The sequence below is a fragment of the Euzebya sp. genome (assembly GCF_964222135.1).
Taxonomy (GTDB): domain Bacteria; phylum Actinomycetota; class Nitriliruptoria; order Euzebyales; family Euzebyaceae; genus Euzebya.
Map to the genome: position 1 here is coordinate 57,672 of NZ_CAXQBR010000019.1, position 49,285 is coordinate 106,956.

The 49,285-nt window shown below is 73.8% G+C and carries 42 protein-coding genes (1 of these 42 running past the window's edge); 12 read left to right on the top strand and 30 right to left on the bottom strand.

Annotated elements, in window-relative coordinates:
* Positions 1-1,337, top strand: partial view of a carboxyl transferase domain-containing protein gene (locus tag ACEQ2X_RS04740; protein ID WP_370324627.1) — the 3' portion only. It extends 463 nt beyond the left edge of the window; the window shows 1,337 of its 1,800 coding nt (coding positions 464-1,800); its start codon lies beyond the left edge, outside the window; it ends in the stop codon at positions 1,335-1,337.
* A 228-nt stretch (positions 1,338-1,565) separates the two neighbouring features.
* Here the strand turns inward: ACEQ2X_RS04740 and ACEQ2X_RS04745 are convergent, their stop codons facing one another.
* From ACEQ2X_RS04745 to ACEQ2X_RS04810, 14 genes are all read right to left on the bottom strand, one after another.
* A complete protein-coding gene (locus ACEQ2X_RS04745) occupies positions 1,566-2,363 on the bottom strand; it encodes a hypothetical protein (RefSeq protein ID WP_370324628.1) in 798 nt (265 codons plus the stop codon).
* Positions 2,360-3,541 (bottom strand): ATP-binding cassette domain-containing protein, encoded by a 1,182-nt coding sequence (locus ACEQ2X_RS04750; protein ID WP_370324629.1) that lies wholly within the window; start codon positions 3,539-3,541, stop codon positions 2,360-2,362. The genes ACEQ2X_RS04745 and ACEQ2X_RS04750 overlap by 4 nt, the downstream gene beginning before the upstream one ends.
* Before the next feature lie 42 nt (positions 3,542-3,583).
* Positions 3,584-4,849, bottom strand: coding sequence for a lipase family alpha/beta hydrolase (locus tag ACEQ2X_RS04755; protein ID WP_370324630.1), 1,266 nt, complete (start codon positions 4,847-4,849; stop codon positions 3,584-3,586).
* Positions 4,846-5,766: a transglutaminase N-terminal domain-containing protein gene (locus ACEQ2X_RS04760; protein WP_370324631.1), complete on the bottom strand. Its 921-nt coding sequence runs from the start codon at positions 5,764-5,766 to the stop codon at positions 4,846-4,848. The genes ACEQ2X_RS04755 and ACEQ2X_RS04760 overlap by 4 nt, the downstream gene beginning before the upstream one ends.
* Positions 5,763-8,372 carry a circularly permuted type 2 ATP-grasp protein gene (locus ACEQ2X_RS04765; protein ID WP_370324632.1) on the bottom strand — a complete coding sequence of 870 codons (2,610 nt, stop codon included), beginning with the start codon at positions 8,370-8,372 and terminating at the stop codon, positions 5,763-5,765. Before ACEQ2X_RS04765 ends, ACEQ2X_RS04760 begins: the two co-directional genes overlap by 4 nt.
* Before the next feature lie 6 nt (positions 8,373-8,378).
* A complete protein-coding gene (locus ACEQ2X_RS04770) occupies positions 8,379-11,726 on the bottom strand; it encodes a DUF2126 domain-containing protein (protein WP_370324633.1) in 3,348 nt (1,115 codons plus the stop codon).
* 31 nt (positions 11,727-11,757) lie between these two features.
* Entirely contained in the window at positions 11,758-12,807 is a 1,050-nt protein-coding gene (locus ACEQ2X_RS04775; protein WP_370324634.1) for an alpha-E domain-containing protein, read from the bottom strand.
* Positions 12,808-12,824: 17 nt separating this feature from the next.
* Positions 12,825-14,300, bottom strand: a complete 1,476-nt coding sequence (locus ACEQ2X_RS04780) for a circularly permuted type 2 ATP-grasp protein (RefSeq protein ID WP_370324669.1) — start codon at positions 14,298-14,300, stop codon at positions 12,825-12,827.
* Between the two features lie 112 nt (positions 14,301-14,412).
* On the bottom strand, positions 14,413-17,193 hold the full coding sequence (locus ACEQ2X_RS04785) for a cell wall-binding repeat-containing protein (protein WP_370324635.1): 2,781 nt from the start codon (positions 17,191-17,193) through the stop codon (positions 14,413-14,415).
* Positions 17,194-17,321: 128 nt separating this feature from the next.
* Complete coding sequence (gene pstB, locus ACEQ2X_RS04790) at positions 17,322-18,089, bottom strand: phosphate ABC transporter ATP-binding protein PstB (RefSeq protein ID WP_370324670.1); 768 nt, start codon at positions 18,087-18,089, stop codon at positions 17,322-17,324.
* 143 nt (positions 18,090-18,232) lie between these two features.
* Positions 18,233-19,333, bottom strand: coding sequence for a phosphate ABC transporter permease PstA (gene pstA, locus ACEQ2X_RS04795; RefSeq protein WP_370324636.1), 1,101 nt, complete (start codon positions 19,331-19,333; stop codon positions 18,233-18,235).
* A 2-nt stretch (positions 19,334-19,335) separates the two neighbouring features.
* Entirely contained in the window at positions 19,336-20,298 is a 963-nt protein-coding gene (gene pstC / locus ACEQ2X_RS04800) for a phosphate ABC transporter permease subunit PstC (RefSeq protein ID WP_370324637.1), read from the bottom strand.
* A gap of 139 nt (positions 20,299-20,437) precedes the next feature.
* Positions 20,438-21,586 (bottom strand): phosphate ABC transporter substrate-binding protein PstS, encoded by a 1,149-nt coding sequence (gene pstS / locus ACEQ2X_RS04805; RefSeq protein ID WP_370324639.1) that lies wholly within the window; start codon positions 21,584-21,586, stop codon positions 20,438-20,440.
* 150 nt (positions 21,587-21,736) lie between these two features.
* Positions 21,737-22,501: a helix-turn-helix domain-containing GNAT family N-acetyltransferase gene (locus tag ACEQ2X_RS04810; RefSeq protein ID WP_370324640.1), complete on the bottom strand. Its 765-nt coding sequence runs from the start codon at positions 22,499-22,501 to the stop codon at positions 21,737-21,739.
* 62 nt (positions 22,502-22,563) lie between these two features.
* Here ACEQ2X_RS04810 and ACEQ2X_RS04815 point away from each other — a divergent pair, with 62 nt between their 5' ends.
* Positions 22,564-23,889 (top strand): NAD(P)-binding protein, encoded by a 1,326-nt coding sequence (locus ACEQ2X_RS04815; protein WP_370324641.1) that lies wholly within the window; start codon positions 22,564-22,566, stop codon positions 23,887-23,889.
* Complete coding sequence (locus ACEQ2X_RS04820; protein WP_370324642.1) at positions 23,820-25,154, top strand: MFS transporter; 1,335 nt, start codon at positions 23,820-23,822, stop codon at positions 25,152-25,154. Before ACEQ2X_RS04815 ends, ACEQ2X_RS04820 begins: the two co-directional genes overlap by 70 nt.
* Before the next feature lie 180 nt (positions 25,155-25,334).
* Here ACEQ2X_RS04820 and ACEQ2X_RS04825 read toward each other — a convergent pair whose 3' ends face one another.
* From ACEQ2X_RS04825 to ACEQ2X_RS04840, 4 genes are read right to left on the bottom strand one after another with little or no spacing between them, the layout of a single operon-like run.
* Positions 25,335-25,571, bottom strand: a complete 237-nt coding sequence (locus ACEQ2X_RS04825) for a hypothetical protein (protein ID WP_370324643.1) — start codon at positions 25,569-25,571, stop codon at positions 25,335-25,337.
* Positions 25,568-26,041, bottom strand: coding sequence for a nucleotidyl transferase AbiEii/AbiGii toxin family protein (locus ACEQ2X_RS04830; RefSeq protein ID WP_370324644.1), 474 nt, complete (start codon positions 26,039-26,041; stop codon positions 25,568-25,570). The genes ACEQ2X_RS04825 and ACEQ2X_RS04830 overlap by 4 nt, the downstream gene beginning before the upstream one ends.
* 31 nt (positions 26,042-26,072) lie before the next feature.
* Positions 26,073-28,661, bottom strand: a complete 2,589-nt coding sequence (gene clpB, locus ACEQ2X_RS04835) for an ATP-dependent chaperone ClpB (RefSeq protein WP_370324645.1) — start codon at positions 28,659-28,661, stop codon at positions 26,073-26,075.
* A 47-nt stretch (positions 28,662-28,708) separates the two neighbouring features.
* Positions 28,709-29,494, bottom strand: a complete 786-nt coding sequence (locus tag ACEQ2X_RS04840; protein ID WP_370324646.1) for a helix-turn-helix domain-containing protein — start codon at positions 29,492-29,494, stop codon at positions 28,709-28,711.
* Between the two features lie 115 nt (positions 29,495-29,609).
* Between ACEQ2X_RS04840 and ACEQ2X_RS04845 the strand changes: the two genes are divergently transcribed.
* The 5 genes from ACEQ2X_RS04845 (at position 29,610) to ACEQ2X_RS04865 (ending at position 36,763) form a co-directional block, all read left to right on the top strand.
* Entirely contained in the window at positions 29,610-30,029 is a 420-nt protein-coding gene (locus tag ACEQ2X_RS04845) for a hypothetical protein (protein WP_370324647.1), read from the top strand.
* 162 nt (positions 30,030-30,191) lie between these two features.
* Complete coding sequence (gene gltB, locus ACEQ2X_RS04850) at positions 30,192-34,760, top strand: glutamate synthase large subunit (RefSeq protein WP_370324648.1); 4,569 nt, start codon at positions 30,192-30,194, stop codon at positions 34,758-34,760.
* Positions 34,761-34,890: 130 nt separating this feature from the next.
* Positions 34,891-36,012: a 5-methyltetrahydropteroyltriglutamate--homocysteine S-methyltransferase gene (locus ACEQ2X_RS04855; protein ID WP_370324649.1), complete on the top strand. Its 1,122-nt coding sequence runs from the start codon at positions 34,891-34,893 to the stop codon at positions 36,010-36,012.
* 3 nt (positions 36,013-36,015) lie between these two features.
* Positions 36,016-36,465: a YiiD C-terminal domain-containing protein gene (locus ACEQ2X_RS04860; protein ID WP_370324650.1), complete on the top strand. Its 450-nt coding sequence runs from the start codon at positions 36,016-36,018 to the stop codon at positions 36,463-36,465.
* A gap of 52 nt (positions 36,466-36,517) precedes the next feature.
* Positions 36,518-36,763, top strand: a complete 246-nt coding sequence (locus tag ACEQ2X_RS04865) for a hypothetical protein (RefSeq protein WP_370324651.1) — start codon at positions 36,518-36,520, stop codon at positions 36,761-36,763.
* A gap of 19 nt (positions 36,764-36,782) precedes the next feature.
* Here ACEQ2X_RS04865 and ACEQ2X_RS04870 read toward each other — a convergent pair whose 3' ends face one another.
* From ACEQ2X_RS04870 to ACEQ2X_RS04880, 3 genes are all read right to left on the bottom strand, one after another.
* On the bottom strand, positions 36,783-37,841 hold the full coding sequence (locus tag ACEQ2X_RS04870) for a low specificity L-threonine aldolase (protein ID WP_370324652.1): 1,059 nt from the start codon (positions 37,839-37,841) through the stop codon (positions 36,783-36,785).
* A gap of 37 nt (positions 37,842-37,878) precedes the next feature.
* A complete protein-coding gene (locus ACEQ2X_RS04875; protein WP_370324653.1) occupies positions 37,879-38,907 on the bottom strand; it encodes a DUF2236 domain-containing protein in 1,029 nt (342 codons plus the stop codon).
* A 97-nt stretch (positions 38,908-39,004) separates the two neighbouring features.
* A complete protein-coding gene (locus ACEQ2X_RS04880) occupies positions 39,005-39,517 on the bottom strand; it encodes a winged helix-turn-helix transcriptional regulator (RefSeq protein ID WP_370324654.1) in 513 nt (170 codons plus the stop codon).
* Between the two features lie 128 nt (positions 39,518-39,645).
* On the opposite strand from ACEQ2X_RS04880, the gene ACEQ2X_RS04885 reads away from it, so the two are divergent.
* Together ACEQ2X_RS04885 and ACEQ2X_RS04890 are read left to right on the top strand one after the other, a co-directional pair.
* Positions 39,646-40,197, top strand: coding sequence for an N-acetyltransferase family protein (locus tag ACEQ2X_RS04885; protein ID WP_370324655.1), 552 nt, complete (start codon positions 39,646-39,648; stop codon positions 40,195-40,197).
* Between the two features lie 49 nt (positions 40,198-40,246).
* The gene (locus ACEQ2X_RS04890; protein ID WP_370324656.1) at positions 40,247-41,353 is read left to right on the top strand and encodes a flavin reductase; all 1,107 of its coding nucleotides are present in this window, start codon (positions 40,247-40,249) and stop codon (positions 41,351-41,353) included.
* Between the two features lie 3 nt (positions 41,354-41,356).
* On the opposite strand, the gene ACEQ2X_RS04895 is transcribed toward ACEQ2X_RS04890, so the two are convergent.
* From ACEQ2X_RS04895 to ACEQ2X_RS04920, 6 genes are all read right to left on the bottom strand, one after another.
* Entirely contained in the window at positions 41,357-41,827 is a 471-nt protein-coding gene (locus ACEQ2X_RS04895; RefSeq protein WP_370324657.1) for a hypothetical protein, read from the bottom strand.
* On the bottom strand, positions 41,824-42,303 hold the full coding sequence (locus ACEQ2X_RS04900) for a hypothetical protein (RefSeq protein ID WP_370324658.1): 480 nt from the start codon (positions 42,301-42,303) through the stop codon (positions 41,824-41,826). Before ACEQ2X_RS04900 ends, ACEQ2X_RS04895 begins: the two co-directional genes overlap by 4 nt.
* Positions 42,304-42,347: 44 nt before the next feature.
* Complete coding sequence (locus ACEQ2X_RS04905) at positions 42,348-42,761, bottom strand: hypothetical protein (protein ID WP_370324659.1); 414 nt, start codon at positions 42,759-42,761, stop codon at positions 42,348-42,350.
* Positions 42,739-42,927 (bottom strand): hypothetical protein, encoded by a 189-nt coding sequence (locus ACEQ2X_RS04910; RefSeq protein ID WP_370324660.1) that lies wholly within the window; start codon positions 42,925-42,927, stop codon positions 42,739-42,741. Before ACEQ2X_RS04910 ends, ACEQ2X_RS04905 begins: the two co-directional genes overlap by 23 nt.
* Before the next feature lie 120 nt (positions 42,928-43,047).
* A complete protein-coding gene (locus ACEQ2X_RS04915; RefSeq protein WP_370324661.1) occupies positions 43,048-45,270 on the bottom strand; it encodes a 6-phosphofructokinase in 2,223 nt (740 codons plus the stop codon).
* A 21-nt stretch (positions 45,271-45,291) separates the two neighbouring features.
* Complete coding sequence (locus ACEQ2X_RS04920; RefSeq protein ID WP_370324671.1) at positions 45,292-45,783, bottom strand: MarR family winged helix-turn-helix transcriptional regulator; 492 nt, start codon at positions 45,781-45,783, stop codon at positions 45,292-45,294.
* A 163-nt stretch (positions 45,784-45,946) separates the two neighbouring features.
* Between ACEQ2X_RS04920 and ACEQ2X_RS04925 the strand changes: the two genes are divergently transcribed.
* Entirely contained in the window at positions 45,947-46,342 is a 396-nt protein-coding gene (locus tag ACEQ2X_RS04925; RefSeq protein ID WP_370324662.1) for a nuclear transport factor 2 family protein, read from the top strand.
* Between the two features lie 53 nt (positions 46,343-46,395).
* Here ACEQ2X_RS04925 and ACEQ2X_RS04930 read toward each other — a convergent pair whose 3' ends face one another.
* The 3 genes from ACEQ2X_RS04930 to ACEQ2X_RS04940 all read right to left on the bottom strand — a co-directional run bounded on the left by ACEQ2X_RS04930 (position 46,396) and on the right by ACEQ2X_RS04940 (position 48,324).
* The gene (locus ACEQ2X_RS04930) at positions 46,396-46,620 is read right to left on the bottom strand and encodes a hypothetical protein (protein ID WP_370324663.1); all 225 of its coding nucleotides are present in this window, start codon (positions 46,618-46,620) and stop codon (positions 46,396-46,398) included.
* A gap of 83 nt (positions 46,621-46,703) precedes the next feature.
* Positions 46,704-47,942, bottom strand: a complete 1,239-nt coding sequence (locus ACEQ2X_RS04935) for an RNA polymerase sigma factor (RefSeq protein ID WP_370324664.1) — start codon at positions 47,940-47,942, stop codon at positions 46,704-46,706.
* Between the two features lie 4 nt (positions 47,943-47,946).
* On the bottom strand, positions 47,947-48,324 hold the full coding sequence (locus ACEQ2X_RS04940) for a YciI family protein (protein WP_370324665.1): 378 nt from the start codon (positions 48,322-48,324) through the stop codon (positions 47,947-47,949).
* A gap of 103 nt (positions 48,325-48,427) precedes the next feature.
* On the opposite strand from ACEQ2X_RS04940, the gene ACEQ2X_RS04945 reads away from it, so the two are divergent.
* Entirely contained in the window at positions 48,428-49,006 is a 579-nt protein-coding gene (locus ACEQ2X_RS04945) for a dihydrofolate reductase family protein (protein ID WP_370324666.1), read from the top strand.
* Positions 49,007-49,285: the final 279 nt, after the last annotated feature.

Genomic DNA, 49,285 nt, shown 5'->3' on the forward strand with positions numbered 1-49,285 from the left:
GCGGCCTCGATGAGCTGCTCGCCCGCACACCGGCCGACGGGTTGATCACCGGGACCGGCACGGTCAACGCCGACCTGGTCGGCCCGGCACGCGCCCGCGTCGCGGTGGCCGCGTACGACTACACCGTCCTGGCGGGCACGCAGGGCCTGACGAACCACCACAAGAAGGACCGCCTCTTCCGGCTGGCCCACACCCACCGGCTGCCCGTGGTCGTGTTCGCCGAGGGGGGCGGGGGGCGTCCGGGCGACACCGACGGCGCAGGCGCGTCGTGGCTCGACGCCGAGGCCTTCGAGCTGTTCGCCCGCCTCTCCGGCCGCGTGCCGACGGTGGCGATCGTCAACGGCCGGTGCTTCGCCGGCAACGCCGCGCTGGCCGGCAGCGCCGACGTGATCATCGCCACGGAGGGGTCGACGCTCGGGATGGCCGGGCCGGCGATGATCGAGGGCGGTGGCCTCGGCGTCGTGGACCCCGACGACATCGGGCCGATGGACGTCCAGGTCGCCAACGGCGTGGTCGACGTGCTGGTCCGCGACGAGGCGGCGGCCGTCGCGGCGGCCCAGCAGTACCTGTCCTACACCCAGGGGCCCGTCGCGGCACCGGAGCCGCACGACCAGACCGCGCTCCGCGACGCGGTGCCGGAGAACCGCAAGCGGACCTACGACGTGCGGCGCATCGTCGAGGTGCTGGCCGACCCGGGCTCGGTGCTCGAGCTCCGGCCCGGCTTCGCCCCGGGGGTGGTGACGGCGTTCGCGCGCATCGGCGGCCAGCCGGTCGGCGTCGTCGCCAACGACCCGCGCCACCTGGGCGGCGCGATCGACGCAGACGGCGCGGACGCGGTCAGCCGGCACCTCGAGCTGTGCGACGCCTACGGGCTGGCCGTCGTGGTGCTGTGCGACACGCCCGGGTTCATGGTCGGCCCCGAGGCCGAGCGCGACGGCGGGGTGCGGCGCTTCTCCCGCATGTTCGTGGCGGGCGCGCGGCTCGGCGTGCCGATCATCGCGGTCGTCACGCGGAAGGCCTACGGGCTGGGCGCCCAGGCCATGCTCGGCGGGCACCTGAAGGTCCCCGCGCTGACGGTGGGCTGGCCGACCGCCGAGCTCGGGCCGATGGGGCTCGAGGGCGCGGTCCGCCTGGGCTTCCGCCGCGAGCTCGAGTCCATCGAGGACCCCGACGAGCGGGCCGCCCGGGAGCAGGCGCTGATCGACGCCGCCCACGCCGGCGCCCGGGGGCTCAACGTCGCCACGTACGCCGAGATCGACGACGTGATCGACCCCGCCGACACCCGCGAGCGGATCCTGCAGACCCTCGCCGCCGTCACCCCACCGACCACCGCCTGACCCGTCACCCCGACCCCCTCCCCCCTCCCCTCCCGCACGGATCGACCACGATCGACCGGGGTGGACAGCTCCGCAGTGGTCGATCTGTGGGACGGCGAGCGCACGACCTGCGCAGGTCACCGACCGCTCGGCTGATCACGGCCCGTGGTGGTCGAGCCGTGCGCCCGCGAGGGGTGCAGGCGTGCACGGGGGAGGGGTGGACGCACCCCTCGGGGCCACCCGACGCCGTCAGAGCTCGCGACGACCCGTCCGACGGACCGCCAGCAGCACGAGCAGCGGGGTGGCCACGACCGTGACGACGACAGCCCGGACGTAGTCGCCGGCGGGCACGCCGGCCACCATCGCGGCGGCCGCCGTCAGCAGCTCGCTGGGCAGCCACGGCCGGACGGCGTCGACCACGCCGACGATCGGGAACGCGAGCAGCACGCCGATCGTGGTCAGGATCGTGGCGCCCTGCCCGCGGACGGCGCTCGCGACGGCGGCGACGACCGCCACGGCGAACGCGTGGTAGCCGATGCCGTAGAGCGTCCCGACGACGAGCGCGCCGACGTCGATGGCGCCCAGCAGCACGACCGACAGCGACCAGGCGATGACGGTCCCCACCACCAGGGCCAGGGCGGCGACGGCCGTGGTGACCAGGTACGGCGGGACCACCAGCCACCGCGGGTGGTCCACCTTCGTGCGGAGGAACGCCGACACCTCCGGCCGGGCGTCCACCGCGAGCGCGCCCGCCGCGACGACGGCGACGGCGAGCAGGCCGAGCTGGCTCGCGTTCGACAGGAACTGGACGATCCCGTCGGCGGGTTGCGGGTCCGGGGCGGTGATCTGCACCCCACCGCCGAACCGGGCGATGATCTCGTTGATGTAGCGGGCCGTCACCGGCCCGAGGACGCCGAACAGCGCGTACACGCCGACGACGATCAGCCAGCGGTGCGTCCGGACGGCTCGCGCGACCTCGAGGCGCCACAGCGTCATCGGCCGGCGCGTCGCCGGCGGGATGGCCGTCGAGCCTGGTGCGGCGCTCATGTCCGCACCAGCTCGAGGAAGGCGGTCTCGAGGTCCGTGGCCGGGGTGAAGGCGATCAGGTCCGCCCCCTCCGCGGCGAGGATCCGCGGGATGTGGCGCTCGGCGGCGACCGCGTCCGACACGACCAGGTGGATCCGCCCCGGCGCCTGCTCGACGGCCTGGTGGACCCACCCCTCGGACCGCAGGGCGGCCAGGACGGCGTCGGCCGGCGGTCGGACGTGCAGGGCGTAGGCGGTGCTGGTGCGCGCGAGGAGGTCGGCGATCGGTCCCTGGAAGCGCAGGGTGCCGCCGTCGATCACCCCGACCACGTCGGCGACCTGCTGCACGTCGGACAGGATGTGGGTGGAGAGGATCACGGTCTTGGTGCGGGCGAGCCGGCCGATCAGGTCGAGGACCTCGCGGCGCCCGGTCGGGTCGAGGGCCGAGGACGGCTCGTCGAGGAGCAGCACCTCGGGGTCGCCGACGATGCAGGCGGCCAGGCCGAGGCGTTGGAGCATCCCGCGGGAGAACCCGCCGACCTCGCGGTCGATCGCCTCGGAGAGGTGCACCTCGGCGATGGCGGCCTCGACGTGCTCGTGGCCGAGGTGCGGGGCGGTCAGGTGCCGCGACAGGTCGACGACCTCGCGGGCGGTGAGCCACGGCTCGAACAGCGGGGTGTCGACCAGCACCCCCATGTCGGTGCGCGGTACGGCCAGGTCGATGGTGCCGGCGCTCGGGCGGCGGAGGCCGGCCAGGATCGACAGCAGCGTCGTCTTCCCCGCCCCGTTGGGGCCGATCAGCCCGTAGATCACGCCGCGGGGGACGACCAGGTCGACGTCGTCGAGGGCGGCGTGGTCGCCGTAGACCTTCCGCAGCCCCGAGGTGCGGACCACCGCGTCGCGATCGTCGAGGGCGGTCACCGGCGGCCGGTCGGGCGCGACGAGCGGCGCTGACTGCGTCGGCGGTCCCCATCCGGGCTCCTCCTGGGGGTGCTCGCCCGGCCGGACCCGACCTGCGACGACGTACAGGATCGCCCCGATCGGGAAGCTCACCAGGACCACGATCAACGCCCACGCCCACTTCGGCAGCTGCTTGACGTCGTGGCGGGCCAAGTCGATCAGGACCGCGACCTGCGCCAGCAGCGCCACGACGCCGATCACGACGACGACGGTGGGGATCTGCTCCCCGGCGATCTCCACAGCTCCTCCTCGGTGCGGGTGCGCGCCATTGTGCACGCCGTCTCAGCCCCGGTCGGCAGCCTCCTCCGCGACGTCGCCGACGGACTCCGCGGCGGCCCCGTCGACGACGATCGCGGTCAGCAGGTCGGCGACGTCGGGGTGGTTGAGCAGCGCGAAGTGGTCCGCCGAGCCGACGTGGCGGACGCTCGCGACCCGCGCCCACTCCTGGGCGTGTGCGCTGGCCGAGCCCCACATGACCAGGAGGTCCCCGATCGTGCGGCTCAGCGGGTGGCCCTGCGTGGCGCCGAGCGTCGCGCCGACGACGTGGTGCCCGGCCTCCGCGAGGCGGTCGACGGCCCTGGCGGGGTCCGAGCGCCAGGCGTCGGCATCCTTCTCCGACCAGTCCTCCTCGGTGAGGTAGCCGTGGCGCAGGTCCTTGATGCCGGCGCTGCGCCGGCGCAGGATCGCGCCGAACGCCGCGGACTCCGGGATCGCCGACAGCAGCCACGCGCCGGCGTTCGCGACCTTCTCGAGGGGGGCACCCAGGTGCGGCGCGCCGAGCATGACGACGTGGCGGGTGCGGTCGGGCCAGCGGTGCCCCTCGATGCGGGCGCACTCCCCGGCGCCGCGGATCACGAGCGCACCCATCGAGTGCCCGATGAGGATCAGCTCGTCGACGCCGACGGGCCAGACGGCCACGAGCCGCTCGAGCAGCGCCGTCAGGTCCGCCGCGTTGGCCGAGACGTGCCGGCCGGTGTTGTAGCGCAGCAGGACGGGGGTGACGCCGAGGTCGGTGAGGACCTCGGGGTAGGTGATGCCGCGGGAGGCGGCCTTGAACGACCAGGACTCGTCGTTCTCGACCAGCCCGTGCAGGAGGACCGCGACGCGGGGGCGGGCATCCGGGAAGGCCTCGCGGAGCGCGTCGGTCTCCACCGCGACGTCCCGGGCGTCGACCCGCACGGTCATGCCCAGGGCGAGGGGGTTGCCCTGGGACTCGAGCAGGTCGCCGAGCACGCCGTTCAGGATCGCGAGCGCGGTCCGCCAGGCCACGCTCCGCTCGAGCGCGTCGGGGTCGCGGGCTTGGCCCGTCGCACGGGCGAGGGTCCCCGCCAGGCGCCGCGTGCCCCGCGTCGCCATCGTGAGCGCCCCGTACACCAGGTCGGCGACGCCGTCGTGGACGGCCTTCGGCACGTCCGATCCGGGCACCAGCCCGAAGGCCCGGTCGGCGACGGCCTCGTGGGTGTCGCGGACGGTCTGGAGGACCACCTCCTCCCACATCTGGGGGGCCAGGTCGCTCAGCCCGATGACGTGGTCGTCCTGACTACTCATGCGTGCCTCCCGTCGGCGCCCACCCGGCGGACGTCGACGCTGACGGTCAGCGCCTCGGTGTCCCCGTCGGTGAAGATGACGCCCTTGAGGGGCGCGACGTCACCGTAGTCGCGTCCCCAGGCGGTGGTGATGTGCCGGTCGCCGACGAACTGGTCGTTGGTCGGGTCGACGTCGACCCAGCCGGTCTGCGGCACGTACACCGAGACCCAGGCGTGGCTGACGTCCGCGCCCTGCAGCTTGGGTCGTCCGGGCGGCGGGTCGGTCTCCAGGTAGCCGCTGACGTAGCGGGCCGCGAGCCCCATCGACCGCAGGGCCGCGATCGTCAGGTGGGCGAAGTCCTGGCACACCCCCGCGCGGCGGGCGAGGACGTCGTCGACCGGGGTCCCCACCGCCGTGGCGCCGGGGCGGAAGGCGAGCCCGGCGTGGACGCGGTGGGACAGGTCCTCGACGGCGTCGAGGATCGGACGGCCCGGCCGGAATGACGGCAGCGCGAACGCGGCCGCCGCGGCGGTCGGCGCCGCCTGGGGGGAGGGGAGGCTCAGCTCGACGGCGGCCAGCAGCTCGGGATCCGGTGGCGCGCCGTCCCCCTCCCCGGCGGCGACGAGGGCGTCGCGGACGTCCTCCCACGGCTGCGCGGCGAGCAGGTCCGACGTCCCGTCCCGCCCGGTGATCTCGACGGTGCTGGTGGCGGTCACCTCGAGCGCGGTGTGCGGTGCCCGCAGGGCGAACCAGGTCGTCGCGTTCCCGAACCAGTCGGTGCGGTCGACCTGCTCGTCCGGCGCGGGATCGATGGTGATCGCGCGCGCGAGCACCCGCTGGTGGGGCAGGTCCCGCGGCAGCAGGTGCGCCTCGCCGTAGCTGGCCGACACCTCCGCCTCGTAGGCGTAGGCGGTGCGGTGCGTGATCGCGAAGGTCACGGCGTCCCCGCCGGGGTCCACACGGGCTGGTCCGTGGCGATCGCGATGGCGCGCTGGCGCTTCAGGTGCGTGAAGTGCCGCGCCTCGAGGTCGTCCCCGGCCCGGGTCAGCGACGTGTGCAGGTGGGCCAGGAACTCGTCGAGGTCGCCGCGGACGCCGCCGTCGACCGCAGCGACCAGCGCCCGGGTGTCGGCCACCCGCAGCGCGGTGGAGGCCTCGAGGACCGCCCGCTCGGTCGCCGACACCCGTCCCGCGGGCGGTCGGTCCGGCAGCTCGCGGAGGTCACGGCCGAGCAGGTCGAGCTGGTAGGTCAGCGACCGCGGGTTGTCCGGGTCGATGAGCAGCAGGTCGAGCAGCGTGACGATCTGGGCGTGGGAGCGGTAGCGGCGGCGGTAGGTGATGATCGATTCGGCGACCCGGAGGACCGACTCGAGCACCAGGCTGTCCGCCGCGGTGTCCCGCACGTGCGTCGTGGTCGCCCGCAGCAGGGCGATGACCTGCAGGGACCGCTCGAGGCGCCGGCCGGCGTCCATGAAGTACCAGCCGGCGTCGCGGACCATGTTCTCCGCCCCGAGGCCCTGGATGGCGAGGAGCCCGTGGAGGATCGTCGCGATGTCCCCCACGGCCATCCCGGACCCGCGGGCGCCCGGCGGCCGGACGCCGCCGGATTCCTCGGTCAGCCGGACGCGGCGCTCGAGGTCGGTGACGACCAGCCAGGTGTCGCCGGAGAGCTGGTCGCGGACGGCGTCCGCCGCGTCGAGCAGCCGGGCGATGGCGTGGGCGAGCGTGCCCGGCCGCGAGTCGTCCCCCGCGATGACGTCGAGCTCGTCGTCGGGGTCGGCGAGGAGGGCGTCGGCCCCCGGCCCGACGAACCCGGGGTACGTGGTGGTGACCTGGGTGAGGGCCTGCAGCAGCGCCCGCACGCAGGCGGTCCCCGCGGCGGCCCGCTCGGCGGAGGGTGCGTGTCCGTCGCTGAACTCGGTGCGGCGGTCCTCGATCTCGCGCAGCAGTCGGGCGACGCCCTCGGCCCGCTCGGCGTACCGGCCCAGCCAGAACAGGTTCTCGGCCGCTCGCGACGGCATGCCGGAGGCGGGCACCTCGACGGCGTCGTCGACGCCGTCCATCCAGAACCCGGTCATCCGCTCGGGCGCGCCGGCCAGCACCCACGTGTCCTTCGACACCGCGCCGCGGTGGTTGGCGATCGGCGCGCCGTCCTCCGCCGCGACACGGGTCAGGCCGCCGGGCATCACCGCGTAGCCCTCCCCGTCGGCGACCGCGAAGGCGCGCAGCAGCGTCTGGCGGGCCACCACGCCGGAGGGGGCGAGGGTCGGCGCGGAGGCCGGATCGAGGTGCTGCTGGGCCGCCCAGTCGTGCGGCCTGGCGGTGACGGCGGCCACCAGCGCCCGGCGTTCGGCGGCCGACAGGTGCGCGCCGATCACCGCGTTGTCGGCCCCGGCGACGCGGGCCACGGGCTTCAGGACCCAGCGGGAGGGGTCGGCGAGGACCTCGCGCCGTGCGTCGGACCGGCCGAGCCAGCGGGTCTCCACCCCCCGCAGCCGGAGGGGCTGGCCGAGCAGGGCGACGGCGATGTCGGGGAGGAACGCCTGGAGCGCGGGGTTCTCGAGCACCCCGCTGCCGAGGGGGTTCACGACCGTCACCGTGCCGTCGCGGACCGCCTGGACCAGGCCTGGCACGCCGATGAGCGAATCGCCGCGCAGCTCGAGCGGGTCGCACCACTCCTGGTCGACGCGCCTGAGGATCACGTCGACGGGCTCGAGGTGGCCGAGGGCGCGGAGCCACACCCGCCCGTCGGAGACGAGCAGGTCGGATCCCTCCACCAGGCTGAGGCCGAGCCGGGCAGCCAGGAAGGCGTGCTCGAACGCGGTCTCGTTGCGTGAGCCGGGCGTCAGCAGGACCGTCCGCGGCAGGGTGGTGCCGGCCGGCGCGACCTCGGCGAGGCCCTTGCGCAGGGCCCGGAAGTAGGGCGCCAGCCGCTGCACCTGGCTGGTGCGGTGCAGCTGGCCGAGGACGCGCGACGTCACCACGCGGTTCTGCAGGGCGTAGGCGGCGCCGCTGGGCGCCTGGGTCCGGTCGCCGAGGACGACCGGGTCGCCGTCGCGGTCGCGGACCAGGTCGACGGCGTAGGTGAACAGCTGGTGGGCGCCGGGCACGCGCTGGCCGTGCAGCTGGCGGAGGAACCCGGGGTGGCCGAGCACCAGCCGCGGCGGCAGCAGCCCCTCGGCGAGGAGCCGCTGCGGCCCGTAGAGGTCGGCCAGCACCAGGTTGAGCAGCTCCGCGCGCTGGGCGACGCCGGAGGCGATGGCCGTCCAGTCCTCCGCCGCGACGACCAGGGGGAGGGGGTCGAGCTGCCAGCGGCGCCGCTCGCCGGTGCCGGGGATGTGGTACGTGACCCCGTCGTCGTCGAGGAGGCGGGCGACCTCGGCGCGCTGGCGGCGGACGTCCCGCAGGTCCATGCCGGCGAGGGCGCGGCTGAGGGGGCGCCACGGCGCCCGCACCGTCCCGTCGTCGGCGAGCATCTCGTCGTGGCCGTCGGGGCGGTACCGGCTGAGCAGCGGCTCCGCCGCCGCCGCCCGGCTGGGGGTCATCGCGCGCTAGCCCGGCTGCTGGCCGTGAGGTCGACGGAGGTCAAGGGTGTGAGGGTACTCACCGCCCTCGGCGATCCGCATCCGGTCGAGCGCATCGACGTCGATCGGGCCCGGCGTGTGCCCGATGGACTCGAAGCGGTTGACGCGGCGGGAGTCGGCCTCGAGGGCGTTGACCGGCGGCCGCTCGTAGGCCATGCCCCCCTGGTGGGTGACGTGGTAGCGGGCCCCGCCGAGGGATCGGCGGTTCCAGCGGTCGACCACGTCGAAGGTCAGGGGCGACTGGACCCCGATCGTCGGGTGCATCCCCGACGGCGGCTGCCACGCCTTGAAGCGCACCGCGCCGACGCTGACGCCGTCGGTGGTCGTCGGCGTCAGGGGCACCGGCGCGCCGTTGCAGGTGAGGAGGTGGCGATCCGGCGTCAGGCCGGCCACCTTCACCTGCACGCGCTCGACGGAGGAGTCGACGAAGCGGGCCGTGCCGCTGCCCGTCGCCTCCTCACCGAGGACCTGCCAGGGCTCGACGGCCTTGCGGAGCTCGATCTCGACGGCGCCGTGGCCACCGTCGACGACCGCCGTGCCGAGCCGGGGGAACCGGAACTCGACGAAGGGCTCCAGCCAGGCCGGGTCGACGTCGTAGCCGTGGTCGCGCAGATCCCGGACCACCTCGTGGGCGTCGGCGCGGACGAACCAGGGCAGCAGGAACCGGTCGTGCAGCAGCGACCCCCACCGCACCAGCGGGGCCCGGTACGGCTCGGCCCAGAACCGGGCGACGAGCGCGCGGACCAGGAGCGACTGCACGAGCGCCATCTGCGGGTGCGGCGGCATCTCGAAGCCGCGCAGCTCGACCAGCCCCAGCCGGCCGCGCTCGGAGTCGGGGCTGTAGAGCTTGTCGATGCAGAACTCCGCCCGGTGGGTGTTGCCCGTCAGGTCGGTCAGCAGGTGGCGGAGGGACCGGTCGACCACCCACGCCGGGGGCTCGCCGTCGTACACCTCGGCCATGCGGTCCAGCTCGGCGAAGGCCGTCTCGAGTTCACCGAGCACCTCCGGGCGTCCCTCGTCCACGCGGGGCGCCTGCGACGTCGGGCCGACGAACTTGCCGCTGAACAGGTAGGAGAGGGAGGGGTGGTGCTGCCACCAGGTGATGATGCTGCGCAGCAGGTCGGGACGGCGCAGCAGCGGCGAGTCCGCCGGCGTGGGACCGCCGAGCGTCATGTGGTTGCCGCCACCGGATCCGGTGTGGCTGCCGTCGAGGTCGAACGTCTCGGTGCCGAGGCGCGCGTGGTGGGCGTCGTCGTAGACGCCCTCGACGATCGCGGTCAGCTCGTCGAAGTCCGCCGCGGGGTGGACGTTCACCTCGATCACGCCCGGATCGGGGGCGATCATGAGCGTGCGGAGCCGCGGGTCGCCGGGCAGCTCGTAGCCCTCGATGACGACCGGAGCCGACAGGTCCGCCGCGGCGTCCTCGACGACCCCGAGGAGGTCCAGGGCGTGCTCGAGGTGGGTGAGCGGCGGGAGGAAGACGTGCAGCCGCCCCTCGCGCTCCTCGACGCACACCGCGCTGAACGGGCCGTCGTCGATCGCGATCCCCATCGCCTGCAGGTCGGTGGTGCGATCGTGGGCGTCGCGGTCGGGCAGGCGGTGCAGCTGCTCGAAGGTGGACCGCTCGGGTGCGGGGCGGGCGTCGCGCCAGCTCAGGCCGGGGAGCGGCAGGCGGAACCCCATGGGCGAGTCGCCGGGGATCAGCACCAGCCGGCCCCGCCGGAAGCGCCAGCGCGCGGTGGCCCAGCGGTCGCCGTCGTGGTGGAGGGGCACCGCGAAGCCGTGGGCGGCCAGGTCGCGACCGTCGATGGCCGCGAGGAGGCGGCGGCGCTCGTCGGGCTCCACGAGCCGCTCGTCGGTCGGGTCGACGTCCACCTCCGGGGCGGGGCCGACGGGCAGGGTCGCCTCGCGCCACAGGCGGTGGAGCTCGTCCTCGTAGGCGGCGTGGACGTTGTCCTGGGGCACGCCGAAGGAGTCGGCGATGGCGCGGGCCAGCGCCTCGGCGTCCTTCGGGGTGGCCGACGACGCGCCCGAGCGCGGTCGCCACGGGTCGGCCAGCAGCGAGGGGTCGCGCCACAGGACCCCGCCGTCGGCCCGCCACGCCAGGCTGGTCTGCCACCGCGGCAGGGGCTCGCCGGGGTACCACTTGCCCTGCCCGTGGTGGATCACGCCGTCCGCGGCGAAGCGGCGGAACAGGCGCTGGGCCAGGTCCCAGGCCCGCTCGCGCTTGTGCTGGCCGTCCGCCGCGGTGGTCCACTGCGGGGATTCCATGTCGTCGATCGACACGAACGTCGGCTCGCCGCCCTGGGTCAGGCGGACGTCCCCGGCGCGCAGGTCCTCGTCGACCGCACGGCCGAGCTGGACGACGGCGTCCCACTGCGCGGGGGTGTAGGGCTTGGTGACGCGGGGGTCCTCGTGGATGCGCGCGACGAGGTTCTCGTGCTCGAAGGTCACCTCGGCGGGGTCGACCGCCCCCTCGACCGGTGCGGCGCTGCGGGGATCGGGGGTGCAGGCGAGGGGGATGTGGCCCTCGCCGGCGAACAGCCCGGACGTCGGGTCCATGCCGATCCAGCCGGCACCCGGCAGGTACACCTCGGTCCAGGCGTGCAGGTCGGTGAAGTCCTCGGCCGGACCGCTCGGCCCGTCGAGGGACGCGACGTCGGCGGTCAGCTGCACCAGGTAGCCGGAGGCGAACCGGGCGGCCAGGCCGAGGTGGCGCATGATCTGGACGAGGAGCCAGCCGGAGTCGCGGCAGGACCCGAGGGCCTTGTCGAGGGTCTCCTCGGGCGTCTGCACGCCCGGCTCCATCCGCGTGGTGTAGGCGATGTCGGCGTTGAGGCGCCGGTTGACCTCGACGAGCACGTCGATCGTGCGCATCCGGCCCGCGCCGGTCGGCTCGACGAGGTCGCGGGTGCGGTCGGCCAGCCACTCGGTGAGGAGGGGCCCCGGCTCCGCGGTCTCGGTGTAGACCCCGAGGTCGCGCCGGGACGACTCGTCGTAGGTGAACGGGTAGCGCTCAGCCGTCTCGTCCACGAAGAAGTCGAACGGGTTGATCGTCGTCATGTCGGCGACGAGGTCGACGGTGAAGGACAGCTCGGTGGACGGCGACGGGAACACGAGCCGCGCCAGGTAGTTGCCGAAGGCGTCCTGCTGCCAGTTGAGGAAGTGCTCCTCGGGCGTCACCCGCAGCGAGTAGGCGCTGATCGGCGTGCGGGTGTGCGGTGCCGGCCGCAGCCTGACGATGTGCGGGCTGAGCCCGACCGGTCGGTCGTAGCGGTAGGTCGTGCGGTGGGTCAGCGCGACGTGGATGGCCACAGGGGCGTCTCCTCGGAGGCGTTCGAGGCGGTCAGGACACGTGGACCGCACCCGACCGCTGCCCCTGGGACTGCGTGGGGCTCGGCGCATCGGGCTGGTCGAGGTCGATGCGCGCGTGCGCGGCCGGCACGGGCGCGAACCAGGTGTCGGCGATCGCTGCGTTGATCGCGCCGAGCCGGGTCTGCAGGACGTCCACGAACCGGTGCAGCTCGGTGCCCGACAACCCGGTCAGGTCGGTCTCGGTCAGGGTCTGCTGCGCGGCGGCGCAGGCCGCCATGGCGTCGTCGTGGTGGGGCAGCTCGAGGAGGCGGCGGGACAGCTCGGTGAGGCAGAACTCGACCGACCGCGGGAACTGGCTGTCACACAGCAGGAAGTCGAGCGCCCGCGGCCCCGACACGCCGGCCCGCGCGACCCGGCGGAACATCTGCATCGCCGACACCGACTTGAGCACGCCCATCCAGGTCACGTCGGCGTAGGGGAGGGTGCCGTCGCCGAGGCGGTGGTCGAGCAGGATGGCCGCCTGCACGTCGATGACCCGCGTGGTGAGGTCCGCGCGCTCGAGGTGACGCCCGATCTGCAGGAAGGCGTACGCGTCGTCGTGGCTCATCGTCGCGTCGAGCACGCCGGCGACGGTGTGGCAGCGCTGCACGATCTCGCCGAGCCAGTCGAGGCGGCTGCGACGCGGCACGGCCAGGGCGTCGTTCTCCGTCGCCCACAGGAACAGGCTGTTGGCGACCTCCCAGCCGCGTCGGGGGAGCAGCGCGCGGACGGCCCGGAGGTTGGTCCGCGCGGCGGTGATCGACGCGAGCACCGACCCGGGGTTGTCCGACCTCGTGGTGAGGAACCCGACGATCTGGTGCTCCTCGGTGGCGACCGCACCGGTGCCGTCGGTGCGGACCACCTCCTCATAGCTGCCCTCGGCGCCGGTGACCGCGAGCAGCGGGCGCCAACCGACGCTCACCGATCGGGGGAGGTCGAGGTACAGCTCGGTCGTGGCCCGGACCATCTGGGCGGTCCCCTCCGCCCGCTCGAGGTACCGGCCGGCCCAGTAGACGTGCTCGGCGAGGCGGGAGAGGAGCATGGGCGGTGGCCTCCGGATCAGACGTCGGTGGTCGGGTGCATGGGGTGGACGTTCGGGTCGACGATCCAGGTGTCCTTCGACCCGCCGCCCTGGGAGGAGTTGACGACGAGGGACCCCTCGACGAGGGCGACGCGGGTCAGGCCGCCGTTGGTGACGTACGGCTTCGGCCCGCTGAGGATGAACGGCCGCAGGTCGAGGTGGCGCGGCACGATCCGCCCGTCCCGCAGCGTCGGCGCGGTGGACAGCGACAGGGTGGGTTGGGCGATGTGGTTGCGGGGGTCGGCGAGGATGCGCTCGCGGACCTCCGCCTTCTCCGCCGCCGTCGCCTTCGGGCCGATGAAGAGGCCGTACCCGCCTGACTCGTTGGCGGGCTTGACGACCAGCTCGTCGAGGTTGGCCAGCACGTGGCTGCGCTGGGCCTCGTCGCTGCACAGGAAGGTCGGCACGTTCGGGATCAGCGGGTCGGCGTCGAGGTAGAAGCGGATGATGTCGGGCACGTAGGCGTAGACGACCTTGTCGTCCGCCACCCCCGCGCCGGGAGCGTTGGCCAACGCGACCGTGCCGGCCCGCCAGGCCCGCAGCAGGCCGGGCACGCCGAGGACGGAGTCGGGGCGGAACGCCTCCGGGTCGATGAACGCGTCGTCGATGCGCCGGTAGATCACATCGACGCGAACCGGTCCCTCCACGGTGCGGAGGAAGACCGCCGGCCCGTCGGACCCGTCGTCGTCGACGAACAGATCCGTCCCCTCGACGAGGTGGGCGCCCATCTCCTGGGCCAGGAACGCGTGCTCGAAGTAGGCGGAGTTGAACACGCCCGGGGTCAGGACGCAGATGACCGGGTCGTCGACGGGTCGCGGGGACAGGTCGGCCAACGTGTCGCGCAGCGCGTTCGGGTACCCGTCGATCGGGTGGATGTCGAGGTCGAAGAACGCCTCGGCCAGCACGCGCTTGGTCACCGCGCGGTTCTCGAGCATGTAGCTGACGCCGGACGGGACGCGGAGGTTGTCCTCGAGGACGTACATGACCCCGTCCTGGTCGCGGACCAGGTCGCTGCCGCTGATGTGCGCCCACACACCGCCCTTGGGTGAGATGCCGCGGCACTCGGGGCGGTAGTTCACCGAGCTGTCGAGGACCTCGCGGGGGACGACGCCCTCGCGGATGATCCGCTGGTCGTTGTAGAGGTCGTCGATGAAGGCGTTGAGCGCGGTGAGGCGCTGGACCAACCCCTCCGAGATCCGCGCCCACTCGTCGGTCGTGATGACCCGCGGGATGATGTCGAAGGGCCAGGCCCGGTCGATGTTCTGCCCCTCGGAGTACACCGTGAAGGTGATCCCCATCGCCTTGATCGCCACGTCCGCGGACGCCTGCCGGTCGATCAGCCCGTCACCGATGTCGTCGAGGATCTGCACGACCCGGTCGCACCCGGGCCGGACCCGCCCGTCGGGTCCCACCACCTCGTCCCAGCAGCCGTCGCTGCGGTAGCCCGTCCACATCCCGCTCTCGGCCAGCTGCATCGCCTCCTCGCTGCGCTGCCGGCGCCGCACGCCGGCAGCGCAACGCTACCCGGGGTCGATGACGGTGATGTATCGCAGGTCGACTGCCGGGTCAGCCGGCGGGGGTGAGCCCGGCGAAGGCGCTGGCACCGCCGTCGACCTCGATGACCGAGGCCTCGATGGTGAACGGTCCGAGGGTGAACTCGTCGTAGGTGGCGCCGACGACCTCGTAGACCCCGGTGGTGGGGAGGGTGTAGGTGATGCGCGCGTTCGGGAACCCGCCCCCGTCGTCATCGGTCGCCACCAGGGTCCCCTGGGGGTCGTAGACGTCGAGGACCGGGTCGGTGCCGTCGAACTCCGTGCGGCGCCGCAGCTCGATGATCACCACGTCACCGGCGGTGCCGTCGACGGTCAGGCCGAAGGCCGGGAACTCCTCGTCGAAGGTCCCCTCGTCGGCGAACACCGGGGCCGGGTCGACGGCGATCAGGTAGTCGCCGATCGACCCGCCGAAGCCCGAGACGGCGATGCAGTGGGTGCCGGAGTCCTCGGCGGTGAGGTCGATGCGGCTGCCGACGCCCGCCCGCTCGCCGGAGGGCAGCGACTCGTCGTCGTTCTCGGCGAGGATGCGCCCGTCCGGGCCGGCGACCGCGATGATCGGGTCGAAGTCGCCGAACGCGGCGTCGGCCCTGATCCTGACGGACTCACCGGCGTCGAGGTCGATGACGTGGAAGCGCAGCTCCTCGGGCTCGGTCACCGCCCCGGCGTCCTGGACGCCGAGCTGGAGCGGCGCGGCGGTGTCGCACGCGCCGCCGTCCTCGCCGACCGGCGGCGGCTCGTAGAGCAGCTGCGCGCGGACGGTCGTGAACCGGGTGTCGGCGAGCGTCGTGAACTCGACGGAGGGGGCGCTCACGTTCGGCCGGTCGGGCTGGACCAGCAGGACGTGGAAGGCCGGGTGGTCGATCGCGGCGCTGCACCGCACGTCCGGTCCGACGAGGTGGACGCCGGGCCCGAAGACCTGCCCGCCGCAGGTGACCGGGATGCCGTCGGGGTTGTTGAGGACGCCGGCGACGCCCGGTGGCGGCGGTTGCGGCGCCGTCGGTGCGGGGTCGTCGATCTGGACCACCCAGCGGACCGAGAGGTCACGGGTGTCCACGCCGGTCTGGGCCGCGATCTGGGCGAGGTCGAAGCGGGCGGTCGTGCCGGTGCCGAGGGCGAGGGGCACCCGCAGGCTCGAGTCGGTGAACGTGTAGAGGCCCCAGAACACGCGGGTGGCCTGTGGCGGCGGCGTGATCTGGATCTCGCAGCTGGCGTCCGGCGAGGTCACCAGCGGCTCGGACCCGACGTTGACGAAGTCGTAGCCGGGCGCGCCGTCCTGCTGGTGCTGGGCCTGCATCGCCCAGGCGCTCCGGCTGGTCGGCGTCCCGCCGGGCGGGGTGCAGGTGACGGTGTCGTTGACGAAGACGGGCTGGTCCGGCACGACGCTGCCGAACGCGAGCACGTCGGAGGCGATGAAGGCCTGATCCGCCGTCCGGGCCGGCTGCCCCTCGGTGACGTAGGCGACGGTGCTGCGCAGGAACGCGTCGCCCTCGACGCCGGTGTAGGTGATGGTCAGCAGGCAGGTCAGGGGCGGCAGCTCGGAGGCGAACGTGACCGTCGCGTGGCCGCTCGAGTCGGTCTGCACCAGCTGGGACTCCCCGAGGCAGGTCCCTTCGGTGAGGATCTCGACGTCCGCGCCCTCGCTGGCCGGCGACAGGGTCAGGCGGACCTGCTGGCCCGGTTGGACGAGGACGCCGCGCGGCGGCTCGAGGGTCAGCACCGGGTAGTCGCTGAGCCCGAGCGCACGGCGGCCCTCGGTGCAGGCCAGCGGGTGGGTCACGCAGGTGATCGTCAGGTCGCCGTCCTGGGCGAAGGAGGTCCCCTCGGCGAGGAACGCCTCGGTCTGCGGGGGCAGGCGGACCCCGTCGGCCAGGACGATCGGCGCGTCCAGCGCCGCGGCGCGCGCCGCGGAGGCGAACCCGCCGGCCCAGCCGTCGGGGCTGGTGCCGTCGACCAGCACGACGTGGTCGATGTCCGCGGCGGAGTCCGCGCCCTGGGCCTTGGCGATCTCGAGGGCCGTCTCGGCGCGGCTGTCACCGGCGATGCGGGTGGTGGTGATGCCCATGTCCCGGATCTCGGCCTCGACCGCCTCGGACAGCGCGGCGGTGCCGCCGACGAGCTGGATCTCGTCGATGTCCGAGTCGGCCAGGTAGTCGCGGGTGGCCGCGGTCAGCGCCTCGGTGCTCGACAGCAGGATCGGCCAACCGTTCTCCGCCGACATCGCCCCGGCGCCGAGCGCGTCGGCGAAGGCCTGGGTCGGGTTGGCGGGGTCGGCCGCGAACGCGCGGGCCAGGATGGCCGTCGTGGCGTCGGGCGCCTCGGTCCTGGCGATGTCGATGGCGGTCTCGATGCGGCTGCCGCCCTGGCGGCGCTCGACGCTGAGCCCCGCGTCGGCGAGCTGCTCCGCGACGGCGGGCGCGACCGCGCCGGTGCCGCCGAGGATGACCGCCCCGGTCGCGCCGAGGCGCTGGATCTCGCCGAGCACGCGAGGGGGCACGGGCCCGTTGCGCGGGACCAGCAGGAGGGGGGAGTCCGCCTGCAGGATGCCGGACGCCAGCGCGTCGGCGAAGTCGTCGTCGCGGCTGATCACGACCCGCTGCGAGGTGCTCAGCGTCTCCTCGCTGAGCCGCGCGGCGATCTCGGCGTTCGACGGCGCCTCGTTGTCCTTGATGATCGACACGTTGGCGCCGTCGGGCTGCGCGGCAGCCGGCAGCACCGGCACGACCAGCAGCGACAGGACCAGCGCGGCGAGCGCGAGCGCGCCACGTCGTCTCCGGACCGGTGGACGAACTGCCATGGCTGGCCTCCTGGGCGTGACGTGCGGTGCATGTCGTGCGGTGCCTGCTCGACCGGCGGGAGCATAGATCGAACGCCCCCGGCCCGGGTGGGCTGGGGGCGTCTGCGGAGCCCGCTGTTCGGGAGTTGTTAGCCGAAGCGGCCGGTGACGTAGTCGGCCGTCGCCTGCTCGGCGGGGTTGGAGAAGATCACCGACGTCTCGTCGATCTCGACGAGCTTCCCGGGCTTGCCGGTCCCCTCGATGTTGAAGAAGCCCGTCCGGTCCGACACGCGCGACGCCTGCTGCATGTTGTGGGTCACGATGACGATCGTGTAGGACTGCTTGAGGTCGCTGATCAGGTCCTCGATCGCCAGCGTGGAGATGGGGTCCAGGGCGGAGCAGGGCTCGTCCATGAGCAGCACGTCGGGCTTCAGCGCGATCGCGCGGGCGATGCAGAGCCGCTGCTGCTGCCCGCCGGACAGGCTCGAGCCCGGCTTGCCGAGCCGGTCGGCGACCTCCTTCCACAGGTTCGCGCCGCGGAGGGACGACTCGACGACGTCGTCGGCAGCGGCCTTCTTCAACTTCTTGTTGTTGAGCCGCATGCCGGCGAGGACGTTCTCGTAGATCGACATCGTCGGGAACGGGTTCGGCCGCTGGAAGACCATCCCGATCTTGCGGCGGACCAGCACCGGGTCGACCCCCGGGGCGTACAGGTCCTCCCCGTTCAGCACGACGTGGCCGTCGACGTAGGCGCCGGGGATGACCTCGTGCATGCGGTTCAGCGCCCGGAGGAAGGTCGACTTGCCACAGCCGGACGGGCCGATCAGCGCCGTGACCGACCGCGGGTCGATGGTGAGGGTGACACCCTCGACGGCCTTGAAGTCGCCGTAGTAGATGTCGAGGTCGGTGACGTCGATCCGGTTGTGGCCGTCCGTCGGCCGGGTGCGGCGCGCCCCCTCCGCGGCCGCGGCCGCGAGCTGGGGGTTCAGGGCGTTCTCCACGTCGAGGTCGGTCACCGCGGGCACCGGCGCGGTGCGGGTGTCGGTCGCCTTGTCGGAGCTCACTTCGATCCCTTCGGTCGGAGGACCCGGGCGAGGACCCGGGCCAACCCGAACAGCAGCATGACGATGAGCATGAGCAGCAGCGAGGCCGCCCACGAGCGGTCGTACGACGCCTGGATGTCGCTGACCTGCGGGTTCTGGTACTGGTAGTAGGCGAAGATGGGCAGCGTCTCCATGCGCCCCGCGAAGGGGTTCAGGTTCAGGCTGTCGGTGGTGCCCACCGCGATGAGCAGCGGCGCGGTCTCGCCTATCACGCGGGCGATGGCAAGGGTGATGCCGGTGAGGATCCCCCCGATCGAGGTCGGCAGGACGACCTTGGTGATCGTGCGCCACTTGGGGACGCCGAGCCCGTAGGAGGCCTCGCGCAGCTCGTTCGGGACCAGCCGGAGCATCTCCTCGGCGGCGCGCACCACGATGGGGATCATCAAGACGCTGAGGGCCACGGCACCGGCGAAGCCGTTCTTGGTGCCCGGGCCGTACAGGGCGGTGAACAGGCCAGCGGCGAAGAGCCCCGCCACGATCGACGGGATGCCGGTCATGACGTCGACGAGGAGCGTCACGCCACGGGCCAGGGGCCCACGTCCGTACTCGACCAGGTAGATCGCGACCATGATCCCGATCGGCACGCTGATCAGGGCGGCCAGCCCGGTGATGATCAACGTCCCCGCGACCGCGTGCGACGCGCCGCCGCCCTCGCCGAGGATGTTGCGCATCGACATGGTGAAGAAGTCGCCGTCGATGCGGGCCGCCCCGCGCTGGATGACGGTCCACATCACGCTGACGAGGGGCAGGACGGCCAGGGCGAAGGCCGAGCTGACGACCGTGGTCACCGTCCGGTCGACCGCTCGTCGAGCCCCCTCCACCCGCCGGGAGGCGAGGTGCAGCGCGACGCTGAACCCTCCCAGCGCGACTACGGCGATCAGGGCGAGGTTGAACCCGGCGAGGGGGATCACGATCGCGCTGGCCGCGGCGAGGGCCGCGACGGCGATGCCGACCGGCACCCGGTCGGAGAGGCGTGCGTGGGTGAGGGACGTCGGAGCGGTGGCCTCGTCGGCCTGGTGGCCGCGGTCGGGCCGTTCCCGAAGCTCGGTGGCGGCCATCGCTAGTCGGCTCCGGAGAAGGCGTTGGCGGTGATGCGCCGTGCGCCGTAGTTGACGGCGAACGTGATCGCGAACAGCACCAGACCGGTCAGGAAGAGGCCGTTGACCTCGATCCCGGAGGACTCGGGGAAGCGCAGGGCGATGTTCGGGGCGATCGCCTGGGGGTTCTGGGCACCGATGATGTTCAGGTCGATGATGCGGGCCGGGGACAGGATGATCGCCAGCGCCATCGTCTCGCCGAGCGCACGGCCCAGGCCGAGCATCGTCCCGGAGATGATCCCCGACCGCGCGTAGGGCAGCACCGCCATCTTGATCAGCTCCCAGCGGGTGGCGCCCAGTGCCAGCGCGGCCTCCTCGTGGAGCCGTGGGACCTGCAGGAAGATCTCGCGGCAGATCGCGGTGATGATCGGCAGGATCATCACCGCCAGCACGACCGCGGCGACCATCAGCGTGCGGCCGCTGGTCAGCGTCGGGCCCGCGAACAGCGGGATGACGCCGAGCCGTTCCTCGAGCCCGCGCATCAGCGGCACCATCAGCGGGGCCAGCACGCTGACGCCCCACAGGCCGTACACGACGGAGGGCACCGCGGCGAGGATGTCGGTGATGTAGCCGAGGGTGGTCGCGAGCCGCCGGGGGGCGTAGTGGCTGATGAACAGCGCGATCGCCACTGCGAGCGGCGTGGCGAGCAGCAGGGCCAGGACGGCCGCGTACACCGTGCCGAACACCAGCGGGCCGAGGAAGTCACCCAGGCTGTCGGCGCCGCCGGCCAGGGCCGAGGGGTCCGCCGACAGCGCTGGCAGCGACTGCTGGAAGAGGAAGAACGCCACCCCCGCCAGGAGCAGGAGGATGGTGACGCCGGCGCCGGTCGAGAGGCCGGCGAACAGCCGGTCGGCGCCCTTGGTGCTCCGCTCGGCGGTGACGCTCGCTGGCGACTCCGGAGCGGGTGAGGTCGTGGGGGTGCGCACGGGGTCCTCAGTGTTTCGGGGGGGTGGTCCGCCGGCAAGGTGGCGACGGAGAGTTCGCCTTCCGTTCACCTCGGCGTCGTCTGGTGGACCGACGACGTGACCGGTGACGGGGGCCGGCGGACCGTGTGGGTTGCTCAGGTCAGGACGCGACCTCGATCGTCGACAGCACGTCCGCGATCTCGGCACGCAGCTCCTCGGAGATCGGCGCCGACCCCGCGGACTCCGCGGCGGCCTGCTGCCCCTCCTCGGACCCGACGTACTCCATGAACGCCGTCACGAGCTCGACGGTCTCGGCGTCCTCGTAGGCCTGGCACACGATGTGGTAGCTGACCAGCACGATCGGGTACACGCCCGACTCGGTGGTGTCGCGGGCGAGCTCGATGGCGAAGTCACCCTCGGCCCGGTCCTCCGCGCGCGGCGAGACGTCGACGACCGCGGCGGCGGCCTCGGCGGAGAACGGGACGAAGTCCTCGCCGACGCCGACGGCGACGGTGCCCAGGTCCTGGATCTGCGAGGCGTCCATGTAGCCGATCGACCCGTTGCCGGCGGTGACGGCCTGGACGACGCCGGAGGTCTGCGGGGCGCCCTCCCCACCGGCCTCGGACGGCCAGGTCTCGACCTCGCCGTAGGGCCAGGCGTCCGGGGCGACCGCGTCGAGGTACCCGGTGAAGTTCTCGGTCGTGCCGGAGTCGTCGGAGCGGTGGACCGGGTTGATCGGCAGGTCGGGCAGCTCCACGTCGGGGTTGTCCTCGGCGATCGCCGGGTCGTCCCAGCTGGTGATCGTGGCGGCGAAGATGCCGCCGATCACGTCCGGGCTCATGTTGAGCGTGTCGATGCCCTCGAGGTTGAAGGCCACGGCGACCGGCGAGATGTAGTGGGGCAGGTTGATGGCGGGCTCGCCGCCGGGGCAGCGCTCGGCGGAGAGCTCGATCTCCTCGGCGTCCAGGTAGGCGTCGGAGCCGGCGAACATCGTCGCGCCGGCCAGGAACTGCTCGCGGCCGCCGCCGGAGCCGACCGGGTCGTAGTTGACGGTCACGCCGGGGTTGGCGGACTGGAAGCCGGCCTGCCACCCCTCCATCGCCGCGGCCTGCGACGACGCGCCCGCGCCGACGATGGTGCCGGCGAGGTCCCCTCCGGACTCCGTGGCGCCGGCAGCCGCCGCCCCCTCCTCGGTCTGTCCGGTCGTGCCCTCGTCGGTTCCGCCGTCGTCCTCGTTGGACGCACATCCGGTCGCCACGATCGCCAGCACGGCGGTCAGGGCGAGCATCAGACGCCAGTTCAGTCGCATCGCTCGTTCGTCTCCTCGGTGGGGGGTCCCGGCGGGCGCCGGGTGGCGGGCAGGTCACGCCCGTCCCGCAGCGAGGCCATGGTCGGGTGGACGTCTGACCCGGCTCCGACGAGGCCGTGAACTGGAGGTGAACTCGCGATCCGAGGTCGGTCAGGTGCGGCGGCGTTCGATCAGCACGAGGTCCCGCCAGCCGTCGTCGGTCCGCGCGAGGCGTTCGCGGACGCCGATCGTGCGGAACCCCGCGGAGCGGTGCAGGCGCAGGGCCGCGCGGTCGTCCGTGGGGATGAGGGCCTGCAACGTCCAGAGGCCCGCCGCGTCAGCGCCGCGGACGAGCGCGTCGATCAGCGCGACGCCGATGCGCCGGCCGCGGTGGCGCTCTGCCACCACCACGTGGGTCTCGGCCACACCGGCGAGCTCCGGGTCGTCGGACACCCCGCGGAGCGCGGCCCACCCCACCACCTCGCCGTCGAGCACGGCCACCCGGCGGTGGCCGGGCAGCCAATCCGCGTCGACCACGGCGGGGTCGATGCCGCGCAGCTCGTCGAGATCGGCGGCGTCGACCGCCCGGACCACGACGTCCGACGGGACGTCGTCGGGGCAGCACGGGAGGGTGTCGAGGGTGCCCATGACCGCGTCCGCGGCGTGGGGCAACCCGGCGCAGCAGGCCGCGTTCACGCGCACGACCGTGGAGGTGCCCACCTTCTCGAGCCCGACGAACCCGGCCTCGGCGAGCAGCTTGACGTGGTGCGAGCACGTCGGCTGGGCGATGCCGACCTTCCGAGCCAGCGCGCCCACGGCGATGCCGCCCGGCTCGGTCGCGACGGCGTGCAGGACCTGCACCCGAGTGGCGTCGGCCAGCGTGGCGAACCACGATGCGTAGGTCGTGGCCGCGGCGTCGTCCAGGGTTGCGCTCATCCATCGACGATCGTAGATTGACCGCACTTGATCGACCACCTTCGATGAAAGAGGATCCTGCCATGGCGCTCTCCGAGCTCCCCGTCGTCGTCATCGGTGCCGGCCCGGTCGGGCTCGCCGCCGCCGCGCACCTGCGCGAGCGCGGGCTCCCGCACCGCGTGCTCGAGGCGGGCCCGCACCCCGCCGCCGGGGTGCGGGCCTGGGGGCACGTCCGGCTGTTCAGCCCGTGGGACCAGCTGATCGACCCGGCCGCGCGCCGGCTGCTCGAGGGGACGGGCTGGCACGCCCCCGCAGGCGCCGCCTACCCGACGGGGTCGGAGTGGGCGGAGTCGTACCTCACCCCCCTGGCCGAGGCCCTCGGCGACGTGGTCCTGACCGACCACCGGGTGGTCGGGGTGTCCCGCCGGGGCCGCGACCGCATGGTCGACGCCGGCCGCGACGCCGAACCGCTCGTCGTGACCGCGGTCACGCCCGAGGGCACCACCCGGTTCCTCGCCCGAGCCGTCATCGACGCGAGCGGCACCACGACCTCGCCGAACCCCCTGGGGGCGGACGGCCGGCCCGCGATCGGCGAGGGCGGTGTCGGCGAGGGTGGGGTCGGCGAGGGTGGGGTCGCGGACGGCATCGACCGGGAGGTCCCGGACCTCGCCGACGCGGTCGTCCGCGACCGGTTCGCCGGGGTCCACACCGCCGTGGTGGGCGCGGGGCACTCGGCGATGACCGCCGTGATGGGGCTGGCCGAGCTGGTCGAGGAGGCACCGGGCACCCGGGTGAGCTGGGTCGTCCGCGGCGCGCTGACGCCGACTCGCGTTGGTGGTGGCGAGGCGGACGAGCTGCCGCGGCGCGGCGCGCTCGGCATGGCGGCGGAGTCCGCGGTGACGACGGGGCTCGTCACGGCGGTCGAGGGGTTCCGCACCGCCGCGGTGGAGGTCCGCGCCGGTCGGCTCGCGCTGGTCGACGACGAGGGTCGTGCGGTCGAGGACGTGGACCGCGTCGTCGGGCTCACCGGCTACCGGCCGGACCTGGCCCCCCTGACCGAGGTCCGCCTGGACCTCGACCCGGTGACGCAGGCACCGCGGGCGCTCGGACCGCTGATCGACCCGAACGTCCACTCCTGCGGGACGGTCCCGCCCCACGGCGAGGCCGAGCTGCGCCAGCCCGAGCCCGGCTTCTACCTCGCCGGGATGAAGAGCTACGGGCGCGCGCCCACGTTCCTCGCGCTCACCGGATTCGAGCAGGTCCGCAGCATCGTCGCCGCGATCGCCGGCGACAGCGAGGCCGCGGCGCGGGTCGAGCTCACCCTCCCCGAGACCGGCGTGTGCGGCGGCAGCGGGGTCGCCGACGGCCTGCCGGTCGTCGAGGGCGTCGGCGGCGGGAGCTGCTGCTGAGCGGGGCCCGCACCACGGACGCCGCCCGGCGACGGCACGCCACCGTCGCCGGGCTCGGTGTCGCGACGATCGCGGCCTACGGCGGGTGGTACTACGGCTTCGGGGTCCTGCTCCAGCCGATCGTCGACGACACGGGGTGGTCGGTCGCGGTCCTCACCGGGGCGTTCGCCGTCGGCCAGCTGCTCAGCGGCGTGGCGGCGGCCGCCGGCGGGCGGCTGCTCGACGGCCGGGGCGGGCGCTCGACCTTCCTGGTCGGCGGCCTCGGCGGCGGGGTGCTGCTCGCCGCGGCGGCGACCGCCACCCACCCGGCGGTCTTCGCGGTCGCCTTCGCGTCGGCCGCGGCGGTGATCGGCTCGTGCGGCTTCTACCACGTGACGATGGCCGCAGCCCGTCGGGTGGCACCCGAGGAGCCCGCCCGGGCGATCGCCGAGCTGACCATCTGGGGGGCGCTCGCCTCCCCGGTCTTCCTGCCCCTCACCGGCGGGCTGGTCGGCGTGATCGGCTGGCGGCCGACGCTCGGCGTCCTGGCCGCGACCACGGCAGCCGGCCTGGCGGTCGGGGCGACCCTCGCCGGTGGGGGGCGGGCGAGCCCGCCGGCGCACGACGAGGTCGGCGTGGCGCTGCGCGTCGCCGTGCGGGAGGCGTCGCGCGATCCGGCCGTGCGCCGGCTGCTGGTGGCGATCTGCGGCACCGCCATCGCGCACGGGGTGATCCTGACCTTCCAGGTGCCGGTGATGGTCGCGCTCGGGATGCCGCTGGCGACCGCGTCGGCGATCGCGGGTGCGCGGGGGTTCATGCAGCTCGGCGGCCGCGTCGGGCTCGGACGGCTGGTGGCGCGGACGGGAGCGCGGCGAGCACTCGCCGGCGTGACACTCGGGTCGGTCCTGGCCGCCGGGCTGCTGGCGGGGTCGTCGACGGTCGCCGTCGGCCTGGCCTTCGCGGTGGTGGCGGGGGTGACGATGGGCGCCGACTCCCCGTTGGCCGGCATCCACGCCGCCGAGCTGCTCCCCGAGCGGCACCTCGGCGCGCTGATGGGCGCGCTCCACAGCGCCCGTGGGGCGGCCGGCGCCCTGGGCCCGCTCATCGGCGGGGCGAGCGCGACCACGTTCGGGTCCTACCTGCCCGCCGTGGCGCTGGCCGGGGTGGCCTTCACCGTCGCCGGCCTGGCCCTGGTCCTCCCCACGCGCACCGGGCCGGCTCGACCCCCACCCCACGAATCGACTCCGCACTCCCACGGATCCACTCCACCTCACCCCACGGATTGACTCCGCGATCCCACGGATGGACTCCGCAACGGGGTCCCGGATCCCGCTGACCTGCGCTTCCGCCCACGGATGTGCACCGGCAGGGGCCACGTCGGAGTCGATCCGTGGGAGGGAGGGGCCGGGACTCGACCCGTGGGAGGGGACGTCGGAGTCGATCCGTGGGAGGAGGGGTGGCACGGATCACTCCAGGGGAGGGACCGGGTCCGGACGCGCGGACTCCCACGAGGTGCGGTGCGCGTCCGCCTCCTCCACCGAGCGGAACCGCCGGACACCGCGCGCCGCCCGCACGTCGTGGCCGAACATCCCGGAGGCGCGAGACATGGCGCAGGCGTTGGCCAACCCCTCCAGCGCATCGGCAGGGTCGTCGGGGTCGGGCATCTCCTCGACCGAGCGGAAGCGGCGGACACCCACCGTCATCCCTCCACCGCGTCACCGAACCGCCGCCGCAGCCGGGCAGCGTCGTCGGCGTCGCGCGGGCGGACGGTGTTCGCCTTCATCGCGTAGAGCGTCCGGACGTTCACCACCGCGATCTCCTGCTCACCGGCGCGGACCCGCTCGACTTCGAGGTCGTCGTAGGTGTACTCGTCACCCAGCCGCGCGACGAGGTCGATGGTGAAGTCCACCCCCGGCGGACCGTACTGGATGGCCGGGTAGTCACCGCCGAGGTCGTCTGCGGTGATCTCCGCGATGTCCGGGTCGTCGTACACCGATCGCAGGGCAGCCCTGAGGCGGGCGACGTTCTCCGGTGACGGGTCGACGAACAGGTCGAGGTCGCGGGTTCCCCGGTCCAGCCCGTGCGCGGCCATCGCGAGGCCGCCGAACACGGCGTACCGGACGCCCTCGCGCTCGAGGGCCGCCAGCACGTCGAGGATGTCGCGGAGCTGCACCTGGGCGCAGCCTACGGGCTCAGGACCGAGGTCAGGCGGTCATCACCGGATCGCCCGTGCCGACCACCAGGCCGTCGGGACCGGTGTCGACCGTCACGGTCGCGCCGTCGACGACCGTGCCGTCGAGGATCTTCTTCGCGACCAGGTCCTCGAGCTCCTTGCGCAGCACCCGCTTGAGCGGTCGTGCGCCGAAGATCGGGTCGAACCCCCGGTTGGCCAGCCAGTCCTTCGCGGCGTCGCTCACCTCGAGGGACAGGTCGCGCTGGGCGAACCGCTCGCGGACGCGGCCCAGCTGGACGTCGACGATCCTGCGCAGCGCCTCGCGGTCCAGGCGGTGGAAGATGAGGATCTCGTCGAGCCGGTTGAGGAACTCGGGGCGGAAGTGGCCGCGCACCTCCGCCATGACCTTCTCCCGGATGACCTCCTCGGACTCCGTCGGGTCGAGGATGTGCTGGCTGCCGAGGTTCGACGTCATGATCACGACGGTGTTGCGGAAGTCGACGGTGTGGCCCTGGCCGTCGGTCAGCCGCCCGTCGTCGAGCAGCTGCAGCAGCGCGTTGAACACGTCGGGATGGGCCTTCTCGACCTCGTCGAGTAGCACGACCGAGTACGGCCGGCGGCGGACCGGCTCGGTCAGCTGGCCGCCCTGGTCGTAGCCGACGTAGCCGGGGGGCGCCCCGAGCAGCCGGCTGACGGTGTGCTTCTCACCGAACTCGCCCATGTCGATGCGGACCATGGCGCGCTCGTCGTCGAAGAGGAACTCCGCCAGCGCCCGGGCCAGCTCGGTCTTGCCGACACCGGTGGGCCCGAGGACCAGGAACGACCCGAGCGGGCGGTCGGGGTCGGCCAGGCCGGCACGGCTGCGCCGGACGGCGTCGCTGACCGCCTCGACGGCCTCGGTCTGGCCGACGACGCGCTGCGCGAGGTGGTCCTCGAGGTTGACCAGCCGCTCCTTCTCGTCCTCGAGCAGGCGGTCGGTGGGGATGCCGGTCCACTTGGCGACGACCTGGGCGATGTCCTCGGCGTCGACCTCCTCCTTCAGGAGGCCGCCGTCGGCCTGCAGGTCCGCCAACCGCGCCGCGGCCTCGTCGACCTGGCGGTTCAGCTCGGGGATGCGGCCGTACTCGAGCTCGCCGGCGGTCGCGAAGTCCCCGTCGCGCTTCGCCCGCTCGAGGGCGTGGGCGGCGTCCTCGATCTGCTGCTTCAGCTCGCCGACTGCCGCGATCGCCTGCTTCTCGGCCTCCCACCGGGCGGTCAGGCCACCGAGCTCGCCGCGGAGGGACTCGAGCTCGTCGGCGATCTCGGCCAACCGGTGGGCGGCGGTCTCGTCCCCCTCCAGCGCGGCCTTCTCGATCTCGAGCTGCTTGACGCGACGATCCAGGACGTCGATCTCGGCCGGCATCGAGTCGATCTCGATCCGCAACCGCGACGTGGCCTCGTCGACCAGGTCGATGGCCTTGTCGGGGAGGAACCGGTCGGTCAGGTAGCGATCGGACAGCCGAGCGGCGGCGACCAGGGCGTTGTCGGTGATCCGCACGCCGTGGTGGACCTCGTAGCGGTCCTTCAGCCCGCGGAGGATCGCGACGGTGTCCTCGAGGGACGGCTCGCCGACGTGGACGGGCTGGAAGCGGCGCTCGAGGGCCTTGTCGGCCTCGACGTCGGCGTACTCCGCCAGGGTGGTCGCGCCGATCATCCGCAGCTGCCCGCGGGCGAGCATGGGCTTCAGCATGTTGCCGGCGTCCATCGCGCCCTCGGCCTTGCCGGCCCCGACGATGGTGTGGAGCTCGTCGATGAAGGTGATCAGGCGGCCCTCGGAGGCCTCGATCTCCTTCAGGACCGCCTTCAGGCGCTCCTCGAACTCGCCGCGGTACTTGGCCCCGGCGATCATCGCCCCGAGGTCGAGGGACACGACCCGCTTGTCCTTCAGCCCCTCGGGCACGTCGCCGGCGACGATCCGCTGCGCGAGCCCCTCCACGATCGCGGTCTTGCCGACGCCGGGCTCGCCGATCAGGACCGGGTTGTTCTTCGTGCGGCGGCTGAGGACCTGGATGACCCGGCGGATCTCCTCGTCGCGGCCGATGACCGGGTCGAGCGTGCCGTCCTGGGCGAGGGTGGTGAGGTCCTGGGCGTACTTCTCGAGCGCCTCGTAGGTCCCCTCCGGCGTCGGCGACGTCACCCGCTGGTTGCCGCGGACGGCCTTGAGCGCCCCGAGCAGCTCGTCCCCGGCGACGCCGAGGCTGACGAGACCCTTGCCGACCGCGTCGTCGGCACCACCCAGGGCCAGGAGGAGGTGCTCGGTGGAGGTGTACTCGTCCCCCATCGTCGACGCGGTCTCCTGGGCGTCGTCGAGGACCGCGAGCAGCGGGGCGCCGATGCTCGGCTGGCTGGCCGACCCGCGGGCGGAGGGGAGGCGGCCGATCTGCTCCTCGGCCAGGCGCCGGACCGCGACGGGGCTGACGCCGAGGCGGTCGAGGATCGCGGGGACGGGGCCCTCGGGGGCGGCGACGAGCGCCAGCAGCAGGTGGGAGGTGCGGACCTCCGGGTTCCCGCGGGTGGCGGCGTCGCCGGCGGCCGCCTGGAGGGCTTCGCGGGACTTGAGTGTAAAGCGCTCAATGTTCATGGAGCGCATGATAGCAGACCTGAGTCAGGTGCGCTCAACCTCGAGGATCACCGTCCGAGCAGCCGCGCCGTCGCCTCGTCCGCCGGCCAGAAGAGCTCGACGACGAGCTCCTCGAGGGTGATGTCCCGTGGCGTCCCGAAGGTCGTCAGCGTGCTGAAGACGACGAGATCCCCGGCCGGGGTGACGAGGTGCGCGTTCAGGGTGATCTGCGGCTCGTCCGGCACCACGACCGGTGGGAGCGCGGCCACGGTCGGGTAGGTCCGCACCTCCTCGGCCAGCGCGGCCAGCCCGGGATCGCCGGTCAGCGCGAGCGTCCGGTCCAGCTGGCCGAGGAGGTAGCTGCCCCACTCGGCGAAGTTGCGGGTGCGCCCGGCGAGCCCGTCGGGGTGCAGGCCGACGCGGAACATGTTGAGGGGCGGGCCGAGCAGCTCGTCCGGGAGGCCCTCGACCAGGGCCAGCGCCGCTGAGTTGGCCAGCGCGACGTCCCACGACCGGTCCATCGCCACACCGGGGTACGGGTCGTGTGCGTCGAGGATCCGCTGGATCGCCGCGCGGGCGCGGTCCATCGCGGGGTCGTCCAGGGACGTCTCGGCGTACCGCGGGGCGTAGCCGGCCGCCAGCAGCAGCGCGTTGCGCTCCCGGAGCGGCACGTCCAGGCCGTCGGCCAGCGCGATGACGAGCTCGGGGGAGGGGCGGGACCTGCCGGTCTCGACGAAGCTGAGGTGCCGCGGGGACACCCCGACGTCCAGGGCCAGGTCCATCTGGCTGCGGCGCCGCCGGTCGCGCCAGTCGCGGAGGAGGGGCCCGACGCGGGCGGGCGTGGTCGTGGACATGTGTGTGACGCTACGCCCGGCCGGTCATGCCCACGACTACCCGGGAGGTAATCGACGTGGGTGACCGCGGTGCCGCACGGTCGGGTCACCACACCCCGACCGACGGAGGCACGACATGACCGCGACGACCACCCACCCCTCTGGCACCCGAGCAGTGATCGACACCGACCCGATGGCCCGCGCCCTCACCCTCGACGCGATCGTCAGCGGCGCCGCCGGCGTGGCGCTGCTGGCCGGGTCCGGCCTGCTCGCCGAGCCGCTCGGCATCTCGACGCCGTGGCTGATCGGGCTCGGGGCGTTCATGGCGCTCTACGCGGTCGACCTGCGCCTGCTGGCCACCCGGCTCCCGCGGCTGTGGGGGATCGCCCGGCTGATCCCGCCGGGCAACGCCGGCTGGGTGCTCGCGAGCCTGGCGGCCGTGGCCCTCCGCGCGTGGGAGCTGACCGGCCTCGGCACGGCCGTCGTCCTGGGCCAGGCCGCGATCGTCGCCGTGCTCGTGGTCGTGCAGGCCCGGGCGGTCCGCGCAGCCGCGTGAGCGCCCCCGTGGTCCCGCGGGGGACCGGCGACTAGGATCGCCGCAGAGCAACGGCGCTCGACACCCCGGTGTCGGCGCCGTTCGTCGTCTCGACGACCGCCCCGGACGTCGACACCGATCCATCCCGACGGGCCCTGCCCGCCAGCCTGGAGAGGAGTCCACGTGCCCGGATCCGCCCACCCCCACGCCCGCCACGCCATCGACCCCCGCGCGGAGCGCGATGCCTGCGGGATCGGGTTCGTCGCGAACGCCGGCGGGACGTCGAGCAGACGGATCGTGGCCGACGCGCTCGCCGGTCTGGCGGGGGTGATGCACCGCGGAGCGGTCGCCGCCGACGGGCGCTCGGGCGACGGGTCCGGGCTGCTCATCCCGCTCCCGCGGACCTTCCTGGCCGCCCAGGTCGGTGCGGCCGGCACCACCGCCGACCCGGACCGGCTGGGCGCCGCCGTGCTGTTCCTCGACCCCGCCGACACCGCCGCCGGGGACGAGGCCCGCGCGACGGCCCGCCGGGCGGTGGCCGACGCCATCGACCGCGTCGGGCTGACCCTGCTCGGGTGGCGGGAGGTCCCGACGGACCCGTCGGTCCTCGGCGACATCGCCCGCGCGGCGATGCCCCACATCGTCCAGGCGCTCATCGAGCGCCCCGCGGACATGGCCGTCGACGCGGCCGAGCGGGCCTGCTACCTGGCCCGCAAGCTGGCCGGTGCCGCCTGCGCGGCGGCGGGTGCGCAGCTGTACGTCGCGTCGTGGTCGTTCCGGACGATCACGTACAAGGGCATGTCCGCCGCCGACCGCCTGGCCGAGCTGTACCCCGACCTGGCCGACGACCGGGTCGAGGCGTGGTTCGCGATCTTCCACCAGCGCTACTCCACCAACACGAGCCCGACCTGGGCGCGGGCCCAGCCGTTCCGGTTCCTGTGCCACAACGGCGAGATCAACACGATCCAGGGCAACGTCAACCGGATGCACGCGAGGGTCGGGAACCTCGGCGCGGACTGGCCGGAGCTGGGGGAGGGGGGAGAGGCGCTGCTCCAGCCGGTCCTCGAGCCGGACGGCAGCGACTCCGCCCAGCTCGACGCCGTCCTCGAGCTGCTGCTCCGCGGCGGCCGGTCGGGCGAGCACGCGATGCGCATGCTGGTCCCCCCGGTGTGGGAGGGGTCCCGCGACCTGCCGCCGAGCGTGACGGACTTCTCGCGCTACCACGCCACCCTGGTCGAGCCGTGGGACGGGCCGGCCGGGTTGGTGTTCACCGACGGCGAGCGCGTCGGGGCGGCGCTCGACCGCAACGGCCTGCGCCCGATCCGCACCGCGGTGTGCGAGGACGGGTTCGTCGTGGCGTCCTCCGAGGTCGGCGCCGTCGACCTCTCCGGCCGCGGGCGGGTCCGGCGCGGCCGGCTGGGCCCGGGCCACATGATCCTCGTCGACCCGGCCCGCGGCGGGGTCTTGGAGAACGACGCGATCACGACCGAGCTCGCGCGCCGCCGCCCCTACGGGCGGTGGCTGCGGGAGAACCTCGTCCCCCTCGGCCCCGGCCTGCCGGTCGAGCACAGCCCCGAGGACCTCACCGCCCGCCAGCTGGTCGCCGGCTACACCAAGGAGGAGGAGATCACCGTCCTCCGCCCGATGGCCACGTCGGGCAAGGAGCCGATCAGCTCGATGGGCGACGACACCCAGCTGTCGGCGTTCACCGGCCGGACCCGGACGATCTACGCCTACCTGAAGCAGCGCTTCGCCCAGGTCACGAACCCCCCGATCGACCCCATCCGCGAGGCGGGGGCCATGTCGCTGCGGACGCTGCTGGGCCCCCAGCAGCCGCTGCTGGCCGAGGAGCCGGAGGCGGCTCGCCTCATCGAGCTCGAGTCGTTCGTGATCTACCCCCAGGGGCTGCAGCAGCTGGTCCTCGACCCCGACATCGGCTTCGCGGTCCACGGGCTCGACGCCACCTGGCCGGTGGCCGACGGGGCCGACGGCCTGGCGGCGCGGCTGGCCGAGCTGGGCGAGGAGGCCGTGGCGGCGGTCCGCGACGGCGCCGAGCTCCTTATCACCTCCGACCGCTCCGCCGCCGCCGACCGGGTGCCCGTCCCCGGCGTGCTCGCCGTCGGCGCCGTCCACCACGCGCTCATCCGCGCGCAGCTGCGGACGCGGACGTCGCTGATCGCCGAGACCGACGACGCGAGGGACACCCACTCCTACGCCTGCCTGCTCGGCTACGGCGCAGATGCGATCTGCCCGCGGCTCGCGCTCGAGTCGATGGCGCGCCTGGCCGACGAGGGCCGGGTCGGTCGGGACAACCCGTCGGCCGGCGAGGTGCAGGAGCTGCTCAAGCGCGCCGCCGAGCAGGGCGTGCTCAAGATCATGTCGAAGATGGGCATCTCGACGGTCGACGCGTACCGGGCCGCCCAGGTGTTCGAGGCGGTGGGCCTGGGACCGGACGTCATCGACGCGGCGCTCGTCGGCACCCCCTCCACCCTGGGCGGGGTCGGGCTGGCCGAGCTGGCCGCGGACGTCCTGGCCCGCCACGCCGAGGCCCACCCCGAGACCGGCTCCCTGCCGAGTCACGGCCGCTACAAGTACAAGCGTGGCGGGGAGTCCCACGCGACCAACCCCGACGTGGTGTCGGCGTTGCACCGGGCGGTCGGGCTCGAGGAGCCCGACGGCGATCGGGGGGCGGCGTACGCGGCGTACGCGGAGCTGGTCAGCTCCCGTCCGCCGACCGCGCCGCGGGACCTGCTCGAGTGGGTGCCCGCCGCCGAGCCGCTGCCCCTCGACGAGGTCGAGCCGGTCAGCTCGATCACCCAGCGCTTCTTCACCGGCGCGATGTCGCTCGGCGCCCTCTCCCCGGAGGCCCACGAGACCCTGGCGATCGCGATGAACGCCGTCGGCGGGTTCTCCAACTGCGGCGAGGGTGGCGAGGACCCCGCTCGGTTCGCCTCGCGCGGCACGGCGGTGGACCGGAACTCGAAGGTCAAGCAGGTCGCCTCGGGGCGCTTCGGCGTGACCCCGCGGTACCTGGCGTTCGCCGACGAGCTGCAGATCAAGATGGCGCAGGGCTCGAAGCCCGGGGAGGGGGGTCAGCTGCCGGGGCACAAGGTCTCGGCGCTCATCGCTCGGCTGCGCCACACCCAGCCCGGCGTGTCGCTGATCAGCCCGCCGCCGCACCACGACATCTACTCGATCGAGGACCTGGCCCAGCTGATCTACGACCTCAAGCAGGTGAACCCGCACGCGTCGGTCTCGGTGAAGCTGGTGGCCTCGGCCGGCGTCGGGACGGTGGCCGCCGGCGTGGTCAAGGGCCTGGCCGACGCCATCCAGATCTCCGGCGCGGACGGTGGGACGGGCGCCTCGCCGCTGTCGTCGATCGCCCACGCAGGAATGCCGTGGGAGGTCGGACTCGCCGACACCCAGCAGACGCTGGTCGCCAACGCCCTCCGCTCGCGGGTGCGCCTGCAGGTCGACGGCGGGTTCAAGTCCGGCCGGGACGTGCTGATCGCCGCGCTGCTCGGCGGCGACGAGTTCGGCTTCGGCACCGCCGCGCTGCTGGCCGAGGGCTGCATCATGGTCCGCGCCTGCCACCGCGACACCTGCCCGGTGGGGGTCGCCACCCAGCGCGTCGACCTGCGCCAGAAGTTCGCCGGCACGCCCGAGGGGGTCGCGGCGTTCATGCGGTTCGTGGCCGAGGAGGTCCGCCGCGGGCTGGCCGCCATGGGGCTGCGGTCGCTCGACGAGGCGATCGGCCGGGTCGACCTGCTGCGGGTCCGCGACGGGCTGGACCCGGCGACGCGCGCCGCGCACCTCGACCTGTCCCCGCTGCTCGTGGACGCGCGCGGGTCCGGTCTGGACACCGAGCTGGCGGGGACCGTCGGGGGCGACCCGGACGCGCTGCGGTACGTCGAGACCCTCCCGATCCAGGCGCCCCGCTCGCCGCTCGGCGACCGGGTCTTCGACGAGGCGTTCTTCACCCTGTGGGACGGCGGGATGGTCAGCCTCCGCTACGACATCACCAACGCCGACCGCACCGTCGGCGCCCGCCTCGGCGGCGCGATCGGCCTCGAGTTCGGCGACAGGGCCCCCGACGGCAGCGCGACGGTCCACTTCGACGGCCAGGCCGGGCAGTCCTTCGGGGCCTTCCTGTCCCCCGGCGTCCGCTTCGAGTTGACCGGCGAGGCCAACGACTACGTCGGCAAGGGCATGGCCGGCGGCACGATCGTCATCCGACCGCCGGCCGACGACGTCGTCCACGACGGCGGGCCGGTGCCGGTGCTCGCCGGCAACACCCTGCTGTACGGCGCGACGGGCGGCGAGCTGCTCGTCGCCGGTCGCGTGGGCGAGCGGTTCGCGGTCCGCAACTCCGGGGCGGACGCCGTGGTGGAGGGGACGGGGGAGCACGCCTGTGAGTACATGACCGGCGGCACCGTCGTCATCCTCGGCGAGACCGGCTTCAACCTCGGGGCCGGGATGACCGGCGGGGAGTGCATCGTCCACGACGACTCCTCCTGGGTCCTCGCGCGCGTCAACACCCAGCTGGTCGAGGCGCGGCGCCTGGACTCCGAGCAGCTCGACCGGGTCCGGCTCATGGTCGAGCGCCACGTCGAGCTGACGGGGTCGCGCCGCGGCGCGGCCCTGCTCTCGGACTGGGAGGACGCGTGGCGCGGCTTCTGGCGCATCGCCCCCAAGAGCGAGATCGCGAAGGTGGAGGCCGCCAACGAGGGGTCGGTGGGCGCGCCGGCGTGACGGCGCGGTCGGTCTGGTCCGGCCCTCCCGATGGCCTCCGCGTTGTCGATCCCACCCCGGTGTGGTTGCATCGCCGTCCACCACGCGAACGACCGTTCGCTGTGCGCACGACGAGCCGAGAGAGGCACCCATGGCACTCCGCTCCACCCCTCCGTTCCGCGGCGACCACGTCGGCAGCCTGCTGCGCCCGCCGGAGCTGCTCGAGGCCCGGCGGCGCCACGCCGCCGGTGAGATCGACGACGCCGCCCTGCGCGAGGCGGAGGACGCGGCGATCCGCGACGTCGTGGCGATGCAGCGGGAGGTCGGCCTGCAGACCGTCACCGACGGGGAGTTCCGACGCACGTCCTGGCACATGGACTTCATCTACCGGCTGGGCGGGATCAGCTCGACCGACGACCGGCTGACCGTGTCGTTCAAGAACCGGGAGGGCGGCCTGTCCTTCGAGGCGCGCGGCCTGGCCGTCACCGACCGGATCAGCCTGCCCGAGCCGATCTTCGCCGACGACTTCGCGTTCGTGCAGTCCGTCGCCGGCGAGGTCCAGACGCCGAAGCTGACCATCCCCTCCCCCTCGATGGTCCACTACCGCGGCGGGCCCGCCTCGATCGACCCGGAGGTCTACCCCGACGTCGAGGACTACTGGACCGACCTGGCCGACGCGTACGCGGCGCAGATCCGCGCCCTCGGCGAGCAGGGGTGCACGTACCTGCAGATGGACGACACGTCGCTCGCGTACCTGAACGACCCCGCCCAGCGCCAGATGGTCCGCGACCGCGGCGACGACCCCGACGAGCTGCTCGAGCGCTACATCGACACGATGAACCGCGCGATCGCCGCCAAGCCGGACGGCATGGCGATCACCACCCACATGTGCCGCGGGAACTTCCAGTCGTCGTGGGCGGCGGAGGGCGGCTACGACCAGGTGGCCGAGGCCCTCCTGACGACGCTGGACGTCGACGGGTTCTTCATGGAGTTCGACGACGAGCGGTCCGGCACGTTCGCGCCGCTGCGCCACCTCCCCGAGGGCAAGGTCGTCGTCCTCGGGCTGATGACCACCAAGACGGGCGAGCTCGAGGACCCCGAGGTGCTGAAGGCCCGGATCGACCAGGCGACCGAGCACGTGCCGCTCGACCAGCTGTGCCTGTCACCGCAGTGCGGGTTCTCCTCCACCGTCGAGGGCAACAAGCTCACCGCCGAGCAGCAGGCCGCCAAGCTGCGCCTGATCGTCGACCTCGCCGAGCAGGTCTGGGGCTGATCGGTGCCCGACCTGCTCGGCCAGCTGAAGCCCGCCCTCGAGGACGGGATCGCGTTCGTCCAGCGGATGGGCCTGCGACTCGACGCGATCGAGCCGGGGTACGTGAAGATGACCGCCCCGCTCGAGGGGAACGTCAACCACATCGGCACGATGTACGCCGGGGCGCTGTTCACGCTGGCCGAGGTGCCGGGCGGCGCGATCTTCCTGTCGACGTTCGACGCGAGCCGCTACTACCCGATCGTCAAGGGCATGGACATCCGCTTCGTCAAGCCGGCCACGACCGACATCAGCGTCGAGGTGCGCATCACCGCGGACGAGGTCGAGCGCATCCAGGCCGCCGCCGAGGCGGCGGGGAAGGCCGACTACTCGTGGACCTGCGAGCTCACCGACGCGGGCGGCGTCGTGGTGGCCCGGTCGACGAACGACTACCAGCTGCGCACCCACGGCTCGTAGCGGGTAGGGCTGCGCCTGACCCGTCCACCCGAGCGCACAGGAGCTGCACGCCATGGCCACCGAGCCCCACCCGGATCCCGAGCACCCCGCCGAGGAGGGGGTGGCGACGCCGTACCCCGACGAGACCCGCCAGGAGGGCGCGCACCTGCTGGCCAACCAGGCGCGCGACCGCCTGACGGCCGAGGGGTTCACGGACGCCCAGATCTTCGAGTGGGCCGTGGCGTTCAGCGATGCCGAGGGCGGCGGGACGGTCGAGGAGTTCGTCCGCTGGATCGAGGCGCAGGAGTCGACCGGGTAGCGCGCGCCACGCCCCCGGGTCAGCCGTCCCAGCCCGCGACGGCGGCGACCAGCTCGTCGACCTGCTCCGACGTGGTCGTCCACGCGCACACCAGCCGGGCGAACACCTCGCCCTCGGCGATCACGTCGGTGCCCGGCCCGACGCCGGGCCACTCGTAGAGGTGCGCACCCGACGCCTCCAGGTGGGCGAACAACCCGGCGGGCATGATCGGGAAGACCTCGTTGGCCTGGGTGGGGAGGGGCAGGCGGACCCGCCCCGCGGCGTCGAGGCCCTCCGCCAACCGGCGCGCCATCGCGTTCGCGTGCCGGGCGGTGTCGAGCCACAGGCCGTCGGCCAGGTAGGCCTCGAGCTGCGCGCCGAGGAACCGGCCCTTGCTGAGCAGCTGGGCGGTCTTCATGCGGCGGTGCGCGAACCCCTCGGCGAGGGCCCGGTCGAACAGCACCACGACCTCGAGGGCCATCGCGCCGTTCTTGGTGCCGCCGAAGGACAGCGCGTCCACGCCCGCCCGCCACGTGAGATCAGCCGGGGCGCACCCCTGGCTGACGAGCGCGTTGGCGAACCGGGCGCCGTCGACGTGCAGCCGCATGCCGCGACCGTGGGCCACCTCCGCGATCGCGCCGACCTCGTCGGGGGTGTAGACCGTGCCGAGCTCGGTGGCGTTGGTGATCGTGACTGTCGAGGGGAGGGGGTCGTGCTCGCCGCGGACGAACTGGGCCAGCCGGTCGCTGATGCCGTCAGGGGTCAGCTTGCCGGCGGGCTGGTCGAGGCCGATCAGCTTCGCGCCACCGGTGAACAGCTCGGGTGCGCCGCACTCGTCGACCATGACGTGGGCGTCGGCGTGGCACAGCACCCCGCCGAAGGACGGGGTCATGGCCGCCAGGCACAGGGAGTTGGCGGCGGTGCCGGTCAGCACCGGGAAGGCGGCGATGTCGGTCTCGAACAGCTCCGCCAGCGCGTCCAGCCCGCGTGCGGTGTACTCGTCCGCGCCGTAGGAGCCCTGTGCGCCCACGTTCGCCGCCGCGATGGCCGCCATGACGTCGGGGTGGACGCCCACCACGTTGTCGCTCGCGAAGTTCAAGCCACGTGCTCCTCGGTCGCAGGATCGACCGAGCAGCCTACGGAGCAGCCGGTGCCGTCGCCGCGCGCGGAGCGGACACCGGGCACGCGGCTCGCAGGTCCGCGATGGCCGAGTTCGCGCGGGTGCGGGTCGCGCCGTCCGGGAACGAGCCGAGCTCGGCGACGACGTGCCCGTCGGGGTAGGTGGGCCGGCGGACGGCGGTCAGGTCGTAGTCGGTGCGGCGCTCCGGCATCAGGTGGCGCTGCACCGCGGCCCGGGCGCGGAGGGCGCCGTGGACGCCGGCCACCACGGCCGGGGGCGCGGGGTCGTAGCCGAACGCGTCGAGCACCGGCGGGTCGAGGAGCGCGCGGACGACGGCGTGACCGATCCGGTGGAGGGGTGCGGGCAGGTACATGTCGAGGAACATGCCCATGGACGCGTCCGCCACGGCGGCGTTCGCGGGGTGGTAGGCGAAGTGCTCGGCCTCGTAGGCGCGGTTGACCCGCTCATACCAGGCGAGGTCGTCGGGCAGGTCGCCGAGGCCCATGTGCCGGCCGAGCTCGCGGTAGCTGATCACCTGGGCGGTGCGCTCGGCGTCGGTGAGGGACCTCCAGCCCCAGCGGTCGATCCAGCGGATCGGCTCGAGGATGAACGTGGTCAGGACGTAGAGGGTGTCGGTGGCCGCGATGTCGTAGGCGGCGTGCATCGCGTTCATGCGCCGCAGGGCGGTGCGGCCGCGCGGGTGGTCGAACCCGTGCTTGCTCATCTCCGCCATGATCAGCTCGGTGTCGTCGTAGCGCTTGCGGGGGCGCGCGGTGAACTCCCCCGTCGCCTCGAGCACCACCGAGATCGACGGTGAGGCGTAGGTGCGGAACAGCGCGAGGGACAGCGCGGTCTCGACGTCGTGGCCGAACTCGCGGCTGGCGAGCAGCCACATCACCTCCTGCGCCTCGGCGACCGGGTCGAGCCCGGCGATGCGGTCCGCGACCCGGTGGGTGCGGCCACGGGCGGTGGCGGCGAGACCGCCGAGCGCGAGACCGACCCCTGCCAGCGCGGTCCTGGGCAGGGCGACGTGGTGACTGCGCATCGGTGCCTCGGGGACTAGTCGGAGATCGCCATGGATCCTACGACGCTCGGTGATACGTTCAAGGCGGAGTTGTCTCACCGACGGCCAGGACGAGCCTCTACCGCGAGGCGTCTGCCGGCAGGTCCGGGGCGGCGGTCGGTCCCGGAACTGCCGGCGGCGGGGCCGCACCGACCTCGCCGTAGAGCTCCCGCGGGTCGTCGATGACGTGGCCGGCGTCGCACACCGACGTGACGTGCACCTGGGCGGCGCAGCCGCGGTGGCGGACGACGACGGTCGGCTCGTCCCGCCCGGTCAACCACCGGTCGCCGAAGTCCATCAGCGCGTGCATGACCGGCTGGAGGTCACGGCCCATCGCCGTCAACCGGTACTCGTGGCGAGCCCGATCGCCGTCGGGGCGGATCTCGCGCTTCTCGAGCACGCCTGCCGCGATCAGGTCGCGCAACCGCTGGGCCAGCACGCTCCGGGACACGCCGATGTGCCCCTGGATGTCGTCGAAGCGGCGCACGCCGTTGAGCACCTCGCGCAGGACCAGCACCGACCAGCGGTCCCCGATCACCTCGGCCGCGAGCGTGACGGCGCACGCCTCGTGGTCCACATCCCTCCAGCGCATGCCGCAGATGCTAGCTCGGTTTGCTTTCCGAACCCAGATGTGCTCAACTCTGGGTTCGGATACCGAACCCAAGTGTCGAGGAGGTGGAGGCGATGCCGCTCACGGCTGTCGATCGGGGAGCGCGGACGATGCCGGACGCACCCGCCCCGCTGTCGACGTCCGCGGGGCTGTTCGCGGGGTCCGCGGCGCCGCGCCTGGACCTGGCGACCGCCCGCGGGCAGGTGCTGGTGCGACCCGTGTCGCCGCTCGACGCCGACCGCGTGGACGCCTTCGTCGCGGGGCTGTCCGCGGCCTCGCGCTTCCGACGGTTCAACACCGGCGTGCACCGCCTGTCCCCCTCGCAGCTGGCCGCGATCGTCGACGTGGACCACCGCGGTCGCGAGACGCTGGTCGGGGTGGCGGGCCGGCGGGTGGTCGGCCTGGTCCAGTCGATCGAGCTGCCGGCCGACCCGACCGCGGTGGACATCGCCGTGGTGGTGGACGACGCGTGGCAGGGCCACGGGCTCGGGCGCCTGCTGCTGCAGGCGATCGCGGCCGCCGCGCAGGCGACCGGGCACGGCACCGCGCTGGTCATGGTGCAGGCCGACAACGGGGCGGTCCTGCACCTCATCCGCTCGTCGGGCCTGCCGACCGCCAGCCAGCGGCAGGGGGCATCGGTGGACATCACCATCCAGCTCTGACCGGCGGGGACGCGGGCGCCCCGGAGGCCGGTGGCTAGGGTGGAGCGCCATGCCGGACGCGGTCACACGTGAGGAGTTCCGTGACGTCATCGGGCGCTTCGCGACCGGGGTGACGGTCGTGACCGCGACCGACGACGAGGGTGACCACGGCATGACGGCGAGCGCCGTGTCGTCGCTGTCCCTCGACCCGCCGATGCTGCTCGTCTGCATGAACAAGTCGTCGCGCACCGGCGACGCGGTCATCGCGACCGGGCGGTTCACGGTCAACGTCCTGGCCGAGCACCAGGCCCGCCTCGCGACGCTGTTCGCGATGCCGGCCGACGACCGCTTCGCCGAGGTCGGCACGACCCGCCGGGCCAACGGCGCCCTGGCCCTCGACGACGTGCTCGCGGTGATCGACTGCGAGCTCTCCGAGGCCGTCGAGGCGGCCACCCACCACGTGATGATGGGGCGCGTCGTCGGCGTCGACGCCCGCGACGGCGCCCCGCTGGCCTACTTCCGCGGGCAGTTCGGCCAGCTGCAGCTGGCGCGCGCCGACGACGTGACCGCGGTGATCCGCGAGCAGCTCCTCGGCGGCCGACTGCCCGAGGGGCTGCTCGACGTCACCGACCTCGCCACCTCGTTGGGCGTCGAGGGCGGCCGCATCGAGCGGGCGCTCTCCGCCCTGCGGGGCGAGGGGCTGCTCGGCGGCGACCCCGTCGCCGGGTCCCGGATCGGACCGGTCACGCCGGCGGCGATCGACGACGCGCTCGACGCCCGCTGCGCGATCGAGCTGGGCGCCGCCGACCTGGCCGTCGGGGCGACCGGCGCGACGGTCGCAGCGGACCTGCGCCGCCTGGCCGCGCAGTCCGTCGAGGTCCTGGCGGACCCGGACGCGGACCTGGCCACCTACGCCGCGGCCAACACCGCCTTCCACGAGGCGATGGTCCGGACGGCCGGCTCGTCGGCGCTGCTCGACGCCTACCAGCGGCTCAGCCTGCCCGGCATGCTCCTGCGCGGGGTGCGCGACGCCGAGCTGCTAGACGCCGACCACGGCGCCGAGCACGTGGTGATCGCCGACGCCTGGGCCCGCGGCGACCTCCCCGGGGTCCGTGAGGCCATCGTCCGCCACACCGAGCACAGCCGCCGGACCCATCGGGCGGCGGCCGGGAGCTGACCCTCATCCCTCGACGCGTGGCGTGGCGTGGCCCGTCACCGTCACCGCGACGGCGTCCTGGCCGACCAGCCTGAGGAGCAGCAGGTCGTAGCGCCCCTCCACCGTGACCCGGACGACGTCGGGGGTCGCGGCCGCGCTGCGCTGGATGACCCGCGCGACCTCGGGGTGGGTGTCGACTGCCTCGAGCGCGCGGCGGGTCGCCTCGTCGGGGTCGAGGGCCACCTGCTGGCGGGCGGCCCGGCTCGCCTCGGGGGACAGCGCGGTCGCGCCGGCCGCGGCGGCCTCGTCGGCGATCGCCGCGATCCGCCCGCGCGCGGAGAGCGCCCCCCACAGGTCGAGGGAGATCGCGGCCAGCACCAGCACGAGCAGTGGCACGACCAGCAGCCAGACCACCGCCGAGCCGTCGTCCGCCGCACGCGCGGGCCGGGGCGAGTCGGTGGGGCAGGGGGAGGGGGAGGGGTCCGCCGCGGTCACGGTCGGCTCCGGTAGGGGTTGAGGCGCCGGGTGTGCTCCCCGGACACGTCAGGTCCGGCGATCTCTCCGAGGAGCGGGACGGTCACCGTCGGACCGTCGAGGGTGACGACGGCGGTCACGACCCCTTCCCGCGGGGTGCGACCGTCCGCGCCGACCGGGACGTCCACCTCGACCGCGGCGGTGGAGGGGTCGACGTCGCGGGCCGCCAGCACCTCCGCCGCGGCCTGGGACGCGGCACCGCCGGGGGCGGCGCCGTCAGCGGTGGCCGCCGCGACGCGGGCCGCCTCCCGCGCCGCCGCGGCCGCGGCCTCGTGCCGGGCGGTCCACGACGGCAGGACGGCGGCGAGCAGCAGCACCGGCAGGACCAGCACCGTCAAGCCGATGACCCACTCGGCGGTGACGAACCCGGACTCCGCCGCCGCGCGTCTCGGTCCGGGACCCGCGGCGCGCGCACGATGTGCAGGTGGGCCACCCACGTGGCCGACGTGCACATCGGCGGGGTGCCGTGCCCTGCGCTGCGTCACGACGACGCCGCCGGTTGCGCCACGCGGGCGTCGACCTCGACGGACTGGGTCGGGACGAGGGGGACCCACGGCTCGAACACCCCGGTCAGCGCAGCGGTCGTCGCTGCCGGGGCGACGGCGCACTCCACCGCCCCGATGCCGTCCCCGAGCGCGCCGAGACCGTCCAGCACGGCCTCGACCCGCACGGCACACGCCGCCGCCGCGCCCGTCGCGGCACCCTGTCGGGCCCCCTCCTCCACGGCGGCCTGCATCACCCCGCGGGCGTAGTGGACCGCCAGCAGGTTCGCCGCCGCGACGAGGAGCAGGAGGGTCAGCCCGACCGTCGCGATGAAGGCCGGGGTGACGTACCCGTCGACGTCCCGGTCGGTGCAGCTCGTCGCGGGGCGGTCAGCCGAGGGCCAGTTGGCCACGGATCCACTCGACGACGTCGACGCCGAGGCCCTGCAACCCGCCCCAGACCACCACGAGCGCGGCCACCGCCAGCGCGGCGTTCGCCAGCAGCTCGGCGGTGGAGAACCCCCCGTCGCCCTCGAGGCGGCCCACCGCCGCCACCCACCAGTCGGTCATGTCGTGCACGACGCACCAGTCCTTCCCGTCACGGCCCCCGTGACCGCGTCCGGGCCCAGTCAACGCCGCGTTCGGCGGGTGGTCAACCCCCTCTCCGCCAGCCTGTGGACGACCGCGCCGGACCCTCGGTCAGGGAGTGCGGGCCATCGCGTCGGCGACCTCGCGGACGTCGAGCCACCACTGCTCCACCGGTCGCTGCGCGCCCGCCTCGACCAGGCCGGGGAACTCGGCCAGCGGGGTGGTGCGGACCCTGCCGGACTGCAGGCCGACGAAGGCGCTGGCATCCCCGCCCTCGCCCGCCCGGTCCGAGAGGTGCTCGACGCAGGCCGCCGCGAGGCGGGTGGCCTGGATGCGGTCGAAGGGTGAGGGGCTGCCGCCCTGCTGGACGTGGCCGAGCACGGCCTGGCGGACGTCGAAGAGGTCGCCGCCCTCCTTCTCGAACAGCGCGGCGAGGAAGTCGGTGGTGTAGATCTCGTCGGCGCGCTCGGCACGGATCATGAGGCCGAGGCGCTTGCCGCCCTCGAAGCCCTCGATCAGGTCGTGCACGTCGCGCTGGAGGTCGGCGAGGGTGATGCCCTCCTCGGGCAGGTACGCGCGCTCGGCCCCGGTGGCCAGGCCGCCGAGCAGGGCCAGGTACCCGCTGTCGTGGCCCATCACCTCGACGACGAAGCAGCGGTGCGCGGCGACGGCTGACTGCTTGATCCGGTCGACGTCGAAGGCGATCGCGTTGAGGGCGGTGTCGCTGCCGACGGCGAGCTCGGAGACCGGCAGGTCGTTGTTGATCGACGCGGGCATGCAGACGATCGGCAGGTCGAGCGCGGGGTGGGTTCCCCGGGCGTCGTGCAACGCGTGCGCCGCGCGGTAGGCCGAGAACCCGCCGATCACCAGCAGCGCGTCGAGGTCGTGCTCGCGGATCGTCGAGGCGATGGCCTCGTACCCCTCGTCGTGGGGCTGGTAGCGGGAGGTGCCGAGCTCGGCCCCGCCCTCCTGCACCCACCCGCTGACGGTCATCCAGTCCATCTCCTCCACCCAGCCGTTCGCCAGGCCGCGGAAGCCGCGGCGGATGGCGACCGTGCGGTGCCCCCGGTCCATGGCCAGGCGGACCGCGGCCCGGACCGCGGTGTTCATCCCCGGTGCCGGCCCACCGCCGTGCATGATCCCGATGCGGAGCTGGCGCTGCCCCTCCCCCGGTGGGCGGGCAGTCGCCCGGGTGATGGTCTGCAGGATCCGCCAGGAGTCGGCGAAGCTGCCGCCCCGCATCGCCATCGCCTCGTCGTAGTCGCCCTGGTCGAGCAACCGCGCGACGGTGCGGGTCTGGTCGACGGCGTGCTCGAGGGGGGTCGTGACGATCTGGTGCTCGCGGATCCCGATCACCTGGGGCGGGGCGTCGGGGTCGCCGTGGAGCAGGTGCTCGACCGCGGCGTAGCCGAGCAGCGTGCCGAGGTTGCGGTCGAACGCGCTGGGCGCGCCCCCGCGCTGGACGTGGCCGAGGATGGTGACCCGTGTGTCGACGCCGAGCCGCTCGCTGAGGAGGGTCCGGACGTCCTCGGAGGTGACGGGGTTCCCGTCGGTGTCGGTCGCGCCCTCGGCGACGACCACGATGCTCTGGCGACGTCCGGCTCGCCGACCCGCCGAGAGGGCCTCGCACATGGCGTCCTGCCACTCCCCGACCTGGGCGGGCCGCTCCGGGATCAGCACCCAGTTCGCACCGGTCGACAGCGCGCCCATCAACGCGAGGTAGCCGCAGTGGCGGCCCATCACCTCGACCACGAACGTGCGCTGGTGGCTGGCGGCGGTGCTGTGGAGGGCGTCGATCGCCTCGGTGATGCGGTGGAGGGCGGTGTCGGACCCGATCGTCATGTCGGTCCCGAACATGTCGTTGTCGATGGACCCGACCAACCCGACCAGTCGGAGGCGCGGGTGGGCGTCGGCCTGCTCGCGATCCAGCTCACCGGCTTCGACGAGCTCGTCGAGCAGGCCGGACCACTCATGGCGGAAGACGTCCGCCCCGGTCAGGCTGCCGTCCCCACCGATGACGACGAGGGCGTCGATGTCGCGCTCGATCAGGTTCTTCGCCGCCTGCCGCCGGCCGTCACGGGTGCGGAAGGCCTCGCTGCGGGCGGTGCCGATCTCCGTCCCGCCCCGGTGGAGGATGCCGCCGACGTCGCCGAAGCCGATCGGGCGGATCGCGTCGCCGCCGTCGACCATCCCCTTGTAGCCCTCGTAGACGGCGTGCACCCCCACATCGCGGTGGGCGGCGGTCCGCACGACGGCGCGGACCGCGGCGTTCATGCCGGGGCTGTCCCCGCCGCTCGTCAGCACGGCGATGTTCGACGGACGGTGGTCGCTCATGGCGCAGGCCTACCCGACAAGTCAGTCGCCGGCAACGTCGTGGGCGGGCGACTCGAGGGAGCTGAGGAGGCGGCCGAGCAGCACCGACAGCTCGTCCCGCTCGTCCCGGCGGAGTCCGGCGAGCATCTCCGCCAGGTTCTCCACGTGCCGGGTGGTGGCCTCGTCGACCAGCCTGCGGCCGCTGCGGGTCAGCGCGATGCGGACGCTGCGCCGGTCATCGGGGTCGACGGTGCGCGTGATCAGCCCCATCCCCTCCAGCTTGTCCAGGCGGTTCGTCATCGCCCCGGGGGAGAGCAGCAGGGACTGGGCGAGCGCGCCAGCCGCCCGCGCGTAGGGGGTCCCGGCGCGACGCAGCGTCGCCAGGACGTCGAACTCCCCCCGGTTGACCCCGGCCGTCGCCAACCCGGCGGCGATCCGCTTGCCGGCCAGCACGTCCGCGCGGGTCAGCAGCCCGAACAGCGCCATCGGCGTGGGGTCGAGGTCGGGACGCTCCCGACGCCACTCCTCCACCATCGCAGCCACTACGTCCTCACCACCCACGCCCCTCACCACCCACGGTCCTCACCACCCATGTCGGGGACCCTATCAAGAAACTGTTTGACATCGAAAGGACAGCAAGTCATTTTGATGTCGAACGGATCCGACCCGGTGATCCGACGAGATGGAGGTGAGGCAGATGGAGCACCCGAACGCCACCGCCCTGCGGCGGTTGTACGACGCGGCGGCCGCCGGCGACGTGGACGGGATCGTCGCGGGCATGACCCCGGACGTGGTCTGGCACGTCCCGGGGCGCAGCACGAACAGCGGGACCTACAAGGGCCCGGAGGAGGTGCTCGGCTTCCTCGGCACGGCCGCCGAGCGGACCGGCGGCACGCTGTCACTGACCGTGCACCGCGTCTTCGCCGACGACGAGTGGGGGGTCGTGCTCACGACCTACACCGCCACCCGCGAGGGCGCGCAGCTCGAGAACAACCTCGCCCACGTCGTCCGCATGGTCGACGGGCGGATCGCCGAGAGCTGGTACCACAGCCGCAACCAGTACGAGGTCGACGACTTCTGGGGGCGTCCCTGATCATCGCCCGGATGGCGCGCCGAACACCACCGCGAAGGTCACGGGCGACCGATTCAGCTGAGCGCGCCCACCACCGCGCATGCGACGGGCAGCTTGACGGTCCAGTCGCCGGCGTGCAGCACGGCGGTGCGCACCGGGACGCCCTCCCACACGACGGACCCGACGAGTATCAGCGCGGGCAGGATGGCGAGGCCCAGGCCCGCGAGGGCGCCGCCGGCAGCGCCCTCCCACCCGGCGGCCCCGAGCAGCACCGCGGCGAGGATGGCGAGGGGGGACATGGCTGGACCTTCACGTCGGTGGAGCCGGTCGTCACCCCCATGACGATCGAGGCGACACCCGATCGACAGCCGAGAGACGTCGATCAGCCGACCGCATCCCGTCGGGCGCGGAGCCACGCGATCACCGCGCCGTCGTCCGACAGGGCGATGGCCCGGTCGTAGGCCTGGCGGGCCGCCCGGTGGTCACCCGCCGCCACGAGCAGGTGCGCCCGGGTCGCCCAGGCGGGCTGGAACTCGTCGGCGGCCGATCCCAGCGCGTCGATGGCGGCGAGGCCGACGTTGGGCCCGTCGGTGCTGCCCAGCACGGCCGCCAGCGCGACCCGGCTGCCCAGCGTCGGGGCGAGGTGGACCAGGGCCAGGTGGAGGGTGCCCAGCGCCGCCCAGTCGATCCGGTCGCTCCGGATGCGGGAGGCGTGGACGGCCTCGATGGCGGCCTCGAGCTGGAACCGACCGGTGCGGCCGAGCGCAGACGCACGTCGGAGGTACCCCTCCGCCTCCGCGATCAGCGCGGCGTCCCACCGATCGGGATCCTGCTCGTCGAGCGGCACGTACCACCCGACCGCACGGCCGCCGGCCCGCGCCACCCCGAAGGTGATCGACGCCGCGAGGCCCCATGCCTCCGGGTCGTCGTCCAGCAGCTCGGCGGTGGCCACGGCGAGGCGTCGGGCCTCCGCCGCCACCGAGGTGTGGACCGCGTCCCCGGCGGCACCGTGCCAGGTCAGGGCGTAGCAGCCGTGGAGCGCCTCCAGCACCGCCGGCACCCGGTCCGCCAGCTGTCCGGGACCGGGCACCTCGAAGGGCACCCCGCGGGCGCGGATCCTGGCCTTCGCCCGCACCAGCCGCTGGGCCATCGTGGCGCTGGGCACCGCGTAGGCACGTGCGATGTCAGCGGCCTCGAACCCGAGGACGACCTGCAACATCAGGGGCGTGCGCGCGCCGACGTCGACGTCGGGGTGCGAGCAGGCGAAGAGCAGCGCCACGCGACGGTCGCCGATGGCGTCGGGGTCGAGGTCGGCGAACGGGTCGACGGCGGCGACGTGGTCGGCCTCCTCCAGATCCGCCGCCGTCCGGTGCGCCGACGACCGCCACACGTCCCGGATCCGGTTCCGGGCAGCCGTCAGCAGCCACCCGTCGGGGTTGTCCGGCACCCCCGACCGCGGCCAGGTGCGCAGGGCGCTGCCGAAGGCCTCCGACAGGGCGTCCTCGGCCAGGGCGAGGTCGCCGGTCGACCCGGCGAGCAGCGCGACCAGGCGGCCGTAGGACAGGCGGGCGGCACCCTCGGCAGCCTCCCGCGCCGCACGTCCCCGGTCCCCTCCGGCCACGTAGTCAGGCGTTCGGCACCCACGCGCCGCCGGTGAAGTGGACCATCCCCGGGCGGACCTCGATCCAGCCGTGGTCGATCAGCGGCGCGTCGCCCGCCCAGCGGATGGCCTCGTCGGCGTCCACCACGTCGATGAGGAACGTGCCGGCGAGCTGCTCCTTGGTGGCGGCGTGCGGGCCGTCCTGGACCAGCAGCCGCTCGTCGCGGCGCATGACGGTGGTCGTGGCGGACGACTGGGCCAGCACCTCGGCGGCCAGGAGCACCCCCGCCTGCTCGAGCGCAGCGGCGTACGCCTCGAACAGGCGCTCGCCCTCGGCCTGCATCTCCGGGCCGAGCTCCTCGGGGGTCATCTCGGGGTAGTGGAGCAGCAACGTGTAGCGCATGGGTCCTCCTCCAGGACGGGCAGATCCTAGTGCGCTGTCGATCGGCGGGCTGCTTGTCCGTCATGGGGGTGTCCGAGCAGATCCACGACCCGGAGCACACCCCATGCCGACCATCACCACGTTCCTCAGCACGACCCTGGACGGGGTCGTCCAGGCCCCCGGCCGTCCCGACGAGGACCGACGAGGCGGGTTCGCCCACGGCGGCTGGGCGGCCGGGTACGCCGACGAGGTGTCGATGGCGTTCGCGGGGGAGGGGATGGCGCGTGGCGGCCCGCTCCTGCTCGGCCGCAGGACGTATGAGGACCTGCTCGGGTTCTGGACGACGACGCCGGAGCCGAACCCCTTCACCGACGTGCTGGTCGCCGCCCCGAAGCTGGTCGTGTCCCGGTCGGCCAGGACCGCGCTCGGCTACCCCAACTCGACCCTGCTGGCCGGCGAGGCGACGTCGTCCGTGGCGGCGCTGGGCGACGAGGTCGGCGACCTCACCGTCCTCGGCAGCATCGAGCTGGTCACCGCCCTGGAGGCCGCCGGGCTCGTCGACACCCACATCCTGTCGATCCACCCGATCGTCCTCGGGTCGGGGCGGCGGCTGTTCACCGGGACGGTCCGCCGGGACCTCCGCCTGCAGCGGTCGATCACCACGACGACGGGGGTGATCATCGCGGTGTACGGCCGGATCTGACCTCTGGGGGGACCGGGTCCCGGGTCGTGTGGCCCGGGTCGTGTGGTCCGTCCTGGGGCGGGTCCAGGGTCCCGCGGGTGGGGGGTCCGCTGGCCTGTCGACAGACCCGCCGGGTGAGGATGCTGATGGTGTCTCCACCACACACCACCAACCCCACACCAGACCGGAGACCTGGGACCTTACGAGGAGGTCCACCGTCATGATCGCGTCCCGCATCCGCATCCTCGGCGTCGTCCTCGCCGCCATCGGCATCGCCTTCATCGGCGGCGGCATCTACGC

Excerpts from the sequence above, each read along its gene's own strand:
- ACEQ2X_RS04745 (WP_370324628.1), bottom strand. The coding sequence starts at position 2,363 with ATGAGCGCCGCACCAGGCTCGACGGCCATCCCGCCGGCGACGCGCCGG.
- ACEQ2X_RS04755 (WP_370324630.1), bottom strand. The coding sequence starts at position 4,849 with ATGAGTAGTCAGGACGACCACGTCATCGGGCTGAGCGACCTGGCCCCC.
- ACEQ2X_RS04765 (WP_370324632.1), bottom strand. The coding sequence starts at position 8,372 with ATGACCCCCAGCCGGGCGGCGGCGGCGGAGCCGCTGCTCAGCCGGTAC.
- ACEQ2X_RS04775 (WP_370324634.1), bottom strand. The coding sequence starts at position 12,807 with ATGCTCCTCTCCCGCCTCGCCGAGCACGTCTACTGGGCCGGCCGGTAC.
- ACEQ2X_RS04780 (WP_370324669.1), bottom strand. The coding sequence starts at position 14,300 with ATGTGGACGGGCTACCGCAGCGACGGCTGCTGGGACGAGGTGGTGGGA.
- ACEQ2X_RS04785 (WP_370324635.1), bottom strand. The coding sequence starts at position 17,193 with ATGGCAGTTCGTCCACCGGTCCGGAGACGACGTGGCGCGCTCGCGCTC.
- pstA (WP_370324636.1), bottom strand. The coding sequence starts at position 19,333 with ATGGCCGCCACCGAGCTTCGGGAACGGCCCGACCGCGGCCACCAGGCC.
- pstS (WP_370324639.1), bottom strand. The coding sequence starts at position 21,586 with ATGCGACTGAACTGGCGTCTGATGCTCGCCCTGACCGCCGTGCTGGCG.
- ACEQ2X_RS04810 (WP_370324640.1), bottom strand. The coding sequence starts at position 22,501 with ATGAGCGCAACCCTGGACGACGCCGCGGCCACGACCTACGCATCGTGG.
- ACEQ2X_RS04815 (WP_370324641.1), top strand. The coding sequence starts at position 22,564 with ATGGCGCTCTCCGAGCTCCCCGTCGTCGTCATCGGTGCCGGCCCGGTC.
- ACEQ2X_RS04825 (WP_370324643.1), bottom strand. The coding sequence starts at position 25,571 with ATGACGGTGGGTGTCCGCCGCTTCCGCTCGGTCGAGGAGATGCCCGAC.
- clpB (WP_370324645.1), bottom strand. The coding sequence starts at position 28,661 with ATGAACATTGAGCGCTTTACACTCAAGTCCCGCGAAGCCCTCCAGGCG.
- ACEQ2X_RS04840 (WP_370324646.1), bottom strand. The coding sequence starts at position 29,494 with ATGTCCACGACCACGCCCGCCCGCGTCGGGCCCCTCCTCCGCGACTGG.
- ACEQ2X_RS04845 (WP_370324647.1), top strand. The coding sequence starts at position 29,610 with ATGACCGCGACGACCACCCACCCCTCTGGCACCCGAGCAGTGATCGAC.
- ACEQ2X_RS04855 (WP_370324649.1), top strand. The coding sequence starts at position 34,891 with ATGGCACTCCGCTCCACCCCTCCGTTCCGCGGCGACCACGTCGGCAGC.
- ACEQ2X_RS04865 (WP_370324651.1), top strand. The coding sequence starts at position 36,518 with ATGGCCACCGAGCCCCACCCGGATCCCGAGCACCCCGCCGAGGAGGGG.
- ACEQ2X_RS04875 (WP_370324653.1), bottom strand. The coding sequence starts at position 38,907 with ATGCGCAGTCACCACGTCGCCCTGCCCAGGACCGCGCTGGCAGGGGTC.
- ACEQ2X_RS04880 (WP_370324654.1), bottom strand. The coding sequence starts at position 39,517 with ATGCGCTGGAGGGATGTGGACCACGAGGCGTGCGCCGTCACGCTCGCG.
- ACEQ2X_RS04885 (WP_370324655.1), top strand. The coding sequence starts at position 39,646 with ATGCCGGACGCACCCGCCCCGCTGTCGACGTCCGCGGGGCTGTTCGCG.
- ACEQ2X_RS04890 (WP_370324656.1), top strand. The coding sequence starts at position 40,247 with ATGCCGGACGCGGTCACACGTGAGGAGTTCCGTGACGTCATCGGGCGC.
- ACEQ2X_RS04915 (WP_370324661.1), bottom strand. The coding sequence starts at position 45,270 with ATGAGCGACCACCGTCCGTCGAACATCGCCGTGCTGACGAGCGGCGGG.
- ACEQ2X_RS04920 (WP_370324671.1), bottom strand. The coding sequence starts at position 45,783 with ATGGTGGAGGAGTGGCGTCGGGAGCGTCCCGACCTCGACCCCACGCCG.
- ACEQ2X_RS04925 (WP_370324662.1), top strand. The coding sequence starts at position 45,947 with ATGGAGCACCCGAACGCCACCGCCCTGCGGCGGTTGTACGACGCGGCG.
- ACEQ2X_RS04930 (WP_370324663.1), bottom strand. The coding sequence starts at position 46,620 with ATGTCCCCCCTCGCCATCCTCGCCGCGGTGCTGCTCGGGGCCGCCGGG.
- ACEQ2X_RS04940 (WP_370324665.1), bottom strand. The coding sequence starts at position 48,324 with ATGCGCTACACGTTGCTGCTCCACTACCCCGAGATGACCCCCGAGGAG.
- ACEQ2X_RS04945 (WP_370324666.1), top strand. The coding sequence starts at position 48,428 with ATGCCGACCATCACCACGTTCCTCAGCACGACCCTGGACGGGGTCGTC.